This window comes from Streptomyces sp. CB02959 (assembly GCF_002803155.1).
Classification (GTDB): domain Bacteria; phylum Actinomycetota; class Actinomycetes; order Streptomycetales; family Streptomycetaceae; genus Streptomyces.
Genome location: NZ_NNBP01000011.1, coordinates 171547 through 228659 on the forward strand (window position 1 = coordinate 171547; position 57113 = coordinate 228659).

Sequence of the window (57113 nt, forward strand, 5' to 3'; positions counted from 1 at the left end):
CGTTCCGCCGGATGCACGTCCGCGGCGGCCTCAACCTGGCCCCCGCCGGCGACGGCTGGGCCAGCGGCGGCTACCTCGCCGACAGCCGGATCGACGGAACGGTGGAGCCGCGCTCCCAACAGCAGTGGTACACCCGCGACAGCGCCGTCGGCGGCTGGTCCAACGGGGTGTGGAACATGGTCTTCTCGGGAGTCGAGGGCGCCCCCGGCCAGACCTTCCCGAACCCGCCCTACACCGTGCTGGACACCACCCCCGTCTCCCGCGAGAAGCCCTTCCTCCACATCGACGGCGGCGGGTACCGGGTCTTCCTGCCCGAGCAGCGCACCAACGCCCGCGGCGTCACCTGGGGCAACGGCACCCCGCGCGGCACCTCGCTGCCCCTGTCGCAGTTCTACGTCGCCAAGCCCGGGGACTCCGCGGCCACCCTCAACCAGGCCCTCGCCCAGGGCCTCCACCTGCTGCTCACCCCCGGCATCTACCACCTGGACCAGCCGATCCGGGTGACCGCGGCCAACACCGTCGTACTGGGTCTCGGCTACGCCACACTGATCCCCGACAACGGTGTCACCGCCCTGAAGACCGCCGACGTCGACGGCATCCGGCTGGCCGGCTTCCTCATCGACGCCGGACCGGTCAACTCCGAAACGCTCCTCGAAATCGGCCCGGCCGGCGCCTCGGCGGACCATTCCGCCAACCCGACCACCGTCCAGGACGTGTTCCTCCGCATCGGCGGCGCCGGCCCCGGCAAGGCCACCACCAGCATCGTGGTCAACAGCCGGCACACCCTCATCGACCACACCTGGGTCTGGCGCGCCGACCACGGCGACGGCGTCGGCTGGGAGACCAACCGCGCCGACTACGGCATCCGCGTCAACGGCGACGACGTACTGGCCACCGGACTGTTCGTGGAGCACTTCAACAAGTACGACGTGCAGTGGTACGGGCAGCGCGGCCGCACCGTCTTCCTGCAGAACGAGAAGGCGTACGACGCCCCCGACCAGGCCGCCGTCCAGGACGGCGACATCAAGGGCTACGCCGCCTACAAGGTCGCCGACTCGGTCACCACCCACGAGGCATGGGGGCTCGGCAGCTACTGCTACTACAACGTCGACCCCGGCATCGTCCAGCACCACGGCTTCGCCGCCCCCGACGCCCCGGGGGTGAAGTTCCACGACCTGCTGGTCGTCTCGCTCGGGGGCAAGGGCCAGTTCGAACGCGTCATCAACGACACCGGCGCGCCGACCTCGGGCAGCACGACCGTCCCGTCGACCGTGGTGGCGTACCCCTGACGGTCGGCCGAACAGTGCCGCCCGGGCCGGTTGGCCGCGGCCCGGGCGGTCCCCCGATACCCACTTTTTTGTGCGTACTTGGCAGCCCGCCGCGGCCGGGAGAGGCTGTTCGCAGGCGGTCACCGGGCCGCCCGCGAACGGACCGGACGGAGGTGAAGTGACGTTGCGTCAGGAGGCGTTCTCCGCCTCGGCGAGCTTCTCCAGACGGCGGTGGCCCCAGGCGTCGAGAGGCGCCATCGCCTCGGCCAACTCGCGGCCGAACGGGGTCAGCGCATACTCGGTCTTGAGCGGCAGCACCTCGTGCACCTCCCGTTGCACCAGCTCGTCGTCGGTCATCTCGCGGAGTGCCTGAGTCAGCACCTTCTCGCTCAGCCCCGGCAGGAGCCGGCGCAACTCGCTGGGCCGGCGCGGGCCGGACTCCAACAACCACAGCAGTGGCGTCTTCCACTTGCCGTCGATCACGGCGATCGCCGCGGTCGTCCCACAGACATCCCGATCCCGGGCCCGGCTGCGCGTCATCGTCGCCCCGTTCCTTCCGCTCGTCTCTTCGTACGCCTTCTTCTCTCCCTTCTACGAATCGCTTTCACCGGTTCGGTATTTCCGTATTTCCGCATTCCCGAGGAGTCGCACCGCATCATGTCCACCTCTGCCCCTACGCCCACCACGTCCGCCCGATCCGCCTCCGAACCCGCCGCGCGGCGGGCCGTCACCGTGCTCGGTCTGGGACCGATGGGCCGGGCCCTGGCCGACGCGTTCCTGCAGGCGGGGGTCCGGACCACGGTCTGGAACCGCACACCGGGCCGCGACCGGACCCTGATCGAGCGGGGCGCGGCCGGCGCTCGGACCGCGGAGGAGGCGGTTGCCGCGAGCGACCTGACCGTGGTCTGCGTGGTCAACTACGAGGCGGCGACGGCCATTCTGCGCCGGCCCGCGGTCGCCGACGCCCTGAAGGGCCGCACCGTGCTCAACCTGACCGCCGGCACCCCGGGCGACGCGCGGGCCACCGCCGACTGGGCGGCCGACCACGGCGTCCGCTACCTCGACGGCGCGATCATGACCCCGATCACCACCATCGGCACCCCGCACGGCGTCTTCCTCCACAGCGGCCCCGCGGACCTCTACGACGCGCACCGGCCGGTGCTCGACACGCTCGGCGGCACCCACACCCACCTCGGCGCGGACATCGGCCGGGCCGCGGCCCACGACGTGGCGCTGCTCGACCTCTTCTGGACCGCGATGACCGGATACGCACACGCCCTGGCGGTGGCCCGCGCCGAGGGCATCACCGCCCGCGAGCTGGCACCGTTCGCCAAGGGCATCGGCGCGATCCTCCCGCCGATCTTCGAACAGATCGCGGCGGACGTGGACGACGGCAACCACTCCGGGGCGAGCAGCGCGCTCACCTCGGCCGCCTCGTCCATGGCCCACATCGTCCAGGCATCCGAGGCGCACGGTATCGACTCGGGGGTGATCCGGGCCGCGGAGGGACTGGCCCGCCGCGCCATCGGACGGGGCCACGGCGGGGACGGGTTCAGCCGGGTCGCCGAACTCCTCGGCTGCCGCTGACACCGGGCGGGCCGGTACCCCGCCGGCCCGCCCGGCGGCGCTCAGCCCACCTGGTAGTCGAAGGCGTAGGGGAAGGACGGTTCGCCGGCCCGGCAGGTGTAGCTGCCCGATCCGGTCAGCCCGGCCAGGTCCCCGGTGGCCGATCCGGGCACGACCGCGAAGGTGCAGCGCACCGTGCCGTCGGCGTCGAACGTGCCGCGCTCCTCGACGACGAAGGTGCCCGCCCGCCCTTCCAGGCGGCCGGTCAGCAGCTCCATGCCGGTGAACGTCCCGGTCCTGTCCGAGGTGTAGACGATGCTGTACTCGCAGGTGGTGCGGGCGGCCTCGATGCCGCCGGAGAAGGAGTTGGTGACGGAGGCGTGGGCGAGCCGCGGGCTCGTGTCCTCCGCGCCGACCGGGCGCTCCTCCCAGTCGGCGTAGGTGATGCGGCCGGTGGTCTGCGCGGGCATGGCTGTCCTTTCGGTCTGCCGCACGGCTGGTACGTGTGCGGTGTGCGACCAGCCTGACCGCGGTACCTGACACCTTCTGTCAGGTACCCGGGACAATCGGGCCATGCGCGCCGACCGGCTCCTCGCCCTGCTCCTGCTGCTCCAGAACCGCGGACGGATGACCGCCACCGCACTCGCCGCGGAACTGGAGGTGTCGGTCCGCACGGTCTACCGGGACATCGAGGCGCTCGGCGCGTCCGGCGTCCCGGTCCGCACCGACCGCGGGCCCGACGGCGGCTACCGCCTGATGGACGGCTACCGCACCCGACTGACCGGGCTCACCGACGCCGAGGCCGGTGCGCTCTTCCTCGCCGGAGCTCCCGGCCCGGCCCGCGACCTGGGACTGGGCGCGGTGCTGGCGACCGCCCAGCTGAAGGTCCAGGCGGCGCTCCCGGCCGAACTCGCCGAGCGCACCCGGCGGATCCAGGACCGCTTCCACCTCGACGCCCCGGCGTGGTTCCGGGACGCCGACCCGGTCGCGCACCTGGCGCCGATCGCGCGGGCGGTGTGGGAGCAGCGGGTGCTGCGCGCCCACTACCGGCGCTGGCGCGGCGAGGTCCACCGGGAACTGCGCCCGCTCGGGATCGTCCTCAAGGGCGGCATCTGGTACCTGGTGGCGTCCGTCGACGAGGCGGTGCGGACGTACCGGATCGCCCGGTTCCTGGCCGTGGACCTCACGGACGAGGCGTTCGTGCGACCGGCCGGTTTCGACCTGGCCGCCTACTGGGCGGAGTCGTCCCGCCGCCTGGAGGCGGCGCTGCACCAGGACACGGCGCGCCTGCGGATCTCCCCGCAGGCGCGCCGGCTGCTGCCGATGCTCTACGGCGCGGTGGGGCGGCGGGCCCTGGAGGACGCCGGAGAGCCGGACGCGGACGGCTGGACGGTGGTGGAGATGCCGGTCGAGGGACCGGCGGTGGCCGTCGGCGACCTGCTCAGACTGGGTGCGGAGGCGGAGGTCCTGGGTCCGCCCGCCCTGCGCCGGGCGGTCGCCGAGGCGGTGGCCGTCCTGGCCGGCCGGTACGGGGCGGCGCCCGGCACGCGGGAGTGACCCGACCGGTACACCGCGGGTGCGCAGGTCCCCCGTTCCGTAAAATCTTCGACGCTTCACGACAACCACCAACACTGCCGTTCTATGCGGTATTTGGCATGTATATACGCTACATCGGGATCAATCGCCCACCGTGCGGCGCGTTTTCCGCCACCCCCGCCGCGAACGCCCTTGAAACACAGGGCAGTTGTTCTTTGACGTGATACGGGTCACTTGACGCCGTCATGCCCCCGGCATTCACTTCTGCGGCGGTCGAAGACCCATTCGACGGCCTGCCACTGGGGAACAGACCTTCCCCGCCATGGAGGTACGGATGAAGTTCGTTCGTCTCGTGAAGCGGATGCGCAGCGAAAAGAGCCTCAAGGCGTATGCGTGGTACGGCTGGATCTGACCGGCCCACGCCCGTAGAGGACGGTGGTGGGCCGGGCGTGAAGGCCCGCCACCGGCCCGCGTTCCCGGAGGTTCCCGATGCCCCAGCGACCGACCGTCAGCCGCGGCGGCCGGCGGGTGCGCTTCGCACCCAGGATCGACGCGCTGCTCAGCCGCCACACCGGCCAGGACCTGTTCCGGCTGGAGCCCAACACGATCGGCGTCGCGGGCGCCGACCTGATGGACGCCCTGCTCCGCAGCCGGCCGGCCAACGCCGAGGAGCGCCCGACCTTCAAACCCGTCCTCGGCCGGCATGTCGACCGGGCCGACGCCGCCGCCTATATGCAGGCCGTGGCGGCCGACGTCCGGAAGGCGCTGCAGCGCCCGTTGGAGACGCCGGTCGACCTGACCGGCCCGTGGCCGCAGGTGCCGCACGCCTACCTCCGGGACCTCGTCTTCGGACGGGAACTCCTGCGCTTCCGGGTCCTGGTCGACCGCAGACTGGAACTCACCCCGAAGCTGACCTGGTCCGCCGTCACGTCGGGCGCCGCCCTCCTGCGCCGCCCCGCCCATGTCGAACCCCTCTCGAAACTCGCCACCCTCGTCCTCGACTCCACCGGCTTCCCGGACCGCCGGTACGCGATGTACCTCTACCGGCGGGTGGCGGCGCCCGTCTGCTTCACCGTGGCCGCACTGGTCACCAACGCGGTCTGGCTGGGCGCACCGTTCGACGACTCCGTCCCGAACCGGCACGTCCTCGCCGAGGCGCTCCGGCTGCTGCCGCCGTCCTGGAACATCCTCCGGGCGGCCTCACCCGAATTCACCGCGGTGGACGGCCGGATCGGCCCGGCGGACGACCTCCTGCTGCTGCCCCTCCTGAGCCACCGCGACCCCGCGCTGTGGGAGGACCCCGACGTCTTCCGCCCCGAGCGGTGGGCGGACCTGGACCCGGACGACCACCCCGGGTACCTGCCGTTCGGCCATGCCAACGAGCGCTGCTGGGGCCGCCACATGGTGCTGCCGCTCGCCGAGCGGCTGCTCGATCTGGTGCGCCGGGACGGTCTCACGGTGCACCCCGGCCAGACCGCGGGCCGGGTCGAACTCGACGGGCTGATGGAAGTCGCGGAGGTCCGGATGACCCGGGGCTGAGGCGCCGCCTACCTGATCGGTTGGGGGGCGACGCGCCCGCCGTCCACCGCCAACTACCCGGTGCGGACGCCGGGTTCGCACCCGGCGCCGGTGTCCGGTCACCGCCCCCGACTGCCTGCTAAGGCCCTGCTTCGCCATGGACATGAGGCGGTGGCACGCCGGAGCGGTGGGGGATGGGCATGGGACGGCGCGGATCCGTGTCGGCCGTCCGGGGCGCGGCACTGCTACTGGTGGCCGGCTGCGAGGGAGGCGACGGGAAGCCGGACGGCAACGCCGGGAACAAGGCGCTGACCGACGGTGTCACCAAGGGGTGCGGCGGCTACCTGAAGCCCGAGACGGTCGCCGCGGCACTCGGACACGCGACGTTCGCCAACGTGAACAGCGCGTTCAGGGCCCCGGAACGCGAGATGGGCGGCTGCCTGGTGAACATCACGACCAGTGCAGGCCCGGCTCGCACACCGCCGGGCCGATCGCCGTCTACCTGATGCTGGAGGTCTACGACTCCCCGAGCGCGGCGTCGGCCGCGGAATTCGTCGCCGGCGCGTGCGGCACCCGGCTGGCGAACGGCGTCCGCCACCATCCGCGCGTGCCGTGCGCGCATCTCCTCTTCTGACACCGCGCGGTGGCGTACCGGTCGACCGTTGACCTCGGTGACGACGGCGGCGACGGCGTCGTAGGAGAGGGCCTGCGGTCCGGTGAGGATCCAGTCGGTGTTGTGGGGCGCCGGGTCGGTCAGGGCGTGCGCGGCCACCGCGGCGACTGGCGGCCCTGACCGGGTGCCCGGCCGCGGTCAGCCGGGCCGCGAGGCGGCTGCCGGTGGTGCCGGTGGTGCCGGTGGCGCCGGTGACGAGCAGCGGCCCGGTGGCGGGGGAGGCGTTGCGGGGTGTGGTCATAGGGGGCTTCCTGATAATCCGGACCTGGCTCGACGCCTACGTCCACTCCGTGCTGCCGGACGACACGCGCACCTGACCCGCACCGGGCCGGACCGCGCCCGCCGTCGCGGAGGCCCGGACGGCCCGGCGGCGTGGCGCGTCCGAACGGGCCCCCGGAGCCGATGTGATGTCCGGGAAGGCGACACGGCAACAAGGCGAGAGGCGGTGGCGGCAGCATGGACGCCCCGGAGACACTCCCGGAGGAACGCCCCGGGCGGGCCTGTCTGGTCACCGGCGCCACCGGGTACATCGGCGGCCGGCTGGTGCCCGAACTCCTGGCCGCCGGGCACACCGTCCGCTGCCTGGCACGCCACCCGGGCAAACTGCGCGACCACCCCTGGGCGGGCGACGTGGAGGCGGTGCGCGGCGACGTCACCGACGCCGCCTCGGTGGGCGCGGCGATGCACGGGATCGACGTCGCCTACTACCTGGTGCACGCCCTGGGCACCGGCAAGGACTTCGAGGAGACCGACCGCCGGGCCGCCCGGATCTTCGGCGAACAGGCCCGCGCCGCCGGCGTCCGGCGCATCGTCTACCTCGGCGGGCTCACCCCCGCCGACGTCCCCGAGGACGAACTGTCCCCCCACCTGAGGTCGCGCGCCGAGGTGGGCCGGGTGCTGCTCGACTCGGGCGTGCCGACCGCGGTGCTCCGCGCCGCCGTCATCATCGGCTCCGGGTCGGCCTCCTTCGAGATGCTGCGCTACCTCACCGAACGGCTCCCGGTCATGGTCACACCGAGGTGGGTCCGCACCCGGACCCAGCCGATCGCCGTCCGCGACGTGCTGCGGCTCCTCGTCGGCTGCGCCCGGCTGCCGGCGGACGTCAACCGCACCTTCGACATCGGCGGCCCGGACGTCCTCACCTACCGCACGATGATGGGCCGCTACGCGAAGGCCGCCGGACTGCCGCGCCGGCTCATCCTGTCCGTGCCGGTGCTCACCCCGGGCCTCTCCAGCCACTGGGTCGGCCTGGTCACACCGGTGCCCTCGAAGATCGCGCGCCCGCTCACCGAGTCACTGCGCCACGAAGTCGTGTGCCAGGAGCGCGACATCGCCCGCTACGTGCCGGACCCGCCGGGCCACCCGTTCGACTTCGACACCGCCGTGTCCCTGGCGCTCCAACGCATCCGGGACGCCCAGGTCACCACCCGCTGGTCGTCCGCCTCGGTGCCCGGCGCCCCCAGCGACCCCCTGCCCACCGACCCGGACTGGGCCGGCGGCAGCCTCTACACCGACTGCCGGGAACGCGACGTGGACGCCCCGCCCGACGTGCTCTGGCGCGTCATCGAGGGCGTCGGCGGTGTGCACGGCTGGTACTCCTTCCCGCTCGCCTGGGCCGTCCGCGGCTGGTTGGACCGGCTGGTCGGCGGGGTCGGACTGCGCCGCGGCCGCCGCGACGCCAGCCGGCTCCGGGTCGGCGACTCGCTGGACTTCTGGCGGGTGGAGGAGATCGAACCGGGGCGGCTGCTGCGACTGCGCGCCGAGATGCGGCTGCCGGGCCTGGCCTGGCTGGAGATGTCCTGCCGGGCCACGGGCGACGGTCGGGCGCACTACCGGCAGCGCGCCGTGTTCCACCCGCACGGACTGCTCGGCCATGCGTACTGGTGGAGCGTGTCACCCTTCCACGCCGTGGTCTTCGGCGGGATGGCACGCAACATCGCCCGCGCCGCCGCCACGGCCACCGAACCAACACGCAAGGCCGACAAGGGAGTTGCCCCGTGACCGTCGCCGTCGTCCTCTACACCTCCGATCTGCGGTTGCACGACCACCCGCCGCTGCGCGCGGCCCTCCGCTCCGCCGACGCCGTCGTCCCGCTGTTCGTCCACGACGACGCCCTCGCCGCGACCGGCTTCAGCGCCCCCAACCGCCGCGCGTTCCTCGCCGACTGCCTCACCCAACTCGACGCCGGCCTGCGCGAGCGCGGCGGCCGGCTGGTGGTCCGGGCCGGTGACGTCGTCGAGCAGGTCTGCCGGGTGGCCGCCGAGGCGGACGCCACCGAGGTGCACGTGGCCGCCGGGGTCAGCGGCTACGCCACCCGCCGCGAGGAACGGCTGCGCCGCGCGCTCCAGGCCGAGCGGCGCCGGCTGTGCGTGCACGACGCGGTGATCACCGCGGTTCCGCCCGGCGCGGTCGTCCCGGCCTCCTCCGACCACTTCGCGGTCTTCACCCCCTACTTCCGGCACTGGGCCCGGCAGCACCTGCGCGACCCGTTGGCCGCGCCGCGCAAGGTCCCGGTGCCCGAACACCTCGGCTCGGCGGACCTGCCGTCGACCAAGGACCGGTCCGGGGTCTCGGAAGGACTGGCGGCGGGCGGCGAGGCGGCGGGCCGGGCCCGGCTGACGGCATGGCTGCGCAGCGATGCGGCGGCCTACGAGGACCGCCACGACGACCTGCCCGGCGACGCCACCTCGCGGCTCTCCCCGCACCTGCACTTCGGCACCCTCTCGCCCGTCGAGCTGGTCCACCGGGCCCGCCGGCTCGGCGGCCCCGGCGCCGACGCCTTCGTCCGCCAGCTCGCCTGGCGGGACTTCCACCACCAGGTCCTCGCCGCCCGGCCCGAAGCGGCCGCCGCCGACTACCGCACCCGCCACGACCACTGGCGCACCGAGGAATCGGCGGCGGACGAGATCGCCGCCTGGAAGGCCGGCCGCACCGGATATCCCGTGATCGACGCGGCCATGCGCCAACTGCGCCACGAGGGCTGGATGCACAACCGCGGCCGCCTGCTCACCGCCTGCTTCCTCACCAAGACGCTCTACGTGGACTGGCGGGTGGGCGCCCGGCACTTCCTGGACCTGCTGGTGGACGGCGACCTCGCCAACAACCAGCTCAACTGGCAGTGGGTGGCCGGAACCGGCACCGACACCCGCCCCAACCGCGTCCTCAACCCGGTCCTCCAGGCCAAGCGGTACGACCCCGACGGCGCCTACGTCCACCGCTGGGTGCCCGAACTCGCAGGGCTCGCCGCGCCCGCCGTCCACCAGCCATGGAAACTCCCGGCCGACGAGCGCGCCGGCTACGACTACCCCGAACCCCTGGTCCAACTCGCCGACGGACTGGCCCGGTTCAAGCGCGCCCGGGGCCGCGACTGACCGCCCGCCGACGTCAGGACTGGCCGACCAGACCCGTACGGAGCCGGTCGAGGATCCGGGCGAGCAGCCGGGAGACGTGCATCTGCGACACGCCGAGCTCCGCCCCGATCTCGGACTGGGTCTTCTCGTGGACGAACCGCAGGGTGAGGATCCGGCGGTCGCGCTGGTCCAGCTTCCGCACCAGGGGAGTCAACGCGTGCAGGTCCTCGGCGAGTTGCAGCCGCGGGTCCTCGTCTCCCAGGGCGTCGGCGAGGCTGCGGGCCGACTCGTCCTCCCCCGGGTCGGTGGGCTGGTCCAGCGATCCGGCGGTGTAGCCGTTGCCGGCGACCAGCCCGTCGATCACCTCGTCCTCGCCGATCCCGAGGTCCGCGGCGAGCTCGGCGACGGTGGGGTCCCGGTCCAGGCGGGCGAACAGGCGCTCCTTGGCCTGGGCGAGCTCGATCCGCAGCTCCTGCAGCCGTCGCGGCACGTGGACCGCCCAGGTGGCGTCCCGGAAGAACCGCTTGATCTCGCCCATGATGTAGGGCACCGCGAACGTCGTGAACTCGACCTCGCGGGAGAGGTCGAAACGGTCGATCGCCTTGATCAGCCCGATGGTGCCGACCTGGACGATGTCCTCCCGCTCGCTCGGATCGCCGCCGCGGTTGTGGAACCGGGCCGCGGCGTACCTGACCAGGGAGAGGTTCATCTCGACCAGCGTGTTGCGCACGTACTGGTACGCGTGGGTGCCTTCCTCCAGCTCCGCGAGCCGCTCGAAGAACGGCCTGGACAGCGCCTTGGCGTTCTTGGGCGCGACCTTGGAGGCATCCTCGATGTACGGCAGTCCGCCTGCTCCGGAGCTCACGGTCCGGTGGTCCCGGTCCTGGCTCCGGCCGTACCGCGTTCCGGTGTGCGTGCTGACCGCCGTCGTCATGGCTGCCCTCCCATAATTTGGATCATGGTCCGGTAAGCGGCGTCTGCCCTTCGTTCGCGGAACGAAACACCTTCCGCTCGCTTTCTGCCACCACGAGCCTGATGGGCCGTCAGAAGTGCTGCCGCGACGGCGATATGGAACTCCACCGGCCCAAATGCGACCCCCGAACGGCCGGGGGAGAGGCGTCGGGGCCGGGCGCCCCGGCGAGGGGCGCGCGAGGGTTTGGCGTCAGCGGAATTGATGGCGAGGAGTCAGCTCGACGGGGTGCCGATCTTCCGGTCGAGCTGCTCCAGGACGTGCGGCCAGGCATCCCGGTGCCGATCGCGCGCCGCCTCGTCCGCGAACCCGGCATGGGTGAGCCGCAGCCGCGTCCCGGCGCTCTCGGCGGCGCACTCGACCGTGACGACGGTCTCCGCGCCCTGGGTGCCACCCGCACCGGTGACCCACGTCAGCTGGACCAGCCGATCCGGATCGAGTCGCAGGAAGCGGCCGTAGTGCGGGTAGCGGACCCCCTCGTGCTCCGTCTCGAAGAAGAACGCCGTGTCCACCCGGCCCTGGGTCAGCACCGACCCGGGGGCCGCGAACCAGCGGTCGAACTGCCCGGTCCAGGCGCGGTACAGGGCGCCCGGCGTCGCACCCATCAGGCGCTCGACGGAGAGCTGGTGCGGTCGGGAGGAGAGGTCGGGGAAGCGGAACGGTTCGTTATTGGGCATGGGGAAAATCTAGCCCAATGGGGCAAAAGGGGCGACCTTCTGGTGGGGTCCGGCGGCCGACCGGCCGCCACACCTCTCGCCCCTCGCTCAGCCTCTCCGCCGCTCCCGACTCGCCCGTTCCTCCTACTTGCCCGTTTCGCTCTGCTGCTTCCGGTAGAGCGCGATGGCCTGATCCGGCGGGTAGTTGGGGAGGGTCGAGATCGTGCCGGTGCCCTTGGCCACGACGAAGCTGCTGCCGCCCGGCGGGGTGGGCAGCGGCCGCCCGTTCGCGTCCACCGGCTTGGCGTACGTGGCGTAGACGAGATATCCGAGATCGAATTCCCGCACCTGCAAGGGGGCCGGGCTCCCGTCGAAGGAACGCGGCTCACCGAACGCGGTCCGCACGATTTCCAGAGCCTCGTCGGAATTGGTGGGAACGGACTGCGGGCCGGTGGGGGAGTCGTGGTCGGGCGTCATGGTGCTTCCTCGTCTGTGGTGGTGGGGAAATCCTGGCACATGCGAAATGCGGGGCGAGAATCGGGAGAAAAGGTGCCGTCCGGCGCGGAGTCGTCATTGTCGGAGCGGGCGTTGCGGCCCTCGCTGCGACCGTACTCCAGGTTTCCGGGCGGAGCGCAGAATCCCTTCGTTCAGCTCGGTTAGGGTCGTGTGCATGAGTGAGGAGATTGCCGCACTGGTGCGCCGTCTGGCCGCCGAGAGTCGGGACGACCGCGCAGCCGCGCAGGACGCACTGACCGCTCTCGGGGCCCCGGTCGTTCCGCACCTGCTGCCGCTGCTGAAGAACGACGGAACGCCGGGCGGAACGGCCGCGGAACTGTGTCTGGAAGACATCGGCGCCGCGGCGCTGGCCCCGCTGCGCGAGGTGCGGGCGCACGGTCCGGGCGCCCTGCGGGCCGCCGCGTTGCGCATGCTGGCCGAGCTCGGCGGCGGCGACGCGCTGAGCGACGCGGACCGGGCCGCCGTCGAGCGGTTGGTGCGGATCAAACTGCCGGACGAACAGCCCGGCGACCTGCCCGCCGACCGTTGGGTCGCGGTGCCCAAGGCGGAAGTCGCCGACATCGTCCGCGCATTGGACCTGCACGACGCTCGGCCCGTCACCACGGCCATGGGACTGTCCGCCGCCGTGCACCACGAGAATTCACTGAGCCGCCCCGCGGACGACGGCAGTGACGCCACTTCTTACCGGGTCTTCATCACCCCGGAATTCGAGGGCTGGCGACTCGTCTACGGCGCCGACTACCTCAATGAGAATTGGGCGGAGGTCGTGACCCGGCTCAGTGCGCACTGCGGAGAAGCTCATTTCTACGCCGTCGACGAGTACGACGGGGCGTGGGTGTGGTGGGTTTCGGAGAACGGACAGGACCGGCGCGGCTACCGCACTTACGGGGACCCGCAGTGGATCGGTGAACCGATGGAATTCGAGCGGGACCTGATGCCGGACGAGGACGTGGACCCGGACTCGGAGGACTACGACGCCGAAGCCGCCGAGGAGTACGCCGAGGGGGTGCGCGACCCCGAGGAGGTCGCCTCCTCGATCTCCGTCCAACCGACCGTGGTGGAGGTGCTCGACCGGGTCGGCCACGGCTGGCTCGCGGTGACCGACCCGGAGGTCGGCCACGGCCGCTTCCGGGGTGCCCTGGACATCTGAGGACCGGGCCCGAGCCGTGCCGCCGCTGGTTCCGGGAACCAGCGGCGGCACGGCTCTGCGCATCTGCTACATCAGGCTCGGCTGGATCTTCTTCCAGGTCGAGTTCAGGTGCTCGATGTGCCGGTCCATTTCGCGCGTCATGGCCTGCTTCTCGGGCGTCGTGGACTCGTCCTTCCGCTTCTTGTACTCGGCGTCGATCATCTTCTTGAGCTCCTTGCGGGCATCCGCGTCGTTGGAGCCGTCGATCTTGCTCTTCTCCCGGTCGATCCACTGCTGGGTGTGGTCCGTGCGGCGGTCGAGCCGTTCCTTGGCCTCTTTCTGGACGTCGGCGTGGGACATCTTGGCCACGTCCTTCTTCACCTTGGCCTTCTCCTTGTCGATGTCCTTCTTCGCCTGGACGTCCTCGGGGTCGGTGCGGTACGTCGTGCTGTAGTACACCTTGGAGCCGTCCGGCATCATCTTGCGCAGCGTGTCCGAGCAATGGGCGTGCCCTTGCCCCTTGCCGCACGGTTCGCGCTCGGTGTACAGGGCGTTCGCGGTGTACTTCGTGCCCTCCTTGTTGGCCCGGTCCAGCCAGTCGAGGAGGTGCTTCTCGGAGTGCCGTCCGGAGACGTTCTTCTCACCCACCGGAACGGACGAGTCCGCGACGTAGTGCACCTGGTTGTCGGGCGGCGGCCCCTTGACCTCCAGGACCGCGTAGTTGCGGTCCGAGAAGTCCGGGGTGTTCTTCTTCAGGCTGTCCGGGGCACCGTCGGTCAACTTGAGGTTCTCGAGGACCTTGTTGCCGCTGTTGCGGTGTCCGCGGGCCCCCAGTGACTCCTCGGCGTTCTTGGCGCCGCTGTCCTTCGTACCGTCCGCGGGGGCCGCTTCGTTGGGATTGCGGTACGGATGCTTGACCTCGACCGGGTTCTGTCCCACACCGTGCTGCTCGTGGAATCCCCCGCTCATCCGCGCCAGGGACGAGACGACCGCGAGCTTTTCGCCGCGCTCCAGGTCCTTGAAACCGGGCAGCCGCTTCTCCAGGTCGCTCTCGGTGAACTTCTGCGGCCCCTTGCCGGCGTCCGGACCGGAGTCGGCATGACCGGAGGAGGCCCGGAAGACCTGTGCGAGGTGCCCGTCGTCGGCCCATCGGGTCAGGTCCGTGTGGACCCGGTCGAGCGGAATGCGGTGGACGTCCAGGGTCTGGCGCTCGCGGAGCTTCTGCTGCTCCGCGTCCGGCTCCTTGCCGTACTCCTTGGAGTGGCCGTCCTCCCGGTCGAGGGTGTGCTTCCCGTCCTTCTCCTGCTGGGCGGTGTCGCTGTCGCCGCGGTCCTTCGGGTCCGAGTAGGGGTGATCGGCGTTGCTCTTGGAGTCGGACTTCGCGTCGTTCGAGCCTTCGCCCTGGGTCTCCTTGCCCTTCTGCTTGTCGTCCTGCTGGCCGTCCTGCTTGTCGTCGGCCTTGGGGGTGTCCTTGGTGGAGTCCTTCGTGTCGTTCTGGTTGTCCTTGGGGGCGGGGCCCGCGGCGTCCTTGTGGTCGGTGCCGGTGTCGTGCTTGCCGGTGCCCTTGTCGTCCGCCGTCGGCCCGGTCTTGTTGCCGTCGTTCTTCGAGTCCGTGGTGGACGTGCTCGTCTGGTCGTGGTCCGGCGTGGTGGAACCGTGCCCGTTGCCGTCCGACTGCCCGGCGTGCGGCTGGCTGTCGACGTCCATGGGCGTGCCGGAGCCGGACTGCCCGTCGTGTCCGGTGCCGTGTTCCCCGGTCGGCGGGCCGTGTTGCGACGGCGGTTGGTGCGCCGGGGAGTCGACGTTCATGGAGTCGTCGAGGTTCAGGGCGTTGAGGTGGTCCGGAAGGCTGCCGGACAAGGTCTGGGGCGGCGACGGGGTGTTGTTCTGGCCGTTGCCGACCGACTGCTGGCCCGACCGGCCGTCGTCGTCCACCTCCATCTTGGTGCGCTTGTGCGGGTCGGAGTCGGAAACGGGATCGGCGGTCCGGCCGTCGTGCGAGGGCTGGTCCTCGGCCTTGCGCTTCGCCGAGGGGTCACTGGCCTCCGGCTGGTCGCCCTTCGGCTGGTCGCTCTTCGGGTGGTCCGCGCCGGGTGCGTCGTGCGTCGAAGCGCCGTCGTGCGAACCGTTGTCGGACTGGCTGTACGAGCTGTCGGAGTCCGAGTCGTGGGACGGGTCCGGAGCCTGGTGCAGGGGGTTCCGGTCGGCGTCCAGCGGGATGTAGAAGACGTCCGTGGCGCCGTCGGTGTTGATGGGCTGGTGGCTGACCTCGCCGCTCTGGGTGTCGACCCAGACGACCTTCCCGTCGTGGTTGACCGCGTTGAACGCGTGGCCGCCGCCGTCCGCCCAGTTGACCTGGACGATCGCGGAGGAGCCCGGCCCGGCGTTCAGGAGGTCCTGGGCGATCGCGTGGTGACCGTCCGGGCTGGTGCCGGCGTAGGAGTGCGACGCCCCGGCCCAGTCGATGATGTTCTCGTTGGCCTTGTTCTCCGGCGACCAGCGGTCGGGCGTCCCGTCGGGGTTGACGTCGGGCGTGCGTGGTGCGGACACCTGGGGGTTGCCGTACCAGGTCTCCAGGAACGAACGGCTGCAGTCGGCGCAGTTGTTGGAACGGCCCGGCACGTCGGTGCCGCCGTCGTTCTGCAACTTGGCCCAGTCGCCGGTCGGGTCCGGGAAGCGTTGCGGAGTGCCGTCGTCGTTGCGCGGGACGGAGTTCTCCAACGCCTGCTGGTCGGCGGCGTGCGGCGGCTCCAGCCCGCCGGGTGCCTCCTGGATGCCGGAGCGGATCTCGTCCAGGCTCGGACGGTCGTCGTGCTTGTCCGTACCGTCGGAGTCCGGCTGGTCACCGTGCTCCGACTGGTCCGGGTGGTCCGATTCCTGGGACTGGTCCGGGTGGTCCTTCTGGTCGGAGTGGTCGGACTGGTCCGACTCGGGGGAGTTCTCCGAGTGGTCCGGCTCCGGGGAGTGGTCCGGTTGCTCGTCCTTGGCGGGGCCGCTCTCCTCGTTCTTGTCGTTCTTGTCGTTCTTGTCCGGTGTCTGGTCGCCCTCGGGCTTGGGGGCGTCCTCGGGCTTCGGGTCGCTGTCGGACTTGCCGTCGGACTTGTCGTCGGACTCGTGGCCGTCGTCCTTCGGGCTGCCGTCCGCCTTGGGGTCGGCGTTCTTGTCGGGGCCGTCGTCCTTGGGCTGGGCGTTCTTGTCGGGGCCGTCGTCGGCCTTCGGGTGATTGTCCTCGGCGTTCGGGGTGTCGTCGGTCTTGGAGGTCTTGTCCTCGGGCTTCGGAGCGTCGCCTTCCGGCGTGGGGGTCTCGTCGGCCTTCGGGGGGTTGGTCTCCGACTTGGGACCGTTGTCCTTGGGACCGTCGTCAGGAGTGGGCGTGTTGGCGTCGGTCTTCGGGGGGTTGTGGGACTGCTGGCCCCCGTCGGGCGTCTGGTCGTGGGCGGGCTTCGGCGTGTTGTCGGCCGTCGGCGCGTCGTGGTCCGACGCGGACGAGGGGTTCGGCTTGGCAGACGCCGGCGGACCGTCATGGGCCTGCGGCGGCTGCTGCGCGGGCCGGGACGGGCGCGCAGACGGCTGGCCGTCCTGCGGCCGCTCGGTGCGCGGCGACGGGTCGGGCCGGGGAGTCGTGGGCCGCGGGCGTGAACTCTGGCCGGCCTGCGGGGTGTTCCGCGGATCGCTGCCAGGGGTGTGCCGCGAGGGCGCGCCACCGCTGCCTGCGGACGTGCCGGAGGACCGCGGCGGCGTTGCGGAGCCGTGACCGCCGGCCGTGGGGGCGCCCGTGGGCGGCACGCCGCCGCCCATCATCATGCCGGGGGGCGGAGCGTGCTGGCCGGACGACGAGGGCGTGCCGGTCGGACCCGACGTGCCCGGTGCGTCGCCGCCGGACGGCCCCGTCTGCGTGAGGCCGGAGGGCGGCGGCGGGGCCAGGGTCGCGCTCTCCGTCTCCACGGTGACCGGGCCGCCCTCGTCCGGGCGGTGCGGCGCGGGCTGGTGCGGCACACCGGAGGAGGAACCGGAGGAACCGGAGGAACCGTGACCCGACGAGCCCGCGTGCGGCACGCCGCCGGTCGGCACACCGCCGCCCGTCGGCATGGCACCCCGACCGCTCCCGCTGCCGCTGTCGTTCTGCGTCGAGGAGTGGTCCGGAGCGGACGACGGGGAGGAGGCGTGGTCCTGACCCGGGGAGGACTGCGGGCCGTGCGCCTCAGGACGGCCTCCGGAGTCCGGGGACGCCGAGTGCGAGGAGTCGGGGGTGGGCCCCGAGTCCGGCGTCGGAGCTGACGTCGGAGTGGCCGAGGGAGCGTGCTGCTGCGGCGGGTTGCCCTCGTGCGCCGGGCTGGTGGCACCGCCGCCGTGCTGCTGCGGCGTCGTGTCGCGGGGTTCCGGGGCGGGGTTGTGGTCTTGTGCTGGGCCGCCCTGGTGTTGCGGGGTGGGGCTGTGGTCTTGCGCCGGTCCGCCCTGTTGCTGCGGGGTGGGGCTGTGGTCTTGTGCTGGCCCGCCCTGCTGTTGGGGCGTGGGGTTGTGGTCTTGTGCCGGTCCGCCTTGTTGCTGCGGGGTGGGGTTGTGGTCTTGTGCCGGTCCGCCTTGTTGCTGCGGGGTGGGGCTGTGGTCTTGTGCTGGCCCGCCCTGCTGTTGGGGCGTGGGGTTGTGGTCTTGTGCCGGTCCGCCTTGTTGCTGCGGGCCGGGGTTGTGGTCTTGTGCCGGTCCGCCCTGTTGCTGCGGGGTAGGGCTGTGGTCTTGTGCTGGGCCGCCCTGCTGTTGCGGGGTAGGGCTGTGTTCTTGCGCCGGGCCGTCGTGCTGCTGCGGGGTGGGGCTGTGGTCCTGCGCCGGGTCGCCGGTGTTGAAGGGGGTCGGGGCGGGACCGTTGTCGTGCGGAGCGGGTGTCGTCGGACCCGAGGAGTCCGGCGTGGGGGAGTTGCCCGGCGCAGGAGGCGGCGTCGAACCGGAGCCGTGGTCGGTGCCGGGCCCGGGGCCGTGGTCGGTCCCCTGCCCGCCGATTCCCTGGGCGGGGCCGTCGTGCGTGGGCGGCGTGGGCGCAGGGGTGGGGTCCGGGGAAGGCGTCTGTGCCTGCGTGGTGCCCGGAGGCGGCGTGTGCGAGGCGCCGGGCGGCGGGGCGTCGGCGTTCTGCGGTGTCGACTGGGACTCCCGGTACCCCTCGTCGAAGGGCGTCAGCCGGCTGGGCGGCGGCGTGTCGGAGTTCATCGGCCGGGGCGGGGTGCCGCCGTTGGTCGAGTGGTCACCGGTTCCACCGGTGGGCGAACTGCCTTCGTGCGTAACGGGGTTCGGGGAACCACCGGTGTTGCCGCTGCCGCCGGTGGAGTCGCCGGCACCGACCGACAGGGAGTCGTGCGGCGCGGGGCCGCCGTTCGAGGGGCCGCCCGTTGGGGAGCCACCGGTCGAACCGCCGGTGGAGCCGCCGGTCGAGCCGCCGCCCGTCGAGGTGTGCCCGCCCGGTGATGCGCCTCCGCCGCCCCCTGACGACGTGCCGCCACCGGAGGACGTTCCGCCGCCGGACGAGGATCCGCCGTCACCCGACGAGCTCGTGCTCTCGGAACCGCCGCTCCCGCTTCCGGACTCGTGTCCCGAGTCCCCGCCGGAGTTGTGGCCCGCGGCCGAGTCCAGGCCGTTGCGGACGTGGTGGCCGGCCTTGGCACCGGCGCCGTCACGGAGCGACTCGGTGAACGTCTGCCCCGAGTTCTCCAGCGCGTTGCTGCCTTCCTCAACGCCCTTGTTGAGGGTGCGGCCGGCGTCGAAGCCGTCCTGCGCGCCGAAGCTCATGTTCACGGACTGCGTGATGACGTCGGAGATCATGGCCTGGAGCGCCGAAACGGCGGGCTCCTTGGCGGTCTCCAGGGCCGCGTCGAGGACCTGCTTCGCGGCTTCCTTGATGATCTTCCGCACGATCGCGCGGGTCGCCGCGGTGGCCGCCGCCACGCCTATCTCCGATAGGCCGAAGGTGAACGGTGCCGCGGCTTGGGCCGCGATGATCTCTGCCGCGAGGATCGCCAATTGGACGATCACCGCGACTTTCATGCCGATGACGAGGCCGGCGGCGATGTCCAGGGCGACGGCGATGGTCTCCGCGGCGGTCCGGGCGTCGGAGAAGTATCCGGAACCGGAACCACCGGTGAACTTCTCCCAGGTGGTGTTGAAGCCCTCGATCGAGTCGCCGGAATTCTGCGACACCACGTTGCCGGCCGCAGTGACGCCCCGTTGCTGGAGCTCCTCGACCCCGGAAGCGAAGTTCCGCCACTCCTGGGCGGATTCTCGCAGTTTGTCTTCGTCTGCCGTGGGCCAGTTGAACCCCAGCATTTCAAGGACCCACTCAAGTGCGTCCGGCAGCATTAGCGACACGACTGGGTTCCCCCGGCAGTTTCTAGGTCACATGTGTACGGATGGGGGTGAGATATGGCGAGAGGTAAGGAAGGAGACATGGACCGGCCAAAGTGGGTGGGGGCGGGGGTGGGGGTGGGTGGGCGTAGAGCGGGAGTGCCCGGCGGAAGGGGGAACGTAGGGGTGGGAGGGGTCCGTTGAGCCGTCCGTCAGAGGTTGGGGCTCTTGAGGCGGCCGACCGCCTGGCTCTCCGTCTGGGCTTCCGTGAGGTGTCGCTGCATCAACGAGTCGTTGAACTCTTCGTCGGCCTCGTGGTTCTTCGCCATGTTGGTCAACCCGCCGCCGATTTCCTGGAGCTTGTTGGCCAGGTGCCCCATGGATTCGTACATTCCGTCCCGCAGGCCCTCGTAGACGATGCCGAACTTCTCGCCCAGGTCGTCGTCCCCCCAGGGGGGTGTGTCCGTGCCCTCCAGGGAGGTCAGCGCACTCTCCAGCTTGTCGACAAGGCTCTGGTAGTCCTTGCCGATCTGGTCGAAGTCGCTGCCGCCCGTGCGTAGTGACGGCACGTCAGCCTTGAAGCTGTCTCCCACCGAGTTCCCTACATCTCTCGCGTGAATGTGACTGCGCGCCACAATGGTGATGGAAAGTTTAATCACTTGAGCTGGACAAACCTCAAGAATGTCTTTGCAACAGCTTTGTTGCAGAGCCTGCGGGGCGCTGGACCGGGTAGCGGCTTGCGCCCGTGCCGATGGTGTGCTCTCGCGCTGCCCGACTCGTCCATCCCGCCCGGGTCCGTCCCCGCCTTCTCCGTTCCGGCGGCACGATCTGAACGTCCGCTGAACAATCGGCGGCCGGTGGATCCCCGGCACCCCTCCGGTCATCTGGCACACCGACCGGTGAGTTCCACCAGGGAGGATGGTCCATGGCCAGCAGCACTTCAGCGGGGAGCGTGTCCGCGGGGGAGCACACGTCCTCAGCGGGAGACGCACCCTCGACGGGTGCGCCGACCGCGCCGACGAGCGTGACCGCGCCGACGAACATGACTTCGGCGGCGGACACGCCCTCGGCTGCACACACACCGAACGGGCGGTCGGGCATCGGCCGGCTGCTCACACGCGGCAAGGCGGCGCGGCAGGACGCGGCGCCCCGGCCGGTGTACGCCCGCCTCGCGCTGCCGGCGATCCTCGTCCTGGCGGCGGTGCTGTTCGCCTGGGACATCCAGCACAGCGCGTTCCACGCGTTCTACGCGGAGACCGCGCGCAGCATGTCGGAGAGCTGGCACGGCTTCCTCTTCGGCTCCTTCGACCCCGGCAGCTCGATCACCATCGACAAGCTGCCGGGCTTCCTCTGGCCACAGGCGCTCTCCGTGCGGATCTTCGGTTTCCACCCGTGGGCACTGACCTTGCCCCAGGTGATCGAGGGCGTGCTCAGCGTCGCGGTCCTGTACCGCGCGGTCCGTCGCTGGGCGGGTGAGCAGGCAGCCCTGCTGGCGGCCGGCGCCTTCACACTCACCCCGGCCATCGCCGGGCTGTTCCGTACCCAGGTCGAGGACCCGGCGTTCACCCTCTGCGTCCTGCTGGCCGCCGACGCCACGCTGCGCGCGGCACGCCTGGCCCGGCTGCGCCCGCTGCTGGCGGCCGGTGTCTGGGTGGGGCTGAGCTTCCAGGCCAAGATGCTGGAGGCGTGGGCGGTACTCCCGGCGCTCGGCCTGCTGTACCTGCTCTCGGCCCCGACGGCGCTCCGGCGGCGGCTGGCGCACCTGTCCGTGGCGGGCGCGGTGTGCGTGGCGGTGTCGGCGTCGTGGGTGCTGCTGGTGACGTTCACCCCGGCCAAGGACCGCCCGTACGTCGACGGTACGACCAACAACTCCGCGATCAGCCAGGTGGTCGGCTACAACTTCCTCAACCGTTTCTCCAGTCTCGACGTCAGCGCCAAGGACACCGGAAGCGTCGCCGTGTCGACCATGGCCGGTACCGCCCCGGCCCCGCCCACCGGCCATTCCCGGCCCACCGCCGCACAGTGGGCCAAGATGTTCGCGCCGTCGCTGGTCTCGCAGATCGGCTGGCTGTACCCGGCCGCGGCGCTCGCCGCGGTGTGCGGACTGGTGTGGCGGCGCGGCCGGCCGCGGACGGATCCGCTGCGGGCCGGCTTCGTGCTGTGGGCGGTGTGGCTGGCCACGTACTTCCTGGTGTTCAGCGCCGGGGCGATCGGCGGCCATACGTACTACCTGGGGGTGGTGGCCGTTCCGCTGGCAGCGCTGTTCGGCGCCGGGACGGTGCAGTTCTGGCGTGCCTGGCTGCGCGGTGGGCGGGCCCGGGCGTGGGCGCTGCCGACGGTCGTGGGCGGCACGGTGGTCTGGTCGGCGGCGGTCGCGGAACTGTTCCCGACCTTCCTGCCGTGGTCGGCGCCGGTCGCGGTCACCCTGGGAGTGGGCGCACTGGTGCTGCTGGCCTGTGCCCGCCCGGGACTCCGCCGTCGCTCGCCGTTCCGCAACCTTTCGCCGTTCCGCAACCCCTCGGCATCCCGCAACCCCTCGCCATCCCGCGACCGGTCGGCCTCCGGAGCCGACGGTGCTGCGGTGCGGCGGCGGACCGCCGTGTTGGGGCTGGTCACGGGCCTCGTGGCGATGCTGCTGCCGTCCGCTGCCTGGGCGTCGTCGGTCCTCGATCCGACGTACGGCCACTCCGGCATGGGCTCGACCGGACCGGTGGCCCTACGGCATCGCCAGGCAGCCCACCGGAGCGCCGCCCCCAAGCCTGCCGCCGCACACCCCGGCCGTACGGACGCCCCGGCCACTCACCAGCCACGTCATCCCGACGACACGACGTCCGACAAGACCCCCGGGAAGTCCGCTGCGAAGCGCTCGGCGGAGTCCTCCGAGAAGACTTCTGAGAAGTCCTCCGAGACCTCGCTCAGCCCCGCCCAGCAGTGGATCCTCGACTACACCCGGTCCCACCGGGGCGGTGCCCGGTTCCTCTTCGCCACCACCAGCTGGCGCACCGCTTCCCCCTACATCCTCCACGCCGGAGCCGCGGTGCTCCCCATGGGCGGCTTCACCGGCACCGCGCCCACGCCGACCGCCTCCGCGTTCCGCCGGCTCGTCGCCACCGGCCGGCTGCGCTACGTCGTACTCGGTGGTCCGGCGACCGGCCCCGGCCGCGCCATCGGCCCGTGGGTACGCGCCCACTGCGACCGCGTGCCGGGCCAGGAGTACCGGCTCTACCAGTGCTCGCCGGAGTCCGCCGCGCCGCGGTAGACCGAGGCCGACCGGCGGGTGTCGTCCGCGGCCGGCCCGTTCCGCCGCACCGGCGGGTCAGGGTTGCGTCAACGTCCGTGCGGTGCGGTCCGGTTCGTGATGGTGGGCGGTGACGATGCTCGCAGGGCTCGGAGGAGGAGTTCGCGCGCCGGCCGGCGACAGACCGCGGGGAAACGTTCCGCGCGGTGCCGTCCGGCGCGCCGTGGTGTGGAAGGGGAGCACGTCATGGGGTGGGGCAGCGAGGGGACCGCGGCGGTGGACCGGGCGCGTCCCGGCAGGCTCAAGGTCTTCCTCGGGGCCGCCCCCGGTGTCGGCAAGACCTACCGGATGCTGGACGAGGGGCGGCGGCGGACCGCACGCGGCACGGACGTGGTGGTGGCGTTCGCCGAATGCCACGGTCGGCCGGTCACCGAGGCGATGCTCGACGGGCTGGCCGTGCTGCCCCGGGCGGTCCGCCGGCACCGGAGCACGGAATTCGCCGAACTCGACCTGGACCGGGTGCTGGAGCGGCGTCCGGAGGTGGTGCTCATCGACGAACTCGCGCACACCAACGCACCGGGCTGCCGGCACACCAAACGCTGGCAGGACATCGAGGAACTGCTCGCCGCCGGTATCGACGTGGTGGCCACCCTCAACATCCAGCACCTGGAATCGCTCACCGACGTCGTCGAGAAGATCACCGGGGTGCCGCAGTACGAGACGGTGCCCGACGCGGTGATCCGCCGCGCCCACCAGATCGAACTGGTCGATCTTCCGGCCGAGGGCCTGCGGCGGCGTATGGCGCACGGCAACATCTACCCGCCGGAGAAGGTCGACGCCGCGCTGTCGCACTACTTCCGGCTCGGCAACCTCAGTGCGCTGCGCGAGCTGGCGCTGCTGTGGGTCGCGGGCCGGGTGGACGAGGCGCTGCGCAAGTACCGGCACGAGCACCGGATCGGCCCGGTGTGGGCGACCCGCGAGCGGGTGGTGGTGGCGCTCACCGGGGGCCCGGAGGGCACGACCCTGATCCGCCGGGCAGCCCGGATCGTGCATCTGCCGCGCGCCCTCAACGCCGTGCGGGCCGGGGAGACCCCCCTCTCCACCGGTGATCTGCTGGCCGTGCACATCACCCGCAGCGACGGGCTGGCCGGCTCCTCGGCCGCCGCGCTGGCCGGGCAACGGCAGCTCACCGAGAGCCTCGGCGGCAGCTACCACGCCGTGGTCGGTGACGACGTCCCCGCCGCCCTGCTGGAATTCGCCCGCGCCCAGAACGCCACCCAACTCGTCATCGGCGCCAGCCGCCGCGGCAGACTGCGCCGGCTGCTGGCGCCGCGCGGCGTCGGGGAGACCGTCGTCGAACTCTCCGGCGGCATCGACGTCCACACGGTCGGCCACGAGTACGCCGGTCAGGGGCGCACCTGGATCGCCCCCGGCAGCGGTCTGCCGCGCCCCCGGCGGGTGGCCGGCCCGATCGCCGGCCTGGTGCTGCCCCTGCTGCTGACCCTCGTCCTGCGCGGCGTCTCGGGCCCGCTGTCGCTCAACCTCACCAGCGAGGCACTGCTCTTCCTGCTGACCGTGCTGGGCGTGGCCTGCATCGGCGGTGTGGTCTCCGCGCTGCTCGCCTCCGTGACGACCTCGCTGCTGCTGAACTACTACTTCCTCTCGCCCGTCGGCCAGTTCACCTTCGCCGAGGCCAACGTCGTGGTCGCCCAGGCCGCGTTCACCACCGTCGCGGTGACCGTCGCCGCCATCGTGGACCGCTCGCTGCGGCTGGGCCGGCGCGCCGCCCGGGCCACCGCGGAGGCCGAGACGCTGTCCTCGTTGGCCGGTGGCATCCTGCGCGGGGACGGAGCGGTGCCCGCCCTCCTGGAACGCACCCGGGAGACCTTCGGCATGGACCGCATCGAGCTGCGGCCGCGCGGGGGCGCGGGGGAGTCGTGGCCGTCCGCCGTGGCGCCGTCCGCCGGGGCGTCGGCGGTCACCGACGACGGGCGGGCGGTCGCGACCGGCGGGGGAGCCGCCATCGCCTTTGCCGTCAAGGGAGTTGCTCCCGCTCCGGCTGGCGCCGGCGGTCCGGGCGCCGACCACCGCACCGAGGTCGCGATAGGGGACGACAGTGTGCTGGTGCTGACCGGGCGCCGGCTGCCCGCCTCCGAGCACCGCGTGCTCACCGTTTTCGCCGCGCACCTGACGGCGGCCGTCGAGCGCGCCCGGCTCGCCGAGGCCGCCGCCGAGGTCGAAGCGGTCAGGGCGGGGAACCGGATGCGTACCGCGCTGCTGGCCGCGGTGGGCCACGACCTGCGCACCCCGCTCGCCGGCAGCTGGGCCGCGATCAGCTCCCTGCGCAGCCGCGACGTGGACTTCTCGGCCGAGGACCGCGAGGAACTCCTCGCCACCGCCGAGGAGTCGCTCGCCAAGCTCAGCCGCCTGGTCGACAACCTCCTGGACATGAGCAGACTCCAGGCCGGTGCGCTGACCCTGCATCTGGAGCCGGTGGCGCTGGCCGAGGTGCTGCCCGCCGCCCTGGACACCCTGCCCGGCTCACCCCCGCAGGCGCCCGGGCACGTCGTGCCCCAGGGGCTGGACACCGCCCCCGACGTGCTTGCGGACCCGCCGCTGCTGGAGCGCGTCATCGCCAACCTGGTGTCCAACGCGGTACGCCACTCGCCCGCCGGCCGCCCGGTCACCATCGGTGCCAGCGCGCTCGGCGGCCGGGTCGAACTGCGGATCACCGATCGTGGGCCGGGAATCCAACTCCCCGACCAGGAGCGGGTGTTCGAGCCGTTCCAGCGACTCGGCGACACCGACAACACCACCGGCCTCGGACTCGGCCTGGCGCTCTCCCGCGGCCTGACGGAGGCGATGGGTGGCACGCTCACCCCGGAGGAGACGCCCGGTGGCGGCCTCACCATGGTCGTCTCCCTGCCGGCGGCACCGCAGCCGCCCCTCCCGCCGACGCCGGCGGCCGAGGGGCGGACGGCACCGGTGCCGTCCGCAACCACCCTGTCGGCGCCGGTGGTTGTCGTGGCCGGACCGCCGGCGCCGGACGCCGGACCTGCCGGGCCCGTTCGGCCCGGGTCGGTCGCGGCAGCCCCGATCCGGCGGACCGCGGCGGGGGAGGACTGAGGTTCCCCGACACGCAGGGCCAAGGCGCCGGATGCGCCCTATCCTGAATGCGACGTCCGGGGTGAACATCCAGGAACGAGGGGGCGCGGCATGTGGTCGGGCAGGCACGACGATTACGTGGAGCAGACCGTACGGGCCGTCGTCGAAGAGGTCGCGCGCAGGCGCGCCGTCCAGCGCGCCAAGGCCGTGAAGTACAGCAGAGAGCTGGTGGCGGAGAGCCGCCGCATCGCCCAGGAGGACGAAGCCGCCGAGCTCGAACGCCGCGCGGTCCTCGGGCAGATGCCGCAGGCCGAGTACAAGTCCCGCGCGGCCGCCCTCGCGGAAGGCGTGGCGGCGGGCCGCAACCCGTTCGCGCGCTAGGGTGCGAACGTGAGTCTTCATGTCGTCATCGGATTCGGACCCGCCGGGGCGGCCACCGCCCGGCTGCTGGTCGAGCAGGGGCACTCGGTACGCGTCGTCACCACGTCGGGCCGCAGCCCGGAGCCCGGCATCGAGCACCTCGCCTGCGACGCGACCGACCGCGACCGGCTGAGCGAGATCGCGCGGGGCGCCGCCGCGCTCCACAGCTGTGCCGCACCGCCCTACCACCGCTGGGCCGTTGACTGGCCGCCGCTGGCCTCGTCGCTCTGCGCGGCGGCCGAGGCGACCGGCGCCGTCCTGGTCATGCTGGGCAACCTCTACGGCTACGGCCCGGTGGACGGTCCGCTGACCGAGGAGCTGCCGCTCGCCGCGACCGGCCCCAAGGGACGCGTCCGCGCCACCGTGTGGGACCAGGCGCGGCGCCTGCACGAACAGGGCCGTATCAAGGCCGTCGAGGTGCGGGCCTCGGACTTCTTCGGCCCCGGCGTGACCGACGGCGGGCACCTCGCCGCACAGGTCATGCCGCGTCTGCTGCGCGGCAAGCCGGTCTCCGCCCTCGGGGATCCGGACGCACCGCACAGCTGGAGCTACCTCCCCGACGTGGCCCGGGCCCTGGTCGAGGTCGCGGGTGAGGAACGCGCCTGGGGACGTGCCTGGCACGTCCCGACGGCGCCCGCGCTGTCCACCCGGGAGATGGTCGACCGCCTGGCCGCCCGGGCGGGCACGGGACGTGTCGCGGTGCGCAGGCTGCCGCCGGTCGCGCTGAGCCTCGCCGCGGTCTTCTCCCCGCTGATCCGCGAACTGAAGGAGATCCGCTACCAGTTCGACCGCCCGTTCGTGATCGACGCGAGCGCCTACGAGGCCGCCTTCGCCGTACGGGCCACCCCCCTGGACGAGCAGGTGCGGGCGACGGTGGACTGGTGGCGCGCGCAACCGGCCACCACCGCGTGACGTCGCGGCGGTGGAACGGTCGCCGTCCGCCGCACCGAGGTCAGGCCGCGACCGCCTCCACGATGGACGCGAAGGTGGGCGTGGGCAGGATCCTGGTGCGGCGCAGCCCGGCACGGGCGAAGAGGACGTCCAGGTCCTTCGGGCCGCGCTCCTTGCCGGTCACGATCGTCATCATCGCCACGTCCAGCGCCTTGCCCGGGTGCGGCGCGTTGCCCGGCGCGGGAACGGAGTCGACGACCAGGACCGTGCCGCCCGGGGCCAGGCCGCGCCGGCAGGCACTCAGGATGCGCACGGCCGCCTCGTCGTCCCAGTCGTGCAGGACGTGCTTGAGCACGTAGACGTCGCCGCCGTCCGGGACGGAGGCGAAGAAGTCGCCCGGCTCGGCCCGCCACCGCCCGGCGAGCGCCGACTCGCCCAGGACGTGGTCCGCCAACGCGGGCGCCTGGTCCAACAGCACTCCGGACAGCCCCGGGTGTCTCAACAGGACGCGCCGCAGCAGCCCGCCCCGCCCGCCGCCGACATCCACCACGGTGCCCCGGTCGGGGAACGGGTACGCGCCGGCCACCAGGTCGTCGAGCGGTTCGGAGAACGCCGCCATACCGGTGTCGAAGAGCTCCCGGGCGGCGGCGTCGCCCTGGAGGTACGCGAAGAACGGGGCCCCGAAGACCGTGGGGAAGCCCGGTGTGCCGGTCCGTACGGTGTGGTCGAGGGCCGACGACGAGCGGACGAAGATCTCGTCGGTGAACATCAGCACCGCGTCGCGCAGCGAGCCCGGCACCCCGGCGCGCAGGAACTGGGCGGCCGGAGTCAGGTGGAAGGCGCCGTTGCCGTCCTCGCGGAAGATCTCCCGCGAGGCGAGGTACCGCAGGCAGCGACGGAGGAAGGCGGCCTCGGTGCCGGTGAGTCGGGCGAGTTCGGCGGCGGTGCGGGGGCCGCCGGCCAGATGGTCGGCCAGGTGGTGGAGGGCGGCCGTCCGTAAGGCCGCTGAGTACAGATGTCCCAGCGACTGTTCGATCAGGTGCGCCGCTCCCGCATGTGCCGTGGCGTCGGTCAGGTCGGGCTTGTCGGTCGGGTTCGGGGTGTTCACCGTCAGCCTCCGGGCAGGTGGTCGGTGAGTCGGGCAGCTGCCCCCTCACTCTTGCCGCGCCCTTCCGCCCCCGGTACCGCCCACGTGCGGATCTCCGTCTCGGCCTTCCGGCCTAGGGCTGCCCGACCTGCCGGACCGGCTCCTCGACGGGAAACCGTGGGGTCGGGCGGCGGCAGCGTCCGGGAACGGCAGGACCGCCCCCGTCAGCAACGGGGATTCGAGGATGTCGCAGTGCGTGGCGCCCGGCAAGACTGCCGGTCGTGCCGTGCGACGGGTGCGGGCAGTACGGGCCACGAACGCCTCGCCCGGCCCGAGTTGGTGGGGCGGTGCGGGACGGACCGCGGGGCCGCCGGGTCCGCCGCTCGGCGCCGAAGTCCCGGCTGGCCCCTGACGTCCCGGCCGGTGCGCCCCGCCCCGGCAGCCGCCCCCGTTCCGGTCAGTCGTCGAACCCGCCGTGTCAGCCGTCGAATCCACCGTCCCGCAGGATCGCGTCGATACGGGTGCGATGCGCCTCCTCCCAGGCGTCGAGGGACTCGTCGGCCTCCTTGGCCAGTTTGGCCCGGGCGGCGTCGAGGACCTCCTCCTGCCGGTCCCGGGGTACGACGACGACGCCCTCCTCGTCCGCGACCACGATGTCCCCGGCGGACTTCGGTCGGTCGAGTGCCGGTGGGCGGCACGGAGACCCGTGCCGCCCACCAGGTCAGGCGTCGTAGCCGAGCAGCCCCATCATCCCGCTCTCGCCGTGGTAGGCGTTGTGGCAGTGGATCAGCCACCGGCCCGGGTTGTCCGCGTCGAAGTCGCAGGTGGCCGTCGAGCCCGGCAGGACGATGACGGTGTCCTTGCGGGGGCCGGTCGCGCCGAGTTGGGGCGTGTGCCCGTGCAGGTGCATCGGGTGCCACATGCCGGTGGCGTTGACGAACTGCAGGCGCACCCGTTGGCCGCTGCCGACGGTGAAGGGGTGGGCGGCCGCGTCGTTCATGTCGAACCGCCTGCCGTTGAGCGCCCAGTCGTACTTCGCCATACCGCCGGTCAGCTCGATGCGGTGGGTGACGTCCGGCTGACGGTCCTTCAGACGGACGCCCTCGGCGGCCCGCAGGGCGGTCGCGACCGGGATCCGGCCGTTGAGCTCCGCGGGCCGGACGGAGGCGGACGGGGCGCGGCCGGAGCCGGTGCGCACGAGGGCCAGCCCGGCCGCCCCCTTGCCCTCGGCCAGGGCGACGAATGGGAAGACGCCGTCGCCCAGCGTGACCAGTGCGTCGTACCGCTCACCGGGGCCGATCAGCAGGGCATCGGCCGGTTCGTGGACGATCGGACAGCCGTCGGTGTGGGTGACGGTGAGCCGGTGGCCGCCGAGGGCGACCCGGAAGGCGGTGTCGCCGCCGGCGTTGATGATCCGCAGCCGCAGGGTCCGGCCGGGCTTGCCCTGGTGGGTGGCGGGCGCGGCCGGGACGCGGCCGTTGATCAGGTAGTGCGGGTACTTCACGTCACCGGCGTCGCCGCCGAGGAGGGTGCTGGTCGCCCCCATCAGCATGAACGGATCATCCATGCCGGGCATTTCCTGCATTCCCTGCATTCCCTGCATCCCAGGCATGGAGTCCGCGCCCTGGGTGCCGCCTGTGCCTGACATGTCTCCCATGCCATCCATACCGCCCATGCTGCTCATTCCATCCATGCCGCCCGTGCCGCCGTGCGAGCCCCCCTTCCCGTCGTGCGGTGCGGAGCCGTGGTCCATGCCCCGTCGCAGGGCGGCGAGTGCCTGGTCCGGGGTGCCGGTGACGCCGTCGAGCCAGTCGTCGAGCACCACGACCCACTCGTCGTCGTACCGCAACGGCTCGTGCGGGTCCTCGACGATCAGCGGACCGTACAGACCGCGGTCCAACTGGACGCCGACGTGCGGATGGAACCAGTAGGTGCCGGGCGTATCGGTGACGAACCGGTAGGTGAAGGCGCCGCCGGGCGCCACGGCCCGCTGGGTGACGGGCGGGACGCCGTCCATGTCGTTGCGCAGGGCGAGACCGTGCCAGTGGACGGAGGTGCTCTGCGGCAGGTGGTTGGCGAGCTCGGCGACGAGGGTGTCGCCCGCGGTGAGCCGGAGTTCCCGGCCCGGCAGCCGACCGTCGAAGCTCCAGGTCCGGACCGTCTTCCCGCCGCCCAGGTCGACGGTGCCGGCGGTGGCGGTGAGCCGGAAGCGGCGTTCTCGGCCGGAGTGGTGCCGCTTCTTCTCGGTGGCTGCCACGGCCGCCCCGGACGGGCTGACCAGGGTGGGGCCGGAGCCGTGGGCGGCCGCCGAGCCCCCGGTGTCCGTGGAACAGGCCGCGAGCAGGCCGGAACCCGCCGCGCCCAGACCCGCCAGCAGGACGGAGCGTCGATTGAACGTGGTCATGGAGTTGTGTCCTTACGCAGGTGTGCCCGGCGCTCGGTGCGCGCGCCGCGGGGCGCGGCGCTCGTGCGCCGTGGGAAAGGGGACCGGGGAAGGGGGCGGTCGGCCTAGATGCGCAGGACGGAGAGGGCTGCCGGATCGGGTGGGGAAGGCCCGCCGGTCGGGCGCGGTCCGGGTGCGGAGGGCGCCGTGGCGTGTGCCGCGCGGGCGGTTCCGAGGAGCGGTGGCGGCGCCACGAAGTGCTCGGACCGGACGTCGTACGACGAACAGTGGGCGCCCGACGGGCAGGCGGCACCGCTGTCGCGGAGGTGATCGGCGCGGACGCCCTGCGACCGGCCGGGTCGTGTCTGGTCGGACTGGGCGTCACCGGGCTGGGCGTGACCGAGCCGGGTGTGACCGGATGGAGTGCGGCCGGACTGGGCGTGGCCGGAGGCGGTGAGGACGGACTGTACGGGCGCCATCGCGGGGAGGGGGCCGGGCAGTTCGTGGTGGGCGATCACCGCGATGATCAGCCAGAGGAGGGCGAGCAGTGCCGCCGGTCGCCGCCGCCCCGGCGCCGCCGTCCGCCTCCGGCGTCGCGTCCGCATGCGCATTTCCCTCCTCTCCGCCGCGTGGCCGAATCCGCCGCACGGCCGACGGGTCGCTTCGCGCCACTTCCCGTGTGCCGCCGCGGCCCGACCATACCCCCTGGGGCTATGAGGGCAGGGTGTCGGCCCCGACCGGAGGAGCCGAAGTCGAGGCGTGCGCCGCGCCACGACCCCGTCCGGAACCGCCCCGGCCCGCGGCTCGACGCAAGGATTCGGCCACTCTCCGCCGGTGCGGCGGCTGTTGCCTGGTGATCTGCCACGATGAGGCGGCCCGATCGCGATCTGTGCGCGGTGTCTCCGCGTGGTGAGAGGAGTGGCCCGGTGAGCACGACTTCCCTCAGTTCGGCCGTGATGACCCACCCCGTGCGCGAGCAACAGGCCGCGGCGCTCGCCGCCCGACTGGGGCTCGGGGGCCTGGCACGCGACCCGGACCCGGACGGTCCGCCGTCCGCGTTGCGGACCGCGCTGGTGGCGTGGGCGGCGCGGGCGGAGGGAGCCGGGCACCACCTGGTCGTCCAGGACGACGTTGCGGCGCCGCCGGAGCTGTTGGAGCTGGTGGCCGGATCGGTGGCGCGGTTTCCGGACGAGGCGTTGATCTTCTACACCAACTGGCACGCCCGCAACGGAGCCGCGGCCCGACTGGCGGCGCTGGCCGGGGCGGGGTGGGTGCGGGCGGTGCCGGAGGAGTTCGCGCCGACGCTGGCCATCTGCCTGCCGGCGCACACCGCGGACGCGTTCCGGGCGTTCGCCGCGGACACCGCCGAGCGCCATGACGACGAGGTGATGGCGGCGTTCCTGCGCGCCGAGGGGCGGTCGGGGCTGCTGGCGGTGCCGACCGTGGTCGAGCACATCGGGACGAGCAGCATCAACGGGCATGCCGCGCAGGGGATCCGGCTGGCGGTGTGCCCCGTGGGGGCGGCGGAGGCGCGTCCGCTGCTGGACCGCGGATGGGTGCTGGAGGAGCTGGACTGGCTGCCGTACATGCGGTACGGCGAGGGGTACCTGCGGCCAGCGGGGCACGAGCACGACGCCGATCCGCGGCGGCACCTGCGGTGGACCGAAGCGCTGCCGCACACCGGCCTGACCGAGGGGCGGGTGTGGGACGTGGTGCGGCGGCACCGGCCCGAGGACGCCGCGGCCTCGGTGGGGCGCCTCTTCGGGCGCGCCTTCGCGGACGAACTGTGGATCCACTGCCTGCTGTTGGGTCGGCAGGCCGAGGACGCCGCGCGCCGGCACGCGGCCCGACTGGCGGCGGCCGGGCCGGTGGGCGAGGCCGCGGCCCGGGTCCGGGCCGCCGCGCTGTCCACGGTCGGCCCGGCCGGGCTGCCCCCCGAGCGGCGGCCCGAACTGCTCCCGGAACACAACGCGCTCATGGCGGCGTACGCGGACGGCGCGGTGCGGTGCGGCGGACTGCTGCTCGGGTCGGCGGCGGAGCTGCTGGGGGAGGTTCAGTAGGTGCGGACGTCGTGGGTGATCCAGACGCAGGGTTCCCAGTAGGCGCCGCGGTCGCGGGAGTGGTCGATGTCGAGGGGCGCCAGGCCGTCGGGGAAGACGTAGCGGCCGTCGTCGGGGAAGGCCATCTGGGTCCATGCCTCCCATTCGGCGACGGTGCCGGTGATGCGGGAGGACTCCGCCACCGCCGCGGCGATGGTCCCGCCCTGGCGGACCTGGGTGCGGATCCACGGGTCGAACGGCGCGCCGTCGGCCCGGGTCCACGACGCGTAGCGCTCGATGGGGGTGAGCGGGTAGCGGGCCTTCCAGGTGGGGCGGATCGGGACGATCACATGGGAGAGGCCGGCGGCGCGGGCCATCTCGGCCATGTGGTCCAGGAGGCGGGTGGAGTACCCCTTGCCCTGATGGGCGGGGGCGATCTCGATGCCCAGGGCGCAGAGGGCGTCCGGCTTCGCCCCGGTGTCGTGGTCGCGGAAGGCCGCTTCGATGGAGGCGTCGAGGCCGGTGCCGAGGCCCTCGGGGGTGCCGTCCCAGGTACGCGGGAGGGTCCGGCCGGTGCCGAGCACGGTGTCCGTGGCGGTGTCGTGGAGAAGGAACTGCTGGTCGGGGAAGTCGGTGAACAGACGGTCCCAGAAACCGGCGTTGATGTCGCCGTGCAGGTTGTATTCGGGGACCACGCCGGCGAATTCCCCGGTGATCCGGTCCCACAATTCCGGACGCTGGGAGTGGTGCACGAACTCCAGGGTCATACGGCACTCTCCTGCGACTCTCCGGGCTTTTCCGCGGCCCATACGACGACCAGCGGCAGGTCCTTCCAGGCGGCCCGTGCGGCGTCCGCAATGGCCTCCTCGTAACCTCCGGGCGCCAGCCGGTCGTTGAAGAGCGGTTCGTGGCATTCCCGTACGGTCAGTCCGGCGGAGTGGAAGGCGTCGAGATAGCGGCCGGGCAGATGTACGTGGTTGCGGACGAAGGCCAGTTGGTCCGCGCCGTGCACGAATACGCACTGGCCCTGGAGGGAGATGACGAACGGGTGCAGGTCGGAGAGGATGATCCGGCCGCCGGGGCGGAGCACCCGCGCGAGTTCGGCGATCCCCGGGGAAACGTCCGGGAGATGCGTCATGGCCAGCGAACAGACCACGAGGTCGACGCTTTCGTCGTCGACCGGGAGGCTTTCCAGCCGACCGCGCCGGAATTCCGCGCCGGGCACCTTGCGGCGGGCCTGCGCCAGCATTTGCGGTGACTGGTCGACGCCGATGGTGCGGTAGCCGCGGGCGGCCAGGGCGGCGGTCTGACGGCCGGTTCCGCAGGCCGCGTCCAGGGCGGTGCCCACCGGCCCGCGGTCCAGCAGCCGGTGCACCACCGGCTCCTCGACCTCGATGTATGCGCTGGGCAGGGAGTCGTAGCGGGTCGCCCAGGAGGCGTAGCCGTCCGCCACGTCCAGTTCGTCGAGCGGGGTCCCGCCGTCCGGCAGTGCGGTGCCCTCGCCGGTGACCAGTGCCCGGATCTCCTCCACCCGGGCTTTCAGGAAGTCCTCGTCGGCGTCCAATGCGTGACGGAGCAACGCCATGCCCTCGACGCCCAACATCAGTTCACGTACCCGGAATTCTTGGTCCATTTCCCGCTGTCTCCCTTGGCCGGAATTTCTGTTGTCGGTGCCTCGTCCGCGCTCCTAGCATGACGCGCGTGATAGAGGGATATATGGAACGTGAGAGCGTGCCAGCCGGTCGGCGTCTCGGATTTCATGTGTCGACGACTGCCGAGGAATTCAGGGTCCGCTTCTACCGCCTGGGGAAGGAACTGTCCTTCATGGTGGAAACCGGACCGTATCCGGGGGTTCCGGCCGCTCCGCCACTGCACCCGGACGGCGTCCCCGAGCACGCCTCGCCCGCCGTGGACTGGAATTGGCCGGAGTATCACCACACCCTTCCCGAGGACTGGCCGCCGGGAATCTATCTCGCCCATTTCATCGAGGGCCCGGAACATCGTTCCCGGCAGGTGCCGTTGCTCGACGACTCCGGAATCGAGGGTTTCGGACGGGAGTTCTTCGTCGTCCGCCCGGCCCGGCCCGCGGCGACCGGCGCACGTATCCTCTACAAGAAATCGACGTACACCCGGCACGCGTACAACCGCGCCGACCGGGCGGACGTCCAGCGGGCCGCCAGTCTCTACGACAACCCCGTCCACCGGCAGGCAGGTCCGGACGGGCCGCGCGGCCACCGGCTCAGCCTGCACCGGCCCGGCGGGGTCATCGACCTCGCCTACTGGGACGCGCCGTTCATCGCCTGGCTGGAGCGCAGCGGCTACCACGTCGACTACTGCACCGACCTCGACCTGCACGAGGACCCCGGGCTGCTCGACCCCTACCGGCTGCTGCTCAGCGTCGGCCACGACGAGTACTGGAGCGCGGCGATGCGCGGCCACGTCGACCGGTTCGTCCGGGGCGGCGGGAACGTGGCGTTCCTGAGCGCCAACACCTGCTGGTGGCGGGTCCACCCGGTGGACGGGAACACCGCGTTCGTCTCCGACACCGACCACCACGTCGGTACGGAGTACCCGCACCTCCCGGCCACCGACCAGTGGTGGCCGGCCCCGCCGGACGGCGTCGGCGAACCCGAGAACGCCCTGACCGGGGTGAGCTTCCGCAACGGCGGGATGTGGCCGGGCGAATGGCCCGGCGACCGGCCGCGCGACGGCTACCGGGTGCAGCACGCGGACCACTGGGTTTACGAGGGCACCGGGTTGCGGGACGGCTCCGACGGCGGGCCGGCCGACGCCCTGGGAGCGGGCACGGCGTTGATCGGCTACGAGTGCGATGGCGCGGCCTTCGCCCGGGACGCGGACGGCGTGGCGCACGCCACCGGGGCGGACGGTACGCCCGAGTCCTTTCTCATCCTGGGGATCTACCTCCTCGATCCGGTGCACGACGACTTCCACCACCTGAAATGGGGCCACTGGAACTGCCCGGCGCGCGAACCGGCGATCACCAGTCCGCGCGCCGCCACGATGGGGCTCTACACCGCCGGCGGCACGGTGTTCACGGCCGGGACCACCGACTGGCCGGTGGTCTGCGGCCGGGAACTCGACGCCGGCGTCGTCCGGGTGACCCGCAACGTGCTGGATCGGCTCGCCGGTCCGGGCCCGGCTACAGCAGGCCGCTGAGCGCGGCCAGTGAGCGGATGCGCGCGGCCCCGTCCGGGAGTGTCGGGGCCGCCCCCGCCACCGCCCGGTCGGGGCGCCACAGGTGCACCGCCCGCATCCCGTGCGCCAGAGGGCCCGCGACGTCCGCCTCCCACATGTCGCCGACGAACAGGGCCTGTTCGGGGCGGAGTCCGCACCGTTCCAGCACCGTCCGGTAGATGAGGGGATGCGGTTTGCGGGCTCCGGCGCGGGCCGAGGGGACCGCGACGTCGACCAGTCCGGCCAGCCCCACGTCCTCGATGGCGCGGTCCAGGTCCCAGTACCAGTTGGAGCAGACCGCCACCGTGAGGCCGCGGGTGCGCAGCCCGGCCAGCGCCGCCGGCACGTCGTCGAAGAGGGCCAGGTGCAGGTCCTTCATGGCCCGATCGATCTCGGCGGCCAGCGGACCGGCCTGCGGCGCGGGTACGCCGCAGGCCAGCGCCCGTCGCCGGAGCCGGTCCAACTCCCAGGCTCTGTAAGCCCGTTCGCTGGTGGAGTGTGCGGTGTGCTCCTCGCCGTCCCGCGGTCCGACGGCCCACTGGTCGCCCCACGCGTCGGCGGCCTCGGCCAGGCCCCGGCGGAGGAAGAGCGGCCGGTGGTCGGGTGGCAGGGGTTCGACCAGCCGCACCAGCGTGCCGTAGAAATCGAGGATCACGCCCCGGACGGCGGGCCGGCGGGGCGGCGACGGGTCCGGCACCGTCCTCAGTACCGTCCGTGGCGGTGCGGGAAGTAGTCCTCCAGCGTGCCTTCCCGTTCGATGTCGAAGGTGGCGCAGTGCAGTCCGCCGCCGAACGGGCCCACCGCGCGGAACGGCACCGGCACGATCTCGAAGCCGTAGCCGGACAGCTGGTCGGCGAGGGCCACTTCCTTCTCCTCGATGCACAGGGTGTTCGGGTCGAGGTTGAGCATGTTTCCGGCCAGCCACGGGCTGCAGTACGACAGTTTGGGCGGATGGTCCCAACTGGCCGGCTGGACCGCCTCGATGATCTCCCAGTCGTTGCGCCGGAAGAACTCCATCAGCTCGGCGTCCGCGAGCCGCTCACCGCAGTGCAGCACCAGTCCGGGACGCAGCGGCACCCAGGTGGCGTCGATGTGCAGCGGGTGGGTGTTGGTGGAGGTCACCACGTGCACCCGGTGGTCGGGGAAGTGGCGTTTGAGCCACTGGTAGCCGCTGCGGTTGGTGACGAAGGACAGCTGGACGAAGAGGTCCTTGCCGAAGCGCGCGATGTCCGCCGCGTCGAACAGCGGCTCCTCCTCGGTCAGGACGAGGTCGTAGTCCCGCACCCGGGCGAGCTGCACGTCGGTGGGGAGGGAGTTGTAGGTGTCCCAGAAACCCGTTTTGTAGGAGGCGTCGGTCAGCCGGGGCTTGGGGGCCGCCTCCCAGCGCATCCGCGGGTCGGCCCTGAACAGCTCCTGGAGCAGTGGCCGGTAACAGAGGTACTCGAACCAGCGGCTGCGGTACGACATGGTGGCTTCGAGGATCTCGTTGCCCACGGTCAGCAGCAGATCGCGCGGCGGCATGCAGCCGGACATGGTCTCCTGGGCCCAGTCCGGGGTGCTGACCTGCTGGTTGAAGTCGACGGGCGCGGGGCGGTCGACGCGGATGCCGCGGCGGCGCAACATCGCGGCGAAGGCGTCGAGTTGCTCGTTGGCCTCGGCGGTCATGTCGGCCGGCATCGGGCCGTGGGTGCCCAGCGGGAACCCGTCGTCGGGGAAGTCCCGGCGGACCGCCGGCTCCGGGGCCTGCACCACCGCGTTGTCGGCCCGTCCCACGACGACGTGCCGCAGGGGATCCCAACCGTTCCAGGCGTTGACCTGTACCGGGCGGGTGGCCGGATCCGCGGCCGTCGTGTCGTACTCAGTCACGTGCAAACCCTTCGATAGGGGACGTGGGTGACACCCGAGCAAAACTGAGGCAGTGGAGGCGGCACCGTCAAGAGCCGATCATTCGGGCAGCGCGCCTTTTGCGTCAAAACAACGGCGGCTTTGCCGCGGCGAATGCAAGATCAGCATATGGTCCGGCCTGCCGTACGGCTGTTTGCGGAATATTTCGACGGCAAGTTCCGGCCGTCGGATTTTCTGGCCGGAAAGACTCCACGAGGTGAGAGGCGAGGTGCCCGGGGTAGATACAGCCGGTTCCGACAACCCGACGGAGGAGATCATGGCCGAACGCATCTCCCGTTTGGCGGCGGGCCTGGCGGCAATGGTTGCGCTCGGCGCGGTGGCCGGTTGTGGCGGCAACAAACCGGTCGCCGCCGCGGACCGGACCGGAGAGCTCACGGTCTGGCTGACCGTGGACGCCCAGGAGAGCTGGCCGGCGCTGGTGACCGAGGTCAACGACCGCTTCCGGAAGACCTATCCCAAGATCAAGGTCACCGTGCAGTACCAGCAGTGGACCACGAAGAACCAGAAGATCGACGCCGCACTCGCCGGGCGGAAAGTCCCCGATGTGGTCGAAATGGGCAACAGTGAGACCACCAATTACATAGTCAACGGCGCCTTTGCGCCGGTCGATCCGAAGAAATTCGATCACTCCACGGAATGGCTCCCGGCGCTCCGCGACGCCTGCCGCAACGACGGCAAGACCTACTGTGTCCCGTATTACGTAGGTGCCCGAGTGGGCATCTACCGCACCGATCTCCTCGCCCAGGTCGGAGTGGACCGGGCCCCCCGCAGCTATCCCGAACTCCGCGCCGACCTCGACAAACTCAAGGCGAAGTTCGGCGCCGCCGACAAGAATTTCTCCGCCTTCTACATGCCCGGCCGCTATTGGAACGCGGCGATGGCCTTCGTCAAGGACGCCGGTGGCGAGATCGCGGTGCGCAAGGACGGCCGCTGGCACGGCGCGCTCTCCTCCGCCCGGTCCGTGGCCGGACTCACCGCCTGGAAGGACCTCCTGGACGCCTACTACACCGGCGACCGCTCCAAGGACAACGGCGACGAACCGGGCGTCGTCGGCCAGGGCAAGGTCGGCATGTTCTACGGCAACACCTGGGAGGCCAAGGCCGCCACCGACAGCAGGTCGGGCGGCGACCCGGCGCTGCGCGGCAAGTTCGCCACGTTCGCCTTCCCCGGCCCCTCCGGCAGACTGCTTCCGCCGTTCCTGGGCGGCTCCACCCTGGCCATCCCCGCCAAGTCGGGCAACCAGGACCTGGCCCAGGACTGGATCCGGCTGTTCACCGACCGCACCTCGCAACGCCGCCTGATAGCCGCCGACACCCTGCCCAACAACACCGCCCAGCTCCGGGAGGTGGCGGCCGGCGGCATCAACGGCCCGGCCGCGCGGGCCGCCGAAACCGGCTGGGTGACCCCGCTGGCCCCCGGCTGGGGAGCCGTCGAGAAGTCCAACGTCCTCCCGGAGATGCTCCAGGACATCGCGACCGGGAAACAATCGATCCCGGACGCCGCGCGGGCCGCGGACCGCCGTATCGACGCAGTGATCAACGAGCGCTGACGGCCGTGGGGACCGTGGACCTGCCGGGACCGCCCCGCGCCGCCCGGCCGCCGCACCGGCCGCGGACGGACCGGGCCACCCGCCCGCGGCGCACCGTCCGGCGGCGGGTACTGCCGTATCTGCTGATCGCGCCGACCGTGCTCGCGCTCGCCGCGGTCCTCGGCTACCCGCTCGTCGACCTGGTGCTGCTGTCCTTCCAGGACATGACCCGGCGCGAACTGTTCTCCGGGGCCGCGCCCCCCTACGCCGGGCTCGCCAACTACCGCTCGATCCTCTCCGACGGCTTCTTCTGGACCGTCGTCGGCCGCACCGCCCTGTTCACCGTGGCCTGCGTCGCGGCGACGATGGTGCTGTCGCTCCTGGTGGCGCTGCTGATGCGACGGGTGGCGCCGTGGGTGCGGACCACGATGACCGGCGTCCTGGTCGCCGTCTGGGCGATGCCGGTGATGGTGGCGGCGTCCATCTTCCGCTGGCTCTCGGACGCCGACTACGGCGTCGTCAACTGGCTCCTCGGCCTGCTGCCGGGACTCGACTTCAGCAAGCACAACTGGTTCGAGAACCCCTGGCAGGGCTTCGCCGTCATCACCGGCGTCGTGGTCTGGGGCGCCGTCCCGTTCGCCGCGCTGACCCTCCAGGCCGCGCTCAGCCAGGTCCCCGCCGAACTGGAGGAGGCGGCACTGGTCGACGGCGCCCGCCCCGGCCAGCTGTTCCGGCACGTCACCTGGCCGGTGATCAAACCCTCCGTCGTCCTGGTCACCTCGCTCAGCGCCATCTGGGACTTCGGGGTGTTCAACCAGATCTGGCTGATGCGCGGCGGCCAGCCGGAGAAGGAGTACTACCTGCTCGGCGTCTACTCCTTCATCGAGTCCTTCGCCGTCAACCGCTACAGCGCCGGCGCGGCCATCGCCGTCCTCACCGTCCTGATGCTGCTGGTCGGCGCGGTCGTCTACGTCCGCCAGCTCGTCCACCTGGGAGCGGCCGAGTGAACACAGCCCCTGGCACCGGGAGCGCACCCGGCGCCCGCCGCCGACGCCGCGCCGCGGCGAACGTCCTCGGGCTCGCCTTCAGCGCCGTGATGGCCTTCCCGCTCTACTGGATGCTGCTCACCGCCTTCCGCCCGGCCACCGAGATCCACGCCGACCCGCCGCACATCTGGCCCGACCACCTGACGCTGGAACACTTCCGCCGCGCCCTGGGCACCCCGACGTTCTGGGCCAACGTGCGCTCCAGCGTCCTGATCGGCGCCGGCACCGTGCTGGTCTCCCTGCTGATCGGGGTCCTGGCGGCGTTCGCCCTCGCCCGCTTCTCGTTCGCGGGGCGCAAGGCCCTCGTCCTGGTCATCCTCGGCGTGCAGATGGTCCCGCTGGCCGGCCTGATCATCCCCCTCTACCTGCTGCTCAGCGACGCCGGACTGACCGACAGCCTGCCCGGCGTGATCCTCACCTACCTCGTCTTCATGCTGCCGTTCACCGTCTGGCTGCTGCGCGGCTTCATCGCCGCCGTCCCGGTCGAGCTGGAGGAGGCCGCGATGACCGACGGCTGCACCCGCCTCGGCGCGTTCCGCCGGGTCGTGCTGCCGCTGCTCGCCCCGGGCCTGGTGGCGACCTCCATCTACGCCCTGGTCCAGGCGTGGAACGAGTACGTCCTCGCCTACGTCCTGCTGTCCAGCAACGACAAACAGACCCTCAGCATCTGGCTGGTGTCCTTCCAGACCAGCTTCGGCACCGACTACGGCGCACTGATGGCCGGCGCCACCCTCACCGCCCTCCCCGTCGCGGTCTTCTTCGCCTTCGTCCAGCGGCGGATCGGCGCGGGCCTGACCACCGGCGCGGTCAAAGGGTGACCCGCCGAAGACGGGCCGCCGGCACCGCCACGGCCACCTGCCGTTGAGCCGCCGCGCCCACCAGCCGCCCGCGCCCGACCACCCCCACGGGCATACCGCCCAGCGCCATGTGGCACGCGCTCGGCCGGCGGACCGACGATCCGCCGGTGTACGCAACCTCCGACCTTGCAGGAGATCACGTGACGTTCGACCGTCTCGACCTGGTGTCCAAGCTGTACCAGCCGTCCGGCTGGCCGCGGATCCTCGAAGCGGCCACCGGGACCCGCTCCAGCGGCCCCTTGGTCGTGGACCTGGACCCGACGACCTTCTGCGACCTGGCCTGCCCCGAGTGCATCAGCGGAAAGCTGCTCAACCAGGGGCGTTTCACCCCCGAACGGCTCGCCGAACTGGCCGGTGAACTGGTGGAGATGCAGGTCCGGGCGGTGGTCCTGATAGGCGGCGGGGAACCCCTCGCCCACCGGGGCACCCGCCAGGTCTTACGGGTCCTCGGCGAGGCCGGCATCGCGATCGGCGTGGTCACCAACGGCACCCTGATCAAACAGAACCTCGCCGAACTCGCCGCCTACGCCTCCTGGGTGCGGGTGTCCATGGACGCCGGCACCAGCGAGACGTACCGGCGCTTCCGCCCCGACCGCAAGGGCCGCAGCGTCTTCGACAAGGTCATCGCCAACATGCGGCTGCTGGCCGAGGCCAAACGCGGCGCCCTTGGCTACTCGTTCCTCGTCATGACCCGGCAGGAGCCCGACGGCACCGTCGTCAGCAACCACCACGAGGTCCTCCAGGCCGCCGAACTCGCCCACGACATCGGCTGCGACTACTTCGAGACCAAGGCGATGTTCGACGACGGACACCACGTCATCCAGGTGCCGGACGAGATCCTCGCCTCCGTGGACGAGCAGCTCGACAAGGCCGCCGTCCTGGCCGGCGACGGTTTCGAGATCGTCAACTCCTCGACGCTGACCTCCCTGCGGAACCGGGTCGGGCCCGTCCAGGACAAGGACTACCACCGCTGCCGGGTCGCCGAACTGCGCACCCTGGTCACCCCGTCCGGGGTGTACGTCTGCTCGTATCACCGGGGGAACGCCGGCGCTCGGATCGGGGACGCGGTCACCGAGAGCCTCCCCGAGATCTGGCGGACCTCGGACCGCGGCATCGTCGACCCGAGCCGCGACTGCCGCTTCCACTGCGCCCGCCACCGCTCCAACCTCGAACTCGACAGGATCGGGGCCGGCACGGTGGCGGGCACGGTGTCCGCACCGGAACCCGGCACGGACTACGACCCGTTCATCTGAGGGGCGGGCGCGGGGACCCCGCCCACAAGGTCGGGGACCCCGCCTACGAGGTCGGTGCCGCGGCGATCTCCGGTGCCAGGCCCGCCGCGGCCCGGGCCGGGATCACCCGGGCCCGGGGGTGCGCCGGGCCGAGCGCCCGCCGCAGCCGCGCCACCACCTCGGCCTGGTCGGCGGCCGGACAGACGCCGACCAGCGCCCCGCCGCCACCGGCCCCGCTGAGCTTCAACGGAAGCCCGACGGAGCGCAGGGCCAGCTCCCGCAGCTCCTCCAACAGCGGTGTGGACATGCCCTGGAGGTCCCGCATCGCGCGGTGCGCCCGACTCATCGCCGCACCGAGGCCCGCCAGATCACGGTCCCGCACGGCCTCCCACACCGCGGCCGAAGCCGCGTCGGTCCGCTCCCGGTACGCGGCGAGCCGGGCGTCCCCGGCGGCCAGCTGCGCGCGCACCGAGCGGATGTGGTCGCTGGTGTCCTTCCGGGTCGCCGAGTCGAGCACGACCACCGCCCACTCCTCGGGGAACGCGGTCCGCCGCCGGATCTCCGGCAGACCGGTGGTCCGCCCGTCGAGCAGCAGCAGACCGCCCGCGATGACCGCGAGATGATCCATGCCGCCACCGTTGAAGATCGCGAACTCGAACTCGTACGCCCACTGGGCCAGCGTCCGCGCCGGGACCGGCCGATGCGCACCGCCCCCGGCCGCCGGCACCGCGGCCCCGGTGAACGCCCGGAACAGCGCCACGATCAGCGCGGTCGACGACGACAGTCCGCTGGCCGCCGGCGCGTCGCTGTGCGCGGTCACGGCCGGCGGCCGGGCGCCGAGGCCGGGCAGCCGTTGCCGCAGGAACGCCCACACCTCCTCCGCCCAGGCACCGGGGAGCCGTCCGGCACCGCCGTCCGGCACCGCACCGGCGTCCGCTGCCGCACCGGCGGGCGGCCGGGCACCCGGCGGCCGCACCGTGACCGAGGTCATCAGGTCCAGCGCCAGGCTGACCGACCTGCCGCCCAACCAGTCCAGGTCCTCCCCGGAGAGGCAGGCCCGGCACGGCACCACCGCGGGCCCCGCCGTCAGGGCGGCGCCGGGCACCGCAGCCGCTCCCTCTTCCGCTCCGGACACTGTCGTCGGTCCGTTCATCGGGCCTGGAACCTTCCGGTCGAGCTGAACTCCCGGAACATCTCCAGGACCACAGCGGTGGGCGGATGCAGCGGACCCGGCGGATCCGCCAGCACCCGGAACCGCGCCCGGGTCACCTCGTCCCGGCCGGGGGAGAGCACGCCGGACCACCGGCGGGCCACGAAACAGAGCGCGAAGCAGTGGGTGATGTCGCCATTGGGATAGGTCAGGGTGTGGACCGAGGGGTCGGACAGTGAGCCGAACGCCTCCAGGTCGCCCCGCTCCACGCGCAGCCCGGTCTCCTCCGCCAGCTCCCGCTGGGCGGTGCCGGCGAAGTCGCTGTGCTCCTCGCACGCACCGGCCGGCAGCTCCCACACACCGTTGTCCGCGCGTTGCTGGAACAGCCCCCGGCCGGCCGCGTCCAACAGCAGGACCTGGGCACCGGGCACGAGGAGCGACCGACTGCCCACTTTCTGCCGCAGCTCCCAGAGGTACGAGCCGACATAACTCACCTGGATGTCACCTTTCCTGGCGTCTTGTCCATATGTGTGGTGGCAGGTTGTCATGCGGCGGGCTCGGCGGCCAGCCATCCCGGCACCGCGTGCGGGGTGGCGGACAGCCAGCGCACGTACCGCTCCACGCCCGCCCGGACGTCGATCCGCGGCGACCAGCGCAGCAGTTCACGGCAGAGCCCGGTGGCCGCATAGCCGCCCAGCGGATCGCCCTCCGGTAGGGGAGTGGTGACGAAGTGCGCCCCTGGGAAATGCGGGGCGATCAGCTCGCCGACCTCGCGGACCGATGTCGGCACACCCGTACCGACGTTGACGGTCGCCCCGGCCATCCCCTCCTCGACGAGGGCGAGCGCGGTGGCCGCCGCCACGTCCTCGACGTGGACGAGGTCCCGCACCTGGACCCCGCCCCCGTTGAGCCGCATCGGGCGGCCCAGCCGCGCCTGCATGGACAGCCACGCCACCATCCACGAGTGGCTGCCGGGCTTGGGGATCTGCGGATCGCCGTAGACCGAGAAGTACCGCAGCACCGCGTACTCCGGGGTGTCGGCACCGCTCAGCAGCAGCCGGGTCTGATGCTCGGCCCAGAGCTTGGAGTTGGCGTACACCGACACCGGGTGCGGCTGCTGCTCCTCGCGGAAGACCTGCGGCCCCCGTATGGCGGGATCGCCGTTCCCGTACACCGCGGCCGACGAGACCAGCACCAGCCGGCGCACGTCGGAGGCCGCGACCTCCTCCAACACCACCTCGGTGCCCTGGACGTTCGCGCGGAAGGCGATGTCCGGCCGCCGGGTGCAGGCCGCCACGTCGGCATAGGCCGCGGCATGCACCACGTAGTCGGCCCCGGCGAGCACGCGGCGTACCGCTTCACGGTCGCGGATGTCCCCGACCACCATGTCCGCCCCGAGACGGTCGACCCCGAAGAGTGTGGAGTGCACCGCATCCGGATAGGCGTCCAGCCGGTCCAGGATCGTCACTTCGGCGTCCGCCCGGCGCAACAGCCGGACCACCCGACTGCCGACCAGTCCGGCACCGCCGGTCACCACCACCCGGGAATCCCGGAGTTTCTCCAGGCGGGCCTCCACCGATTCCTCGAAGACATCGTGCGCCGGACTCCCTGTTCCGGCAGCGCCATTACCGTTCGCATTGTCGTGCGCCCCGACGTTCTTCTTTCCGTTCACCGTTCCGGGCATGGGTGCCTCTCTTCCCGCATAACGGAGCACGAGTCGGCCCGGCGTGGGCCAGCGGTCAGCATGTCCGGCGCTGATTCCGGTGGCCAGAGCGCCATTTCGGCAGTCTTGCGGCGCGCATCCGGACCGCCGTACTGTCCGGATTCACCTGTGCCGGATCGACCCGGCCCGACGCAAAAGCCCGGCGGGCCGGAAAAGCGGAGAACCGGAGGAATTGATGACGCCTTATCGGCTGAGCGGAGCCGTGATGACCCACCCCAAACGCCGTGCGGCGGCGGAACGGCTGGCGCGGTCCGCGCCACCGGGAGCGCTGCACGTCGTCATGGATCCCGATCCGGCCGGCAAACCGTCCGTATTGCGGACCGCACTGTGCGCCTGGGAGGCAATCGAGGACGGCGCCACCCATCAGCTCGTCGTCCAGGACGACATGATCCTTTCCGATACGTTCTTCGCACGCGCCCGGATGGCGATTGCCGAGATGCCGCACGCCGCTCTCGCGCTTTTCGCGCTCTGGGACTCCCGGAACGGCGCCGCGGTGCGTTTCGGTGCCCTGACGGGCGCTCGATGGGTGGGTGCCGTCAACGAGTACTTTCCCTGCGTGGCCATCATTCTTCCCAGGGAAGTCGCCTCCGGTTTTGCGGCTTTCGGTCGCCGCCACCTCGACAGTTGGCCCGACGACATCCTGATGAACCGCTACTTACGCGCACACGGAATCCCGTCATACGTTTCGGTGCCCAGCCTCGCCGAACACGAGGACCACGGCAGCATCTCCGGCAATGCCTTCCGCGGGCCGCGCCGTTCGGTGTGCTTCGTGCCCCAGGACGTTCCCGGGTGCGAAGGGGCGCGGCTGACCGGCCTGCGGGTGCTGCCGTTCTTCAAGCAGGGCGTGGCGCAGTGCGCGGTACGCGTCGACGACCCCGGCGACGGTCCCGCCCAGGGCGCCGGCCACTGGCTCCACCTCGACTGCGAGCAGTACCTGGAGGGCGTCGGAGTCCGCCCGGAAAGGCACCAATCAGCCATCGTGCGAATGGCCGAAGTCACTACCCCCGAGGCGGCCAAGGGAGCCTGGCTGACCGCCTTCACGATGGGATTCGTCCACCGGAGGGACGGACTCCGCTGCGATCCGGCGACCACCGGTCCCGACGGCCCCTCCGGCCCGGCTCCCGTACCGGACGCCGCAACGGCCCCCGCAACGGACGTCGTGCCGGACCCGGCGGTGCTCGCCGAAGCCCTCGCCACCGTGGGCCCCGGCGGGATCAGCTATGCCCAGTCGGAGGACCGGATCGCCGAGCAGCGGGACGAACTGGCGCGGATCACCCTGGCCGGTCTGGAAGCCGGCCACGAGGCGGCCGAACGCGCCCGGCCGGCCCGCCGGTTCCAGGCCGAGCCGTCCGCATCCCGCCGGAACGATTCCCACCAGGGCGCCCCCCACCGAAGCACTTTCCGCCGGTCCGATTCCCGCCGCCCCGACCCCGACCACGGCGCTGCCGACCGCAGCGACCCCCACCGCAGCGACCCCCACCGCGGTGATCCCGACCGCAGTGCCGCCGAACGCATGGATGCCGACTCAAGCGATCCCCTGCCCGTCGAGGTGATCGGTGCCGACACCCCCCTCGGCGAACACCTCGTCCGCGGGCTGACCGACGCCGGGCACCGGGTCACCACCTCGACCCACCGGCCGACCGGCCACCCCACCCCCGCACTCCTGGACCTCACCGCCCTCACGTTCCCGCAAGCCGAGCCGCCCGGCATCCGCTCCACGCTCACTCTCACCCTCCAACTCCCTTCCCTTGCAACCGAGTTCGCCCTCCGCCTCGGCGACCTCTACGGCCCCGGGTGCCCCCACGACTCGCGCATCGGCCGTCTGGTCTGGGACGCCTTGCGCAGCTACCCCCTGACCCTCGACGACCCTGCCGAGCGGCTGCGCCCCCTGCATACCCGCGACCTGGTCGCCGCCCTGGCGGGGCTGCTCCGCACACCGCCCCCGGAAGGAGTGGTCGGCCTGGCGGACGCCCCGGTCACCGCCGCCGAACTGGCCGAGGCCGTGCGCACCGCGGTACGCCCCGTCCCCCTCGCCCCACCCGGTCCCGCCGCGCCTCCCACCTCCGAGGACGCCGCCTGGCCCCCGCCCCCACCCGGCTGGAAGCCGGTCACGGAGCTCCACTACGGACTCCACACCCACGCCCAGTGGCTCGCCTACGAAGGCATCCACCTCGCCATGGAGGTCTGACCTCCGGGCCGACCGCCCGCCCCGCGCGCCGGGGCGGGCGGCGCCTCCCCGGCAACGGGCAACGGGCAACGGGCAGTGGGCAACTGGCAAGGCGTGTCGTCTGATTGCCGGTACCCCGGCGCATGCATCCACGGCCGTATACCCACCCTGTATACGCGACGCGTATACAGCGCATGTATAGTCGCGTCATGATCATCGACTTCCCCCCACTCGGCCTGCCCGCATCCGTTGACCACTGGCGAAGGCGCGGCGCGACCGCCCTCGGCTCTTGGGCCGCACGAAGGGCCGGTGCCTGATGTCGCAGGCCGTTCGCGAACGGAAGTCGGGCCCCGTGGCCATCGGTGGGTCGCCACGTGCCGGCCGGCGCTGGGACTGGCCGCTGCTGGTGGCCTGCGGGGTCTCCGCGCTCGTGGTGGGTCTGCTGTCACCCGCCGACACGGCGCAGGAAGCTTGGGGCCTGGCCGCCGCGTTGGGGTACGGCTGCGCCGCCCTGATCGCGGCGAAGTCGTCCACGCCGTGGGCGCCGGCCCCGGCCGTGGTCGCGGTCGTCGGGGCGGCGGTCGTCCCCCTGCTATACCTGACGGTGATCAACAAGGCGCAGATGGAAGTCGGCGTGGTGGAACGGGCGGCCGACCTGCTGTTCGCCTCCGGCACCCCGTACCACCCCACACCGCAGGCGGTCCGGGACTTCAATCCCTACCTCCCCGGTATGGCGCTCTTCGGGATACCGCACATGCTGTTCGGCGACACCCCGTTCACCGGCGCCCGGTTGTGGTTCGTCATCGGCTTCCTCGCGGCCGTGGCGGGGGCCGTGCGGGTGCTGACGCACGGCCGGAACCCGAGCATCGGTCAGGCCACCGCTTCGCACGGCACCACCGGCCGGACCGGCGTGCTGTGGCTGATCGCCTGCCCCGTCGTCGCGCTCCCGCTCACCATCGGCGGCGTGGACCCGCCGGTCATCGGACTGATCTGCCTGGCCCTCGCCTTCACCCGGCGCGGCGATGCCGGACGCGCGGGCCTGGCCCTGGGGTTGGCGGCCGCGCTGAAGTGGACCGCCTGGCCGGCCATCCCGGTGCTCATCGCCGTCCTCGCGGTATCCAACGGGAAGCGCGCCGCGGCCAAGTGCGCGGCGGGCTCCCTGGGGATCGCCGTGTGCGCCGTCCTGCCCGTGGCCCTTGCGGACACCGGCGCGTTCTACCAGAACGTCGTCCTCTACCCGTTGGGCCTCGGCCCCACGGCGTCCTCCGCACAGAGCCCCCTGCTCGGGCACCTGATCAGCACGCTCGTCCCCCACGGCGAGACGGTCACCGTGGTACTCATCGCGCTGAGCGCCCTGGGCGTGGGGGCATCGCTCCTGTTCCGCCCGCCGCGGAGCGCCGTGGCCGGTGCCGACCGGCTGGCGCTCGGCCTGATCCTGGCGATCGTGCTGTCCCCGGCGACCCGCATCGGCTACGCCATCTACCCCGTCGTCCTGCTGGCCTGGCCCCGCTTCGCCGCCGGCTTGTCGTCGGACCGGTCCGACGACCACCGCCACCTGCCGGCGCCGACGGCGGACCGGCGGGACCGGATGGCGTCGGTCTCCTACCTCCCCCGCTGAAGGTGACGGAGGCGACGCTCGGCTGCGGGGTGCGGCTCGGGTGTGCGGGATTCGGTCCCGGTGCCCGTGCCGCCGCCCCTGCGGCACGTCCGCCCGGCGGGCGCCCTGAAGCCGGTCACCGAACTCCGCGCGGAAGCACGGCAGTTGACTGATGCCGCCCCGCCGCCCGCCGCCCGGCTACCGTCGACCGCCCACCGGAACGGAAGCCGGTCCCCGCGCACCGACCGGATGGTGGTGGGGATCGCTCCCCACCACCGCCGTCAGGCTGCCGCGTACACCGGCTGCCGGATCGCCATCGCGTTGAGCCGGATCGCGCACTGCGCGATGTCGTCCATCGTCAGCGCACCGGCCTGGTCCGCGCTCAGCGCGATCGTCACGTTCACGCAGAAGGCCAGGGCGTAGACGTACCCTTCGGTCTCCTCGTCCTGGAGCGCGAACAGCAGGTCGTAGTAGTAGCTCGTGGTGTCGGGGGAGTCACCGTAGAAGGAGAGGTGGGGCCCCTTCTGGCCGCCCAGGCCGACGAAGACATCGGTGAGCGCGGCCTCGGCGCGCTCCCAGAAGGCGGGGTTGCCGAACCGCTCGGAGAGCGCCTGGCGGACTGCCTCCCTGAGCGACATCACCATGACGCCGACGGGCGCCGTCTCCTGGAGTCCCCAACCCCGAACGATCTTCACGGTCGAACTGTCGGGGATGGCGCTCGCGGCCCGGCTGATCTCGCCGAAGTCGAAGTCCACGGTGGCCGGCGCAATCGCGTACTGGAACGTGTCGGCAATGGCCTGGGTCTGCTCCAGGGCCGCGGGGCTCACCTCGAAGACCGTCCTGAAGGCCGTCTTCTCGGCGGTGGGTTGGTCGGACATGACTGCTCCTCACGTGCGGGAAAGATCGCGTCGCGCCGACGGGCAAGTATGCCCCTGCCGCTCTCCGCCCCTTCCGCCACCCTCACCCCGGAGCCGCCAGGCCGCCCGCGTCACCGGCGTCACCGCGCTCCGCGCCGTCGGCCGCACCGGTGGAACCCCTTCGCAACCCCGGCGTCGCCATGCCCACCAACACCACCGCCACCAGGCACAACACCCCGCCACTCACCAGCGCCGTCACCCCCGACGTCGCATCCGCCACCACCCCGCCCCGCATGTTGCCCACGTCCGGACCGGCCTGCCCCACGATCTGTTCGGCGGCGCCGACCCGGCCCAGCAGCGCGTTCGGGGTGTGCGCCTGGACGAGGGTGTTCCGGGACACCACGGAAACGGTGTCCGCCGCACCCGCCACGACCAGGCAGACCAGCCCCGGCCACCTGCCGGGGACGAGGCCGAACAGGGTGAGCGCCAGGCCCCAGCCCGCCGATCCGCCGAGCATGACCAGACCGGGCCGGGGAAGCCGGGTGAACGTCCCGGAGAAGAGCGACGCACCGATGCCACCGACCGCGATCGCGGACAGGAACAGGCCCAGCGTGCGCGGATCGCCCCCGAACCGCTCGGCGTTGACCAGCGGGAACAGGCTGATCGGCATCGACAGCACGGTGGCTGCCAGATCCGTCAGCAGCGCCCCGCGGATGACGGGCGTGCGGACCAGGAAGACCAGCCCGTCCCGGACGCCCCGCAACCCGGAACGGGCCGCCGCCCCGCCCTCCGCGGTGATCGACGGCAGGCCGCACGCCCCGTACAGCGCCCCGGCGAAGCTGACCGCGTCGATCGCGTAACAGGCACCGACCCCCAGCCCGCCCAGCACCAGTCCGGCCAACGCCGGTCCGGCCAACATCGCCCCCTGGAAGGAGATCCGCCGCAACGCCAGCCCGGCCGCCAACTGCTCCCGGGGCAGCAATGCCGGAACGAACGTCTTCGACGCCGGACCGCCCCCCGCCACGAAACAGGACTGCACCGCCACCAGCAGCACCACCCCCACCACCGGTACGCCGCCGACGAACGCCTGCACCGCCAGCAACACCGAGGAGACCGCCTGCCCGGCCGTCATCGCCAGATAGAACTTCCGCCGGTCCACCCGGTCGACGACCGCCCCCGCGAAGAGCCCCAGCGCGATGAGCGGCACCGCCTGGGCCAGCGCGACCGCACCGGTCCAGGTGGTGCTGTGCGTCGTCTGCCAGACCTGGAACATCACGGCGACCACCGTCATCTGGCCACCGAACCCGGACAGCGTCTGCCCGACCCACAGCCGCCGGAAGGCCCGCGACGCACGCAGTGGGGTGATGTCGACCAGCGCGCGCCTCATTCCCACGCGGGATCCTCGGCGAGCTTCTCCGCGATCCGGTCGTGGAAGCTCTTGCGTGCCAGCGCCTGCTCGATGTCGACGACGACCCGGCTGAGCGGATACGGCACCTCCGCCTCGATCTCGGCGACCGCGGCCTCGGTGGCCCGCCACTCCGCCGCCAGCCGCCCGATGATCTTCCGGGTCTTCGCCGTCAGCGTCACCTTCTTGCTCCGCGCGTCCTCGCCGGGCACGGTCTCGACCCAGTCGGCCGCCCGCATCGCGGCCACCTTCTGACTGAGCGCCGAATGCGTGAGGCCGACCGACTCCGCCAACTCGCCGATGGTCATCGGCCCGCAGGCGTTGAGCCGCAGCAACTCCCGTACGAAGCTCGGCTTCAGCCCCTCGATCCGCCGCTCCGAGTAGAGCCGCGCGATCTCCGCGTCCATCACCTCCTGGAGCACCCGCAACGGCCGCCAGAGACTCTCCCGACTGGGATCGCTCACGGCCCCCTCCGCAGTGCCCCGCCCGTCCGCTCTCTCCGCACTCATCCCGCCACAGTAACAGTGCTTATATAAGCGCTGTCATGTTCAACGGCGAAGTCGATGACCGAGGTTGGCGCTCGGGGTGATGGGCGCCGACGTCAGCCGGGCGCCGGGCCGTCGGGTGACGACCGGCCCACCGAGTGCTGTGCCGCGGCGGCCGACAGGACCGCGTCGGCGAGTTCGCCGGGCGACCGGCCGTCCCCGGAGTCGAGGTGATCGAGGCCGAGACGGTGGACGACGGACAGCATGAGCGCTTGGTAACGCTCGGTCCGGGCCAGGAACTTGTCCATGAGGTGCCGTTCCTCCGCCGTGGCCGTCGCGTAGCGTCCGCCGTCGTGCACCCGGGTCCGCACGACGCACCGGTCCGCGGTGAGCCATACGGCGGCGGTGTGCGGAACCGCCAGCCCGGCGACCTGCGCGGGCCACAGCGCCGAACCCTCCAGGACCAGCCCCGTCTCCGCCTCCTCGCCGGTCGCATGGGCGGTGATCAGCGCCTCGATGCGGGGCCAGAGCCGACCGTAGTGGTCGAGGACCGATGCGATCAGTTCGTCCACCGGGAGCGTGGCGTAGTGCTCGGCGACGTGCGCCGGGACGGCCCGTTCCGGTGTCCGCCAGGGGCGCCCCGGATGCCGGGCCAGCCTGTCCGTCGACCGATAGGCGAACCGCAGCCGCTCCGCGACCACTTGGGCCACCGTGGACTTGCCGACATTCGAGGTCCCTCCGATGAGCACCACCCGCACGTCGCGCATGCCGGCGACCCTAGCCCAGCCACCGGCCGACGGCACCGGTGAAGCGGCCGCCGGCACAGCGATCCGGCCAGCGGCCCACTTCACCCACCTGCACCGTCCTTCACCGTCGACGAGGCGCGGGGGCTCCCCGTCGATCCTGATCCGCGGTCAGTCGCCGTCCCCTCCGGCGGCAAGGCGACGTGCCGCCCGTCGGCCCGCGTAGCGCTCCTTGCGGTTGCCGGCCTTGACGAACCGCTGCCATTCCCTGGTGCACCCGCGCGCATGGCATCCCGCGCAACAGGTGCGGCCGAACAGCAGCATGCCGGGGTGTTCCCACCGGCACCGGGTGTCGGGGGCCTCCCGCGTCGGCTCGGGCGGCAGGTCGCAGGCGCCGTAGCGGTGGTCGTGGACCGGCCGTGGGCCGTGCTCGGCGTGGCGCACCCACAACGGCTTCGTTTTGTCCGTACGGGACATCTCGTTCCTTCCGGAACCGCCGCCCGGACTCCCGGACTTTCCGGGCGGGCGGCTGGGTTCGCCACTTCACGGCGCCACACTCCTTCCTCGAACCACGGTGCCCTCCGCGGGAGCGGAAAGCCTTCCAGGCTATCCGGCGGCGCCCTGGGCCGCACCCGAGTTACGCCGCGGCCGGTTCGACGCCGCGTTCCTCGTGGCGACGGCTGCGTAGGGTGGCCGGAGAGGGCGGGCCGTCGTACGAGGCAGAGTTGTGGGGAGTGTTGGGGAGTGAGGGGTGCGTGATGGGTGACGACCTGGGCATGGGCGACGACCTGGGCATGGGTGACGACCTGAGCTACGACGAGGTGACGACCGCGGCCGGGCGGATCGCCGGGCAGGTGCGGCCGCTCGCCGTCGCACCGCTCGACGCGGCGGCGTTCCGGCGGGGCACCACGGGAACGGCGGCGGGCCCGGAGGAGCCGCCCGGCCGCGATCCGGTGTGGTTGGGGTTGGAGTACCTGCAGCGCACCGGGTCGTTCAAGGCACGTGGCGCGCAGAACTTCCTGCTGGCCCACCGCGCCGCCGGAACCCTGCCGGACGTCGGCGTCGCCATCGCCTCCGGCGGCAATGCGGGACTGGCGTGTGCCTGGGCCGCGCAGCAGCAGGGAGTGCCCGCCACCATCTTCCTGCCGGAGACCGCACCCGAGGTGAAGGTCGCGAAGCTGGCCGCGTACGGGGCCGATGTGCGGCTCGTGGGCGCGGAGTACGCGGAGGCACTGGCGGCGTGCCGGGAGTTCGTCGCCGCGACCGGTGCGCTTGCCTCGCACGCCTACGACCACCCGCTGATCGCCGCCGGCGCCGGAACCGTGCTGGACGAGTTCCGCGCCCGGGTGCCGGACCTGGACACCGTCGTCGTCGCGGTCGGCGGCGGGGGACTGTTCGCGGGGGTGGCGGCCGCCGCCCGGTACCACGACATCCGCGTCATCGCCGCCGAACCGGAGCACTGCTGTGCCCTGAACGCCGCCGTACAGGCCGGACGGCCGGTCGACGTCGCGGTGGATTCGGTGGCCGCGGACTCACTGGGCGCCCGACGGGCCTCCGCGCGGGCCCTGCACGCCGCGCAACAGGACGGCGTGTACTGCGTGACCGTGTCCGACGCCGAGATCGTGCGGGCCCGCCGCACGCTGTGGGCGGAGCAGCGCATCGCGGTCGAGCATGCGGCGGCCACCGCGCTGGCCGCCTGGGCCGCGTGGCGGACGAGCCCCCTCGACACCGGGGACGACTGGCCGCCCCGCAGGAGTACGGAGCCGGGCAGGGGCACGACGACCGGCATCGTGCTGTGCGGAGCCAACACGGACGTCCGGACGCTGGCCGACGAGCCGGGGCGGCAGCCTGCGGGCTGAGCGCGGCGGCCTGCGGGTCGCGGGCTCGTCGCGCACCGTTGGCGGCGCGTCCGGCGGCGGGCCGCTCAGCGATCGACCGTGATCTCGACGTGGACCGGGGGCGCGCCCGCGGCGGTGACGGTGAAGGCCGCGGTGCCCGCCGCGTCGCCGGCCTCCAGCCGAGGGGTCTCCGCGTAACCCTGCGGGTCGGTGAGCACGGTGACGGTGGCCTGGTCGCCCTCGAAGAGGGCCTGCTGACTCAGCGAGTCCCAGGCGAAGGTCACCGGCAACTCCGTTACCGGCTTCTGGTCGTGACTGTCCACCACCCGGGCCTTCAGCCGGTGGGGGAAGGTCTGGTGGTGACCTGCGTGCTGCCCGGTTCCGCCGGCCGGCTGGATGGTGTACGTCGTCCCGCCGTGGTCCGCTTCCGCACTCATACCGTCTCTCTCCTGACTGGCTCTGGACCGTCCCGCGGCCGCGTGCCGGCGAGGTGCGGCGGGGGCTCGGGCGGCCCTCGCGGAAGGGCGGCCCCCGCGGAAGAACGAGCGGCTTCCCGGGCCCATGCCGGCGCCCGTTCCCACCGGCGGCTACCAGTAGTGTCGCCGTCCGCCGACAGCGTGCCCCACCGTGCCGAGCAGCCACAGGACCGCGCCGATGACGAGGAGGATGATGCCGATGGTCCACAGGAAGGACAGGCCGGTCAGAAAGCCGATGATGAGCAAGATGATGCCGAGAACGACCACGATGTGCTCCGATCTCGTTCGAGTGTTCCCTTTTACTGTGTGCCTCAGCCGGAGTAACGGCAACTCCTCTCCCAGCAGGGCCGGACGGGCGTAACAGCCCAGGTCACGCCCGGTGTCGGCGCGCCGGGACCGGACGATCGGCCCGGGACGCCGCAGGCTCCTCGCAGTAGCCTGAAAGGTTTCGGCCGCGGCGGTGTCCGACGGTACGGACCAGCAGCGGACGGGGCCCGGCGGGATTCCCCACCACTCCCGGCCGGGGCAGCACCGCGCCCGGCAGCCGGCGACGCCGACCGGGTGCCTTCGAGGGAATACCGGCCGGTCGCGTTCGGTGACCGCCCAGCGGTGATACCGGTCCCTTCAGGGCCCATGGCAGGAGGGCCCATTCGGAGGCCCGTGGGCGGGAGGAGGTGGCGGCTCAACGTGTCGAACGGAGCCCGCCGAACCCACCCGAGTCGCCGGCCGCGGGATGCCGCGACCGCCGCGCGACGGGTCGTCCCGCGCCGGAGACGGTGGCCCACCAGGCGGCCGGCCGGCGGGATCCCGGGCGCACGGCTGCGCGAGGTCGTCGTCGTGCCCAGGCCACTGCGGGTGGCCGCCGCCTACGGGTGGCGGCTGCTCGTCGTGGGCGCCGCCGTCTACGTGGTGTTCATGGCGCTGGGGCGGTTCCACCTCGTCACCCTGGCGGTGTTCCTGGGCCTGGTGCTCACCGCGCTCCTGGGACCCCTGACCGATCTGCTGGACCGGTGGCTGCCGCGCTCCGCGGCCGTCACCCTCGGACTGCTGCTCGGGATCGTGCTCCTGCTGGGCGTACTCAGCCTGATCGGCGCCAACGTGGCCGATGAGTGGCCCGGTCTGCGAAAGGTGTTCACCGGCGGTGTGACGCGGATCGAGCGGTGGCTCGAAGGCCCGCCGTTCCATCTCCAGCACGGTTCCCTCGCCCACCTCCAGACATGGGTCTCGCACTTCGTGTCCAGCAACCGCGCCAACCTGATCAACACCGCGCTCAGCGGCGTGGGCCGCCTGGCGGAGGTCCTGACCGTGGCGGTGCTGGCCATGTTCTGCGCGATCTTCTTCCTGCACTCCGGCGGCCGGATGTGGCTGTGGTTCGGCGGCCAGCTGCCGGAACGCGGGCGCGGTTCGGTGCGTACGGTGGGCGCCGCGGCGTGGACGACCTTCACGGGCTACACCCGCGGCATCGTCCTCATCGCCGCGACCAACGCCGTCCTCGTGGGCTTTGCCCTGTTCCTCCTGGGCGTCCCGCTGGTCCTACCGCTGGCCGTCCTGGAGTTCTTCGCGGCCTTCGTCCCGCTCATCGGCTCGCCGGTCGCCCTGGCGGTGGCCGCCGTGGTGGCCCTGGCGGCCAAGGGGCCGTTGGTGGCCCTGCTGGTCGTCCTGCTCATCGTGGTCATCGGTCAGCTTGAAGGCCACGTACTGCACCCCCTGGTGATGAGCCGCGCGGTGAGCGTGCACCCGCTGGTGGTGGCCCTGGCGGTGGTCTGCGGAGGCGTCACGGCCGGGGTGCTCGGGGCGGTCGTCGCGGTGCCGCTGGTGTCGGTGGCCTGGTCGGTGTACGGCGCGCTGCGCAGTTAGGACCGTGCGGTGGCATCGGGGTCCGACCGGCCCGGCGGTCGACGACCCGGGCGCGGGTCGCCGCGGCTGCCCTACGCTTCCGCCATGGACCCTGCCTCGGATCGCCAGGCACTCGCGGAGGCGGTGCGAGCCGCCCTGGAGCGTGACTGCCCCGGCTCGCGGACGCTGCTGCTGGGATCCCTGGCGGCGGGCACCGCCGACGACTACAGCGACATCGACATCGAATGGGTCGTACCGGACCGCGCGTTCGCGGTGTGCCTGGCGCGGGCGGAGGGCGTACTGGGCCGGGTGCAGCCGGTGGCGGAAGTGCGTTGCGATCCCGACTTCCGCCACTCCGACCGGCGCCGGCTGCTGTTCGTCCGCTTCGCCCGGCTGCCGCT

At 72.2% G+C, this 57113-nt stretch carries 50 protein-coding genes and 1 pseudogene (2 of these 51 only partly in view); 26 read left to right on the forward strand and 25 right to left on the reverse strand.

Features of this window, described 5'->3' with window-relative positions; genetic code table 11:
* Positions 1-1289, forward strand: partial view of a coagulation factor 5/8 type domain-containing protein gene (locus tag CG747_RS19630; protein ID WP_100603060.1) — the 3' portion only. Its footprint begins 511 nt before the window's first position; only the last 1289 of its 1800 coding nucleotides appear in the window; its start codon lies beyond the left edge, outside the window; it ends in the stop codon at positions 1287-1289.
* Positions 1290-1457: 168 nt separating this feature from the next.
* On the opposite strand, the gene CG747_RS19635 is transcribed toward CG747_RS19630, so the two are convergent.
* Positions 1458-1808 carry a helix-turn-helix domain-containing protein gene (locus CG747_RS19635; RefSeq protein WP_100603061.1) on the reverse strand — a complete coding sequence of 117 codons (351 nt, stop codon included), beginning with the start codon at positions 1806-1808 and terminating at the stop codon, positions 1458-1460.
* A gap of 117 nt (positions 1809-1925) precedes the next feature.
* Between CG747_RS19635 and CG747_RS19640 the strand changes: the two genes are divergently transcribed.
* A complete protein-coding gene (locus CG747_RS19640) occupies positions 1926-2855 on the forward strand; it encodes an NAD(P)-dependent oxidoreductase (RefSeq protein ID WP_100603062.1) in 930 nt (309 codons plus the stop codon).
* Between the two features lie 41 nt (positions 2856-2896).
* Here the strand turns inward: CG747_RS19640 and CG747_RS19645 are convergent, their stop codons facing one another.
* On the reverse strand, positions 2897-3304 hold the full coding sequence (locus CG747_RS19645; RefSeq protein WP_100603063.1) for a DUF3224 domain-containing protein: 408 nt from the start codon (positions 3302-3304) through the stop codon (positions 2897-2899).
* Positions 3305-3407: 103 nt separating this feature from the next.
* Here CG747_RS19645 and CG747_RS19650 point away from each other — a divergent pair, with 103 nt between their 5' ends.
* From CG747_RS19650 to CG747_RS19670, 8 genes are all read left to right on the forward strand, one after another.
* Complete coding sequence (locus CG747_RS19650; RefSeq protein ID WP_100603064.1) at positions 3408-4391, forward strand: YafY family protein; 984 nt, start codon at positions 3408-3410, stop codon at positions 4389-4391.
* 313 nt (positions 4392-4704) lie between these two features.
* Complete coding sequence (locus CG747_RS51010) at positions 4705-4782, forward strand: tryptorubin family RiPP precursor (protein WP_374701792.1); 78 nt, start codon at positions 4705-4707, stop codon at positions 4780-4782.
* Between the two features lie 77 nt (positions 4783-4859).
* A complete protein-coding gene (locus tag CG747_RS19655; RefSeq protein ID WP_100603065.1) occupies positions 4860-5909 on the forward strand; it encodes a cytochrome P450 in 1050 nt (349 codons plus the stop codon).
* A 179-nt stretch (positions 5910-6088) separates the two neighbouring features.
* On the forward strand, positions 6089-6394 hold the full coding sequence (locus CG747_RS19660) for a hypothetical protein (protein ID WP_146022108.1): 306 nt from the start codon (positions 6089-6091) through the stop codon (positions 6392-6394).
* Positions 6394-6522, forward strand: coding sequence for a hypothetical protein (locus tag CG747_RS49580; RefSeq protein WP_257980532.1), 129 nt, complete (start codon positions 6394-6396; stop codon positions 6520-6522). The genes CG747_RS19660 and CG747_RS49580 overlap by 1 nt, the downstream gene beginning before the upstream one ends.
* Positions 6523-6725: 203 nt before the next feature.
* Positions 6726-6878: a hypothetical protein gene (locus tag CG747_RS48105; RefSeq protein WP_180985612.1), complete on the forward strand. Its 153-nt coding sequence runs from the start codon at positions 6726-6728 to the stop codon at positions 6876-6878.
* 139 nt (positions 6879-7017) lie between these two features.
* Positions 7018-8562 carry an SDR family oxidoreductase gene (locus CG747_RS19665; RefSeq protein ID WP_100603067.1) on the forward strand — a complete coding sequence of 515 codons (1545 nt, stop codon included), beginning with the start codon at positions 7018-7020 and terminating at the stop codon, positions 8560-8562.
* Complete coding sequence (locus CG747_RS19670; protein WP_100603068.1) at positions 8559-9932, forward strand: deoxyribodipyrimidine photo-lyase; 1374 nt, start codon at positions 8559-8561, stop codon at positions 9930-9932. Before CG747_RS19665 ends, CG747_RS19670 begins: the two co-directional genes overlap by 4 nt.
* A 13-nt stretch (positions 9933-9945) precedes the next feature.
* On the opposite strand, the gene CG747_RS19675 is transcribed toward CG747_RS19670, so the two are convergent.
* The 3 genes from CG747_RS19675 to CG747_RS19685 form a co-directional block, all read right to left on the reverse strand.
* Entirely contained in the window at positions 9946-10845 is a 900-nt protein-coding gene (locus CG747_RS19675) for an RNA polymerase sigma factor SigF (protein ID WP_100603069.1), read from the reverse strand.
* Positions 10846-11096: 251 nt separating this feature from the next.
* A complete protein-coding gene (locus CG747_RS19680) occupies positions 11097-11558 on the reverse strand; it encodes an SRPBCC domain-containing protein (protein WP_100603070.1) in 462 nt (153 codons plus the stop codon).
* A gap of 123 nt (positions 11559-11681) precedes the next feature.
* Positions 11682-12014: a hypothetical protein gene (locus CG747_RS19685; RefSeq protein ID WP_100603071.1), complete on the reverse strand. Its 333-nt coding sequence runs from the start codon at positions 12012-12014 to the stop codon at positions 11682-11684.
* Positions 12015-12207: 193 nt separating this feature from the next.
* Between CG747_RS19685 and CG747_RS19690 the strand changes: the two genes are divergently transcribed.
* Positions 12208-13203, forward strand: coding sequence for a HEAT repeat domain-containing protein (locus tag CG747_RS19690; protein ID WP_146022109.1), 996 nt, complete (start codon positions 12208-12210; stop codon positions 13201-13203).
* A gap of 66 nt (positions 13204-13269) precedes the next feature.
* Here the strand turns inward: CG747_RS19690 and CG747_RS19695 are convergent, their stop codons facing one another.
* Positions 13270-19524: a toxin glutamine deamidase domain-containing protein gene (locus tag CG747_RS19695; RefSeq protein WP_257980556.1), complete on the reverse strand. Its 6255-nt coding sequence runs from the start codon at positions 19522-19524 to the stop codon at positions 13270-13272.
* Between the two features lie 197 nt (positions 19525-19721).
* The gene (locus CG747_RS19700; protein ID WP_100603074.1) at positions 19722-20102 is read right to left on the reverse strand and encodes a hypothetical protein; all 381 of its coding nucleotides are present in this window, start codon (positions 20100-20102) and stop codon (positions 19722-19724) included.
* A 332-nt stretch (positions 20103-20434) separates the two neighbouring features.
* Here CG747_RS19700 and CG747_RS19705 point away from each other — a divergent pair, with 332 nt between their 5' ends.
* The 4 genes from CG747_RS19705 (at position 20435) to CG747_RS19720 (ending at position 27184) form a co-directional block, all read left to right on the forward strand.
* The gene (locus tag CG747_RS19705) at positions 20435-22768 is read left to right on the forward strand and encodes an ArnT family glycosyltransferase (RefSeq protein ID WP_374701791.1); all 2334 of its coding nucleotides are present in this window, start codon (positions 20435-20437) and stop codon (positions 22766-22768) included.
* A 225-nt stretch (positions 22769-22993) separates the two neighbouring features.
* A complete protein-coding gene (locus CG747_RS19710) occupies positions 22994-25873 on the forward strand; it encodes an ATP-binding protein (RefSeq protein WP_257980534.1) in 2880 nt (959 codons plus the stop codon).
* 90 nt (positions 25874-25963) lie between these two features.
* Positions 25964-26233, forward strand: coding sequence for a hypothetical protein (locus tag CG747_RS19715; protein ID WP_100603076.1), 270 nt, complete (start codon positions 25964-25966; stop codon positions 26231-26233).
* Positions 26234-26242: 9 nt separating this feature from the next.
* On the forward strand, positions 26243-27184 hold the full coding sequence (locus CG747_RS19720; RefSeq protein WP_100603077.1) for an NAD-dependent epimerase/dehydratase family protein: 942 nt from the start codon (positions 26243-26245) through the stop codon (positions 27182-27184).
* A 40-nt stretch (positions 27185-27224) separates the two neighbouring features.
* Here CG747_RS19720 and CG747_RS19725 read toward each other — a convergent pair whose 3' ends face one another.
* The 4 genes and pseudogenes from CG747_RS19725 to CG747_RS19740 all read right to left on the reverse strand — a co-directional run bounded on the left by CG747_RS19725 (position 27225) and on the right by CG747_RS19740 (position 31238).
* Complete coding sequence (locus tag CG747_RS19725; protein WP_100603078.1) at positions 27225-28271, reverse strand: methyltransferase; 1047 nt, start codon at positions 28269-28271, stop codon at positions 27225-27227.
* A 457-nt stretch (positions 28272-28728) separates the two neighbouring features.
* A pseudogene (locus tag CG747_RS19730) lies at positions 28729-28914 on the reverse strand (RraA family protein); the annotation flags it as partial.
* A 57-nt stretch (positions 28915-28971) separates the two neighbouring features.
* The gene (locus CG747_RS19735; protein WP_100603079.1) at positions 28972-30654 is read right to left on the reverse strand and encodes a multicopper oxidase family protein; all 1683 of its coding nucleotides are present in this window, start codon (positions 30652-30654) and stop codon (positions 28972-28974) included.
* Positions 30655-30758: 104 nt separating this feature from the next.
* On the reverse strand, positions 30759-31238 hold the full coding sequence (locus CG747_RS19740; protein ID WP_100603080.1) for a hypothetical protein: 480 nt from the start codon (positions 31236-31238) through the stop codon (positions 30759-30761).
* Between the two features lie 321 nt (positions 31239-31559).
* On the opposite strand from CG747_RS19740, the gene CG747_RS19745 reads away from it, so the two are divergent.
* A complete protein-coding gene (locus CG747_RS19745) occupies positions 31560-32693 on the forward strand; it encodes a hypothetical protein (RefSeq protein WP_257980535.1) in 1134 nt (377 codons plus the stop codon).
* Here the strand turns inward: CG747_RS19745 and CG747_RS19750 are convergent.
* Together CG747_RS19750 and CG747_RS19755 are read right to left on the reverse strand one after the other, a co-directional pair.
* Positions 32687-33439, reverse strand: a complete 753-nt coding sequence (locus CG747_RS19750; RefSeq protein WP_100603081.1) for a GNAT family N-acetyltransferase — start codon at positions 33437-33439, stop codon at positions 32687-32689. The genes CG747_RS19745 and CG747_RS19750 overlap by 7 nt on opposite strands.
* The gene (locus tag CG747_RS19755) at positions 33436-34305 is read right to left on the reverse strand and encodes a class I SAM-dependent methyltransferase (RefSeq protein ID WP_100603082.1); all 870 of its coding nucleotides are present in this window, start codon (positions 34303-34305) and stop codon (positions 33436-33438) included. The genes CG747_RS19750 and CG747_RS19755 overlap by 4 nt, the downstream gene beginning before the upstream one ends.
* A 128-nt stretch (positions 34306-34433) precedes the next feature.
* Here CG747_RS19755 and CG747_RS19760 point away from each other — a divergent pair, with 128 nt between their 5' ends.
* Entirely contained in the window at positions 34434-35849 is a 1416-nt protein-coding gene (locus CG747_RS19760; RefSeq protein ID WP_100603083.1) for a N,N-dimethylformamidase beta subunit family domain-containing protein, read from the forward strand.
* On the opposite strand, the gene CG747_RS19765 is transcribed toward CG747_RS19760, so the two are convergent.
* A complete protein-coding gene (locus CG747_RS19765; RefSeq protein ID WP_257980536.1) occupies positions 35833-36522 on the reverse strand; it encodes an HAD family hydrolase in 690 nt (229 codons plus the stop codon). The genes CG747_RS19760 and CG747_RS19765 overlap by 17 nt on opposite strands.
* 47 nt (positions 36523-36569) lie before the next feature.
* A complete protein-coding gene (locus CG747_RS19770) occupies positions 36570-37733 on the reverse strand; it encodes a serine/threonine protein kinase (protein WP_100603085.1) in 1164 nt (387 codons plus the stop codon).
* A gap of 295 nt (positions 37734-38028) precedes the next feature.
* Here CG747_RS19770 and CG747_RS19775 point away from each other — a divergent pair, with 295 nt between their 5' ends.
* The 4 genes from CG747_RS19775 to CG747_RS19790 all read left to right on the forward strand — a co-directional run bounded on the left by CG747_RS19775 (position 38029) and on the right by CG747_RS19790 (position 42456).
* A complete protein-coding gene (locus tag CG747_RS19775) occupies positions 38029-39321 on the forward strand; it encodes an extracellular solute-binding protein (protein WP_100603086.1) in 1293 nt (430 codons plus the stop codon).
* A gap of 5 nt (positions 39322-39326) precedes the next feature.
* The gene (locus CG747_RS19780) at positions 39327-40307 is read left to right on the forward strand and encodes a carbohydrate ABC transporter permease (RefSeq protein ID WP_100603087.1); all 981 of its coding nucleotides are present in this window, start codon (positions 39327-39329) and stop codon (positions 40305-40307) included.
* The gene (locus CG747_RS19785) at positions 40304-41164 is read left to right on the forward strand and encodes a carbohydrate ABC transporter permease (protein ID WP_100603088.1); all 861 of its coding nucleotides are present in this window, start codon (positions 40304-40306) and stop codon (positions 41162-41164) included. Before CG747_RS19780 ends, CG747_RS19785 begins: the two co-directional genes overlap by 4 nt.
* A 179-nt stretch (positions 41165-41343) precedes the next feature.
* On the forward strand, positions 41344-42456 hold the full coding sequence (locus CG747_RS19790) for a radical SAM protein (protein ID WP_100603089.1): 1113 nt from the start codon (positions 41344-41346) through the stop codon (positions 42454-42456).
* A 43-nt stretch (positions 42457-42499) separates the two neighbouring features.
* On the opposite strand, the gene CG747_RS19795 is transcribed toward CG747_RS19790, so the two are convergent.
* From CG747_RS19795 to CG747_RS19805, 3 genes are read right to left on the reverse strand one after another with little or no spacing between them, the layout of a single operon-like run.
* Positions 42500-43540: a galactokinase gene (locus CG747_RS19795; RefSeq protein WP_257980537.1), complete on the reverse strand. Its 1041-nt coding sequence runs from the start codon at positions 43538-43540 to the stop codon at positions 42500-42502.
* A 44-nt stretch (positions 43541-43584) separates the two neighbouring features.
* Positions 43585-44079 carry an NUDIX domain-containing protein gene (locus CG747_RS19800; protein ID WP_180985613.1) on the reverse strand — a complete coding sequence of 165 codons (495 nt, stop codon included), beginning with the start codon at positions 44077-44079 and terminating at the stop codon, positions 43585-43587.
* A gap of 50 nt (positions 44080-44129) precedes the next feature.
* Entirely contained in the window at positions 44130-45269 is a 1140-nt protein-coding gene (locus tag CG747_RS19805) for an NAD-dependent epimerase/dehydratase family protein (RefSeq protein WP_308303791.1), read from the reverse strand.
* Positions 45270-45513: 244 nt separating this feature from the next.
* Here CG747_RS19805 and CG747_RS19810 point away from each other — a divergent pair, with 244 nt between their 5' ends.
* Complete coding sequence (locus CG747_RS19810; RefSeq protein ID WP_100603093.1) at positions 45514-47496, forward strand: NAD(P)-dependent oxidoreductase; 1983 nt, start codon at positions 45514-45516, stop codon at positions 47494-47496.
* Positions 47497-47827: 331 nt separating this feature from the next.
* Positions 47828-49093 (forward strand): glycosyltransferase 87 family protein, encoded by a 1266-nt coding sequence (locus tag CG747_RS19815; RefSeq protein ID WP_257980538.1) that lies wholly within the window; start codon positions 47828-47830, stop codon positions 49091-49093.
* Positions 49094-49353: 260 nt separating this feature from the next.
* On the opposite strand, the gene CG747_RS19820 is transcribed toward CG747_RS19815, so the two are convergent.
* The 5 genes from CG747_RS19820 to CG747_RS19840 all read right to left on the reverse strand — a co-directional run bounded on the left by CG747_RS19820 (position 49354) and on the right by CG747_RS19840 (position 53039).
* On the reverse strand, positions 49354-49950 hold the full coding sequence (locus CG747_RS19820) for a Type-2Aa cytolytic delta-endotoxin (RefSeq protein ID WP_100603094.1): 597 nt from the start codon (positions 49948-49950) through the stop codon (positions 49354-49356).
* 82 nt (positions 49951-50032) lie between these two features.
* Complete coding sequence (locus CG747_RS19825; protein ID WP_219621493.1) at positions 50033-51316, reverse strand: MFS transporter; 1284 nt, start codon at positions 51314-51316, stop codon at positions 50033-50035.
* Complete coding sequence (locus CG747_RS19830; RefSeq protein WP_257980539.1) at positions 51313-51798, reverse strand: MarR family winged helix-turn-helix transcriptional regulator; 486 nt, start codon at positions 51796-51798, stop codon at positions 51313-51315. The genes CG747_RS19825 and CG747_RS19830 overlap by 4 nt, the downstream gene beginning before the upstream one ends.
* Before the next feature lie 137 nt (positions 51799-51935).
* Complete coding sequence (locus CG747_RS19835) at positions 51936-52586, reverse strand: hypothetical protein (protein ID WP_180985615.1); 651 nt, start codon at positions 52584-52586, stop codon at positions 51936-51938.
* A 147-nt stretch (positions 52587-52733) separates the two neighbouring features.
* Positions 52734-53039 (reverse strand): hypothetical protein, encoded by a 306-nt coding sequence (locus CG747_RS19840; RefSeq protein ID WP_100603097.1) that lies wholly within the window; start codon positions 53037-53039, stop codon positions 52734-52736.
* Positions 53040-53356: 317 nt separating this feature from the next.
* On the opposite strand from CG747_RS19840, the gene CG747_RS19845 reads away from it, so the two are divergent.
* A complete protein-coding gene (locus tag CG747_RS19845; protein ID WP_100603160.1) occupies positions 53357-54421 on the forward strand; it encodes a serine/threonine dehydratase in 1065 nt (354 codons plus the stop codon).
* Positions 54422-54486: 65 nt separating this feature from the next.
* On the opposite strand, the gene CG747_RS19850 is transcribed toward CG747_RS19845, so the two are convergent.
* Together CG747_RS19850 and CG747_RS47350 are read right to left on the reverse strand one after the other, a co-directional pair.
* Entirely contained in the window at positions 54487-54837 is a 351-nt protein-coding gene (locus CG747_RS19850) for an Ig domain-containing protein (RefSeq protein ID WP_100603098.1), read from the reverse strand.
* A 150-nt stretch (positions 54838-54987) separates the two neighbouring features.
* Positions 54988-55143: a DUF6131 family protein gene (locus CG747_RS47350; protein ID WP_146022111.1), complete on the reverse strand. Its 156-nt coding sequence runs from the start codon at positions 55141-55143 to the stop codon at positions 54988-54990.
* A gap of 570 nt (positions 55144-55713) precedes the next feature.
* Here CG747_RS47350 and CG747_RS19855 point away from each other — a divergent pair.
* Both CG747_RS19855 and CG747_RS19860 read left to right on the forward strand, forming a co-directional pair.
* Positions 55714-56733, forward strand: coding sequence for an AI-2E family transporter (locus CG747_RS19855; RefSeq protein WP_257980540.1), 1020 nt, complete (start codon positions 55714-55716; stop codon positions 56731-56733).
* Between the two features lie 84 nt (positions 56734-56817).
* Positions 56818-57113 carry the beginning of a hypothetical protein gene (locus tag CG747_RS19860; RefSeq protein ID WP_100603100.1) on the forward strand. 391 nt of this gene lie beyond the right edge of the window, so 296 of the gene's 687 nt are visible here — the first part of the coding sequence; it begins with the start codon at positions 56818-56820; its stop codon lies beyond the right edge, outside the window.

Excerpts from the sequence above, each read along its gene's own strand:
- CG747_RS19635 (WP_100603061.1), bottom strand. The coding sequence starts at position 1,808 with ATGACGCGCAGCCGGGCCCGGGATCGGGATGTCTGTGGGACGACCGCG.
- CG747_RS19640 (WP_100603062.1), top strand. The coding sequence starts at position 1,926 with ATGTCCACCTCTGCCCCTACGCCCACCACGTCCGCCCGATCCGCCTCC.
- CG747_RS19645 (WP_100603063.1), bottom strand. The coding sequence starts at position 3,304 with ATGCCCGCGCAGACCACCGGCCGCATCACCTACGCCGACTGGGAGGAG.
- CG747_RS19650 (WP_100603064.1), top strand. The coding sequence starts at position 3,408 with ATGCGCGCCGACCGGCTCCTCGCCCTGCTCCTGCTGCTCCAGAACCGC.
- CG747_RS51010 (WP_374701792.1), top strand. The coding sequence starts at position 4,705 with ATGAAGTTCGTTCGTCTCGTGAAGCGGATGCGCAGCGAAAAGAGCCTC.
- CG747_RS19655 (WP_100603065.1), top strand. The coding sequence starts at position 4,860 with ATGCCCCAGCGACCGACCGTCAGCCGCGGCGGCCGGCGGGTGCGCTTC.
- CG747_RS19660 (WP_146022108.1), top strand. The coding sequence starts at position 6,089 with ATGGGACGGCGCGGATCCGTGTCGGCCGTCCGGGGCGCGGCACTGCTA.
- CG747_RS49580 (WP_257980532.1), top strand. The coding sequence starts at position 6,394 with ATGCTGGAGGTCTACGACTCCCCGAGCGCGGCGTCGGCCGCGGAATTC.
- CG747_RS19665 (WP_100603067.1), top strand. The coding sequence starts at position 7,018 with ATGGACGCCCCGGAGACACTCCCGGAGGAACGCCCCGGGCGGGCCTGT.
- CG747_RS19675 (WP_100603069.1), bottom strand. The coding sequence starts at position 10,845 with ATGACGACGGCGGTCAGCACGCACACCGGAACGCGGTACGGCCGGAGC.
- CG747_RS19680 (WP_100603070.1), bottom strand. The coding sequence starts at position 11,558 with ATGCCCAATAACGAACCGTTCCGCTTCCCCGACCTCTCCTCCCGACCG.
- CG747_RS19685 (WP_100603071.1), bottom strand. The coding sequence starts at position 12,014 with ATGACGCCCGACCACGACTCCCCCACCGGCCCGCAGTCCGTTCCCACC.
- CG747_RS19690 (WP_146022109.1), top strand. The coding sequence starts at position 12,208 with ATGAGTGAGGAGATTGCCGCACTGGTGCGCCGTCTGGCCGCCGAGAGT.
- CG747_RS19695 (WP_257980556.1), bottom strand. The coding sequence starts at position 19,524 with ATGCTGCCGGACGCACTTGAGTGGGTCCTTGAAATGCTGGGGTTCAAC.
- CG747_RS19705 (WP_374701791.1), top strand. The coding sequence starts at position 20,435 with ATGGCCAGCAGCACTTCAGCGGGGAGCGTGTCCGCGGGGGAGCACACG.
- CG747_RS19710 (WP_257980534.1), top strand. The coding sequence starts at position 22,994 with ATGGGGTGGGGCAGCGAGGGGACCGCGGCGGTGGACCGGGCGCGTCCC.
- CG747_RS19715 (WP_100603076.1), top strand. The coding sequence starts at position 25,964 with ATGTGGTCGGGCAGGCACGACGATTACGTGGAGCAGACCGTACGGGCC.
- CG747_RS19735 (WP_100603079.1), bottom strand. The coding sequence starts at position 30,654 with ATGACCACGTTCAATCGACGCTCCGTCCTGCTGGCGGGTCTGGGCGCG.
- CG747_RS19740 (WP_100603080.1), bottom strand. The coding sequence starts at position 31,238 with ATGCGGACGCGACGCCGGAGGCGGACGGCGGCGCCGGGGCGGCGGCGA.
- CG747_RS19750 (WP_100603081.1), bottom strand. The coding sequence starts at position 33,439 with ATGACCCTGGAGTTCGTGCACCACTCCCAGCGTCCGGAATTGTGGGAC.
- CG747_RS19755 (WP_100603082.1), bottom strand. The coding sequence starts at position 34,305 with ATGGACCAAGAATTCCGGGTACGTGAACTGATGTTGGGCGTCGAGGGC.
- CG747_RS19775 (WP_100603086.1), top strand. The coding sequence starts at position 38,029 with ATGGCCGAACGCATCTCCCGTTTGGCGGCGGGCCTGGCGGCAATGGTT.
- CG747_RS19805 (WP_308303791.1), bottom strand. The coding sequence starts at position 45,269 with ATGCCCGGAACGGTGAACGGAAAGAAGAACGTCGGGGCGCACGACAAT.
- CG747_RS19810 (WP_100603093.1), top strand. The coding sequence starts at position 45,514 with ATGACCCACCCCAAACGCCGTGCGGCGGCGGAACGGCTGGCGCGGTCC.
- CG747_RS19820 (WP_100603094.1), bottom strand. The coding sequence starts at position 49,950 with ATGTCCGACCAACCCACCGCCGAGAAGACGGCCTTCAGGACGGTCTTC.
- CG747_RS19825 (WP_219621493.1), bottom strand. The coding sequence starts at position 51,316 with ATGAGGCGCGCGCTGGTCGACATCACCCCACTGCGTGCGTCGCGGGCC.
- CG747_RS19835 (WP_180985615.1), bottom strand. The coding sequence starts at position 52,586 with ATGCGCGACGTGCGGGTGGTGCTCATCGGAGGGACCTCGAATGTCGGC.
- CG747_RS19840 (WP_100603097.1), bottom strand. The coding sequence starts at position 53,039 with ATGTCCCGTACGGACAAAACGAAGCCGTTGTGGGTGCGCCACGCCGAG.
- CG747_RS19845 (WP_100603160.1), top strand. The coding sequence starts at position 53,357 with ATGGGTGACGACCTGAGCTACGACGAGGTGACGACCGCGGCCGGGCGG.
- CG747_RS19850 (WP_100603098.1), bottom strand. The coding sequence starts at position 54,837 with ATGAGTGCGGAAGCGGACCACGGCGGGACGACGTACACCATCCAGCCG.